This window comes from Pseudonocardia parietis, assembly GCF_017876315.1.
Taxonomy (GTDB): Bacteria; Actinomycetota; Actinomycetes; order Mycobacteriales; family Pseudonocardiaceae; genus Pseudonocardia; species Pseudonocardia parietis.
The window spans coordinates 4,722,850-4,780,520 of the sequence record NZ_JAGINU010000001.1; the positions used below are offsets into that span (position 1 = coordinate 4,722,850).

Consider the following 57,671-nt stretch of genomic DNA (forward strand, 5'->3'; position numbering starts at 1 on the left):
AACTCGAAGTAGTCGGAGAACTTCGCCGCGGCCGGGTCGTCCTCCTTGCCCTCGCGCACCTTCGTCACGAGCCGGCCGCCGGCCCACATGCGCTCGCGCAGGCCGCCGACCAGGTCGGCGTTCTCCCCGATCCGCTCGACCAGGATCGACCGGGCGCCCTCCAGCGCGGCGCCGGCGTCGGCGACCTGGTCGTTCACGTAGCCCGCCGCCTCGGTGTGCGGGTCGAGGGCCGGGTCGCCGAGCAGCGCGTCCGCGAGGGGCTCGAGGCCCTGCTCACGCGCGATCATCGCCTTGGTCCGGCGCTTGGGCTTGAAGGGCAGGTAGATGTCCTCGAGCCGGGCCTTCGACTCCGCGGCCCAGATCCGGCCCTCGAGGGCCTCGTCGAGCTTGCCCTGCTGGCGGATGGAGTCGAGCACCGTCGCGCGGCGATCCTCCAGCTCACGCAGGTAGCGCAGCCGCTCCTCGAGGGTGCGCAGCGCGACGTCGTCGAGACCTCCCGTGGCCTCCTTCCGGTAGCGGGCCACGAAGGGGACCGTCGAGCCCTCGTCCAGCAGGGCCACCGCGGCCCCGACCTGGTTCGGCCGGGCGCCGAGCTCGTCGGCGATCCGCTGGTTGATCGAGCGATGCTGCTGGGTGTCGGGGAGAACCGTGCCTGTCACCGCACCATCGTCGCGAACGGGGTCCCGGTGGCGACCGCCGGGTGGGTGGTCTGCGGCGGTGAACCGCCCGCGTCACCGGTCGCGGGGGGCCGCGTCCCCGGTGTCGGCCGCGAGCCCGCGCACCAGCGCCATGAGGACCCGGGAGAGGAGATCCGGCGCGACCACGTCCGGGTCGAGCCGGACCTGCCGCAGCAGCCCCTGGTAGAGGGCCATCACCACGGTGGCGAACTCCTCGTCGGACATCCCGATGTCCACGCCGATGTGCCCGCGTTGCTCGGCGAACGTCCGGCTGGTCTCGTGCCGGGCCGCGGCCTCGTACTCGACGAGCGCGCGCCGCAGGGCGGGGGTCCGCATGGCCGAGACCCAGGTCTCGGCGTCGAGCAGGGTCCGGCGTCTCGATCCGGCCGCCTCGTGCAGGATGTCGTCGGGTGTCGAGACGCCTTCGGCCAGGCCGACCGCCATGCCGTCGCGGACCCGCGCCACGTCCCGGGCGAGGTGCTCGGACATCAACGCCTCGAACAGTTCCTGCTTGCTGCCGAACCGGCTGTAGATCGACCCGACCGACACCCCGGCGGCGCCCGCGATCTCGTCGACGGAAGCACCGGCGTACCCCTGTTCGGCGAACACCTCGGCGGCCGCCTCGAGCAACCGCGCGCGGGTGCGGGCCGCCCCGTTCCGGAGCGGCCGGTGTCGATCCTGCGCCACCGTTCCTCCCCCGGCGCCGGCGTCGATGGTCCCGCCGGATCCTGCTACAGATCAGGTCCGAAGTCCCGCGCCCTTCCACTGTCCGGAAAGGACCGTGCCGCACCGAGCGCCGGGAGCACGACGACGGCCACGTAGTCCCGCAGGTACGCGGTGTCGACAATGGGATCGGGCCCGCCCAGCAGCGACGGCGCCAGCACGGCTCCGGTGAGCAGATGCTGCAGGTACCGGGTGGCCGGGGGTTCCGCGGGCAGCTCCCGCCGCCGCACCGCACGGGCCACGATCGCCCGCAGCGCCTCGACCTCCGGCAGCAGCCGGGCGGACAGCGCCGCGAGCAGCGCCGGGTCGTCCTGGCCCGCCCGGGCGATCCCCAGCACGATCGGCACGTTCTCCGTGGCCCGCTCGGCCAGCATGTCCGCGACCGCGCCGAGGTCGCCGGCCAGCGACCCGGTGTCGATCCGGCCGAACGCGATTCCGCTCTGCACGGACACCGCCTCGACCACGAGCGACGCCTTGTCGCCCCACTGCCGGTACAGGGTCGCCTTGCTGGTGCGGGTGGCGGCGGCGATCGCCTCGACGGTCGTCTCCTCGAACCCGCGCTCGGCGACGATCCGGCGGGTCGCGTCGAGCACCTCGCGCCGCCGCTCGGCCGGAAAGCGGCTGCTCACTCCCGGCGCAGGAAGAACATGAACGGCTGCTCCAGGCCACGCATGTCCATCGCGCCGAGCAGCGTGTCGCCGTCGACCCTGCGGAAGGCGTCGAGGATCGGCAGGTCGTCGTAACACATGGTGGCGCTGTCGACGTCGCGGTAGCGGGTGAGCCGCAGCCGGGCCTTCGGGGCGCGGGTGCCGAGGGCCGGGCCGAGCACCCGCGCGGCCCTGGCCAGCGCCGGGTTGCGCAGCGCGGCCGGGTACCGCAGCAGCGCCGGTAGCGGGAGCAGGCCCGGGTTCAGGCTGAACGTCCCGCCGCCTGCCCGGTCCATGACCAGTGGATGGACGTCCTCGGGCGAGTCGAAGCGCTTGCCGTGCCAGCCGAACCGGCCGAGCAGCCCGTCCATCGGGTTGCCGGTCGGGATCTCGCCGCCGGTCCACCGGCCGAGCAGCTCCTCGACGGTGACCGCGGGCAGCCCGTCGAAGAACGCCAGCGCCTCGCCGATCGTGGCGCCGTGCTCCAGGTACCGGAGGGTATCGGCCGGGGCGGTGGTGGTCATCCGGAACTCCTGTCATCGAAACGGGTTCGTTTCGATGCCACCGTACCGTCCGGCGCCGAGCGCTCAGGCCGCCGACGGGTGGGCGAGCTGCTCGGACAGGTACTTCTCGCCCTCGTCGCCGGCGACCGTCACGACCGTGGCGCCCGGGTGCGCGGCGAGCCACCGGCGCGCGGCGACGAGGTGGGCGCCGGTGCTCGGGCCGACGAACAGCCCGAACGTCCGGGCGAGGCGGGCCGACTCGGCGAGCGCCTCGCCGTCGTCCACGGCCACGACGTCGGAGATCTCGTGCCGGTGCCGGGCCACGATGCCGGGAACGAAGCCGTCGGAGATCCCCTCGATCCGGTGCCTGCCGATCTCACCGCAGCACAGGGTCCGGGATCCGGACGGTTCCACCCCCAGCAGCACGCACCCCGGCGCGACCGCCCGGAAGGAGCGCCCGACCCCGACCAGGGTGCCGCCGGTGCCGATCCCGCAGACCAGCGCGTCGGGCACCGCGGGCAGACCGGCCAGGATCTCCGGGCCCAAACCGGACGCGTTCGCCTCGACGTTCCACTCGCCGTCGAACTGGCCGGGATGGAACCAGCCGTCCTGCTCGCCGAGCGACCGGGCGAGCCCGAGCGCGTCGGTCACGTGGAAGTCCCCCACCTCGACGACCTCGGCCCCGAACGCCCGGGAGATCGCGGTCCGCTCCGTGGACAGCCCGGCTGCGGTCACGACCACCATCCGGTAGCCGAGCACGGCCGCGACCATCGCCATCGCGTTGCCGGTGTTGCCGGAGGTGGCCTCGACGATCGTGTCGCCGGCCCGCAGCCGCCCCTGCTCGGCAGCACGGGTGATCACGTACCGGGCCATCCTGGCCTTCACCGAACCGGACGGGTTGAGGTGCTCGCACTTCACCCAGACGCCGTCCACCCGGATCAGCGGCGTACGCCCGACGGCGTCCAGAATGGTGCTCACGCCGCACCCCCGTTCCAGTCCTCGTAGGACACGTCGGCGACCCCGGGCAGGGTGGCGATCTCACCGAGCATCGTGCGGACCCAGGTGTGGAACTGTTCGATGTGGTGCTCGGTCGGGACCAGCACGCCGCCGCCGGCGTAGGCCCGCGACGCCATCCCGTGCTGGCAGCGCTCGCAGGCGTCGAAGTCCTGGCGGTTGACCCGGTCGAACAGCTCCACCGACCCCGATACGTCCACACCGGACTCGATCACCCCCGGTTCGAAGAGCCAGTCGCACTCGACGACGGTGCGGTCCGGCCCGGTCGGGAACATCCGGTGCACGATCACGTGGTCGGGCACCAGGTTGAGGAACACCTGCGGCAGCACGGTGACGGCGAAGTACCGGCGGTCCTGGTCGTCGTCGATGCCGGGGAGCCGTTCGTGCCCGGCGGAGCCGTCGACGGTGAACCCGCCGACCCGGTCCCCCATCCGAGCGCCGTGCCCGACGTAGTACTGCGCCGCCCAGCCCTGCGCGAACTCCGGCAGCACACCGGTGAGCTCGGGGTGGATCGTCGCGCAGTGGTAGCACTCCATGAAGTTCTCGACGACGAGCTTCCAGTTCGCCCGCACCTCGTAGCTGATCCGCTTGCCGCGCACCAGGTTCTCGATCCCGTACCGGTCGACGGCGGCGGGGTCGCCGAGCCGGCCGGCGACGACGTCGACCACCGTCTCGTCGAACGACGGCGGTTCGTCGGCGAGGCAGACCCAGACGTAGCCGAGCCACTCGCGGACCGCCACCGTGACCAGCCCGAGGTCCTCCTTGCGCACGTCGCGCATCCTCGGCAGGTGCGGTGCGCCGACGAGCCGGCCCTCCAGGTCGTAGGACCAGGCGTGGTACGGGCAGCGGAAGGTCCGCCTGACCTGCCCCTCGGTCTCCACGCAGAGCCGCGCGCCGCGGTGCCGGCAGACGTTGAGGAAGGCCGTCACCGCACCCTCGCGGCTCCGGGTGACGATCACCGACTCGCGTCCGACGTCGACGGTGCGGAACATCCCGGGTTCGGCGACGTCGGCGCAGGCCACCGCGCAGAACCAGCGGGCCTCCAGGATGTGCTCGGCCTCGGCGTCGAACGTCGCGCGGTCGGTGTAGGAGCTGCCGGGAAGGGTCGGGCGCAGGCTCGGGCCCCGGTCGGCGTCGGGCTCGCTGCCGGTGGTGGTCATGACGCGTACTCCCTGTACGAGCGCCCGGCCGGGCCCGCCGAGCGAGCCTCCGCCCGGAGCGCGGGACGGGTGGGATCGAACAGGCCGATCGGGTGCGGGGTCGCACCGTCGGCCACGAGGTCGGCGACGATCTCGCCGACGACCGGCACGAACTTGAAGCCGTGCCCGGAGAACCCGCACGCGAGCACCACGCGCTCCTGCGCCGGGTGCCGGCCCAGCACGAAGTCGTGGTCCGGGGTGCACTCGTAGAGGCAGGTCTTGGCGCGGACGAACCGGTGCACCGCACCGGGCAGGTGCCGGGACGCGAAGTCCGCGATCCCGGTGACCTCCGTGTCGTGCACGGTGCGGTCGACCGTCTCCGGCGTGCACGGGTCGCCGCCCCGGAAGAACGCCAGCTTCACCAGCCCGTCCGCGTCGAGCGGGAAGCCGTAGACCTGCCGCGCACCCACGCCCTCCCAGATCCACACCGGGTGGCCGTCGAACGCGGCCGGGTCGTCGGGCTCGAACCAGAACTGGACGTAGCGCTCGGCCCGCACCGGCAGCCCGAGCAACGGCCCGGCCCATGCTCCGGGTGCGACGACGAGCCGGTCGGCCTCGAACTCGCCGCGGTCGGTGGTGACCCGGACGCCGGTCACGGTGGAGCTCCAGCCCAGCACGGTGACGCCGTGGCGAAGCTCGGCGCCGCCGCGTGCGGCCAGTTCCAGATGCGCGGTGACGCTCCGTTCCGGGTGCACGACGCCTGCCCGGTCCTCGACGACGGCGACCTCGTCACCGGCCGGGGTCATCGTCGGGAACCGGTCCTGGATCGCGGCCGCGTCGAGCAGTTCGTGCTCCAGGCCCCACCGGCGGGCGCTGGCGAGCGCGCCGGCAACGGTGGGCCCGCCGGGCCGACCGGCCCAGACGCCGCCGACCCAGCGGACCACCTCGTGGCCGCTCTCGGCCGCGGTGCGGTCCCACAGCTGCGTGGCGCGCCGCAGCAACGGCACGTAGGCCGGGTCCTCGAAGTAGGCCTGCCGGGTGATCCGGGAGCCGCCGTGCGAGGACCCCTGGTCGTGCGCGGGGCCGAACCGGTCGAGCCCGAGGACCCGCAGACCACGCGCCGTGAGGTGGTGCGCCGCGGCACTGCCCATCCCGCCGAGACCCACGACGATCACGTCGAATCCGGTCATCCCCCCGCACCCGCCGTCCGCATGCGCGACCCGGTCGGGTCGAACAGCGGCCCCTCGACGACCCGCGCGGTGAGGCGGCGGCCGAACAGCTCGACCGCGACCCGGGTGCCGGGGACGGCCCGTTCGGCGGGCAGCCAGGCGTAGGCGATCGCGGCGCCGCACGGGTGACCGGTCGCGGCGCTGGTGATGCGGCCGATCGCATCCGGCGGGCCCGGTTCCAGCTCGTCGACCGGTACCGGCTCGCGGGTGAACCGGCGCGCCTGCGGGAGGTCGTACACCGGTTCCTGTCCGAACAGGACGGCGCCGGCGTGGTCGAGGACGAGCGTCGCGAGGACCTCGGCGGGCGGGCCCGCCTCCCGGGCCGCGTGCACCGCGGCCCGGCCGACGAACGGGCCCTTGTCCATGGCGACGGCGAACCCGAGCCCGGTGGCGTCCGGTCCGTGCTCCGGGGAGATGTCGGTCCCCTTGGCGCGGAACCCCTTCTCGATCCGCAGCGCGTCGAACGCGAGCCGGCCGGCGGCGATCAGGCCGTGCCGGGCGCCGGCGGCGTGCACGATGTCCCACAGCCGTTCGGCGTCGGTGGCGGCGCAGACGAGCTCCCAGCCGTACTCCCCGACGTAGGACACCCGCAGGCCGGTCACCGGCACCGGGCCGACGGCGAACTCGGCGGCCCGGAAGAAGCCCAGGCGCCCGGCGTCGTCGGGGATCAGTCCGGTGAGGATCTCGCCGACCTTCGGGCCCCAGACCCCCAGGCACGCGGTGGCCCCGGTGACGTCGGTGATCTCGACGCTGTCGCGGGCGTACCGGTGCAGCGCGGCCACGTCGAGCCGGTCGGCGACGGCGACCAGGAACCGCTGCGGCCCGAGCCGGGTGACGGTGAGGTCGGCCAGCACACCACCCGTCGCGTCCAGCATCAGGGTGTAGACGACCCGGCCGGCCGGCCGGTCGATGTCGTTGGTGACCAGGCGCTGCAGGAACTCCACCGCACCCGGGCCGGTGATCTCGAGCCGCCGCATCGGAGAGAGATCGAACATCCCGGCCGCGCGGCGGGTCACCAGCGCCTCCGCCCCGGCGACCGGCGACCAGTTCCGCGCCGCCCAGCCCTCGCGCCGGGGGACCTCGCAGACCTCGGGCAGCCAGGCGTTCGCCTCGAACCACAGCGGCCGCTCGAGGGCTCCGGCCTCGGTGAACACGGCACGAAGCTCGACCTGACGGGAGTGGAACGGCGTCGTCCCGATCGGCCGCGCGACGCTCGGCGGGTCGAGCGGGTGGATCACGTCGTAGACCTCGTCGAACGCGCGACAGGACCGGGCCAGCACGACGGCCGGGTCGAGTGCGGCGGGATCGAAGCGGTCGACGTCGGCACCGGACAGGTCGATCGGCTCACCGTCCAGCGCCGGACGTCCGGTGGTGATCCACTCCGCGACGGCTTCGGCGACCCCGGCCGAGTGCGTGATCCAGACGGCCTCGGCGGTCCAGAACCCGCGCAGCCCAGGGTGCTCGCCGAGCAGCGGCAGGCCGTCCGGGGTGAAGGAGAAGACGCCGTTGACGCCCTCCTCGATCTTGGCGTCGCCGAGCACCGGCAGCAGCGCCACGGCGGCGTCCCACGACGGGTCGAAGTCATCAGGGGTGAAGCGGCGCTCGGACGGCATGCTCGCGCCGGGGTCGGGGACGTCGAGGTCGCGCGAATCCATCGGCATGGCCCGGTGGCCGTAGGCACCGATGCCCAGGCGGTGGCCGTGCGGCCGGAAGTACAGGTCGGCGTCCTGGTGGCGCAGGATCGGCAGCGACGGGTCGGCCGCCCCGGAGGCCGACTCCAGCGCGTGGATCGCCTCCAGCGCGCCGAGCGGGTTGGTCCGCACGTACTGGTGCGCCATCGGGACCAGCGGGATCCCGACGCCGGCCAGCTCACCGACCGCAGGCCCCCACATCCCGGCGCAACAGATCACCAGGTCGGCCGGGAACGACTCGGCGCCGCACCGGACGCCGGTGGTGCACCCGCCCCGCTGCTCGATCGCCGTGACCTCCCGGTGTGCCAGGAACACCGCGCCGCGCCCGGTCGCCGCCTTCGCCTGCACCCGCGCCGCCGCGACCGGCAGCGCGGTGCCGTCGGCCGGGATGTGCAGCCCGCCGAGGATCCGCTCCTCGGCCAGCAGCGGATGCAGCCGCGCGCACTCCCCCGGTTCGAGGACGCGCGACCGGATGCCGGCGGCGGACGCCCAGCCGTGCCGCCGGTGCAGGTCCGCGAGCCGTTCCGGAGTGGACGCGACCTCGAGCCCGCCGACCTGGTTCAGGCACCGGACGCCGTCCTCGGACAGGCTCGCGTACTTGCGGACGGTCGCGGTCGCGAGCCTGGTCATCGGCCGGGAGGACGAGGTCTGGAAGACCAGGCCGGGGGCGTGGGAGGTCGAGCCGCCGGTGTGGAACAGCGGGCCCTTCTCCAGGACGGTGACGCGGGTGTGGCCGCGCCGGGTCAGTTCGTCGGCGAGTGCGCAGCCGACGATCCCGGCTCCGATGATCACGATGTGTGGGGTGGTGGGCGCCATGGCGGTCTCCTGCGTGCGGATCCGAGTGCTCGCGCGGTGCATTCGAGTACGTCGTCGTCGCGCAGCACCCGATGCCCCGCCGGGCGGGGCACCTACACACGGATCGAGCCGGCGGCCACCATCAGTCCGACTGCGCGTGTTGCCTCATGTGCAACGTCGATGTACCTACCGCAACACGGTGCAGCGCGCGGGGACCCCGTGTCAATAGCGCGTCGACCAGCGGATACCAGCATCTCCACCGCCGCCTCGCGGCACCCGGCGCGGCACCGCGACACACCGTCTCCTGTTAACGGCCGAGCCGCGGCCGCCGATCATCGGGTGGGCGAGGGGCGCCCGGAACGCGAGGACGTGATGACGACCGACGAGTGGCTCGGTGACTACCGGCTGGACGGGCTCCTGGGCCGCGGCGGGATGGGCGAGGTCCACCGGGCCGTCGACACCCGCAGGTCGCGATCGGTCGCCCTGAAGGTCCTGCGCGCCGACGTCGCCCAGGACCCCGGGTTCCGGGAGCGCTTCCGGCGCGAGGCGGGCGCGACGGCCGGCCTGCAGAGCCCGCACATCGTCCCGATCCACGACTTCGGGGAGATCGGCGGCCGACTCTTCATCGACATGCGGCTCATCCACGGCACCGGCCTCGACGCGATCCTCACGCACGGGCCGCTCCCGGTGAACCGCGCCGTCGCGATCGTCGGGCAGGTTGCCGAGGGGCTCGCCCACGCCCACGAGCACGGGGTGCTGCACCGCGACGTCAAACCGTCGAACATCCTGCTGACACCGTCGGACTTCGTCTACCTCGTGGACTTCGGGATCGCCTCCCGGCCCGACAACAGCGAGCCGGGGCTCACCGCCACCGGGATGACGATCGGCACCTGGGCCTACATGGCGCCGGAGCGGTTCGACGCAGGTCCCGTCGACCAACGGTCCGATGTGTACTCGCTGGCGTGTGTGCTCGCGGAGTGCCTGCTGGGTCGGCGCCCGTTCGACGGCACGGGTCCCGCCTCGGTGATGAAGGCCCACCTGGTCGCCGAGCCGCCGCGTCCGTCGCGGGAGCGGCCGGACGTCGGGCCCGCGCTCGACGAGGTGCTCGCGCGTGGCATGGCCAAGGACCCTGCCCGGCGGTACACCTCGGCCCGCGAGTTCGCCGCGGCCGCGGTCGCCGCGATCTCCGGCCCGGTCGCCGCGGTCCCCGGCCCGACTGCCGCGATCTCCGGCCCGGCTCCGACGCGGGCGTGGCCGGCCGCGGCGCCCCCTGCGCCCACCGGCACGGGCGCTCCTGCTGTTCCGATCAAGGAGCGTCGTGGTCGAATCCCGCTGATGGCCGGTGCGGGAGTCGTGGCGCTCCTGCTCGCCGTCGTCGCCGGGATCGCGCTGGGCCGTATGGGAACGGAGCAACCGCCGGCCCAGACCCCGGTCGCCGGCGGCGCCCCCTCGACCGCACAACCGGCCCCGCCGCCGGCCCTGCCCTCGGCCCTACCGGCAGCCGGCTCGGGGGCTTCCGGCTACACGTACACGATCGACGGCAACTATCCGGCCCACCTGATCTACACCGACGCCGAGGGCGATCGGATCACCGCGGGCGAGACCCCGGCCCCGTGGTCGCTCGCCTTCGACACCTCCGCGTGGGGCGCCGACGCCCGGCCCATGCTCTCCGCGTTCACGATGTCGTCGCGCGGCGATACCTACCTCGAGTGCACGATCACCGATGCCGAGGGCCGGGTCGTCGCCAACCAGCGCAAGGAGACCGCGAACGCCGCCGTGTCGTGCATGAGTTTCGGCTGACGAGCCGCACACCACCCGGCCACGGCGGGTCGCTGCGCGGTCGGGCGCCGCGCGGCGACCCGAACCAGGCCGCTGTCGCAGGTACCCTGCCGAGCATGGACGAGCGACCGGCGCACCAGGTGTTCGAGGACGCCGGCGTCCGGTTCGCCTACCTGTTCGGTTCCCGGGCCGGCGGTAACGCCCGCCCCGACGGCGACGCCGACATCGCGTTCGTCGCACGATCCCCGCTCGGCCTGCTCGATGAGGCGGCCCTCGCCGACCGCCTGGCCGTCGCGCTGGAGGTCCCATCGGTGGACCTCGTCGATCTCGAGCGCGCGCCGCTGGTCCTCGCGGGCCGGGTCCTCACCGTGGGCCGGACGATCTTCAGCGCCGACGAGCCCGGGCGGGTCGAGTTCGAGGTGCGCACCCGTGCCGAGTACTTCGACTTCCTGCCCTACCAGCGAGAACACCGCGACGCGTACCTTCGCCGTGTCGCCGCCGGGCACGCCCGCGCCTGACGGTCCCGCGCAGAGCGGAGCCAGAACCCCCAGCGGGGGTCAGCGCAGGACGGAGCCCTTCGTCTCGGGCAGCGTCAGGATCGCGAAGAAGGCGATCGCGGCACCGACCGCGACGTAGACGAAGAACAGGATGGCCAGGCCCGCCTGCTGCAACGACGTCACGACCAGCGGCGCGGTCCCGCCGAACACGGCGACGGTCAGGTTGTACCAGGCGCCGATGCCGAGGCCGCGGATCGAGGTCGGGAGCAGCTCGCTCATGATCGCCGGCGCGATCGACGTCATCATCGTGTAGAGGCTCAGGCCCACCGTGAACACCACGAACATGTTCCAGAACCCGGGTCCGATGAGGAACGACAGCGGCACGACCAGGATCGCGGTCGACGCCGACCAGATCAGCAGCTGTGGTTTCCGGCCGTAGCGGTCCGCGGCCGCGCCCATCGGGTACTGCAGCAACACGAAGATCAGCGTCGCGACCGACAGCGCCAGGAAGACCTCGGTCGCGTCGGCACCGCGGGACGTCGTCGCGTACGGGGTGAGCGCGGAGAAGAAGGTGTAGTAGCAGAGCGTGGACAGCAGGGTGAAGCCGACGAGCTGCGCCACGGCCTTCGGGTGCTCACGCAGCGTCAGCATCAGCGGGTTCTTGATCTTGGCCGCGGCTTCCTTGTTCTCCTCGAACTGCTCGGTCTCCGACATCTGCCGGCGCATCCACAGACCGATCAGGCCGAGGATGCCGCCGATGATGAACGGGACCCGCCAGCCCCACGAGGCCAGCTGCGCCTCGGTCAGGTTCGCCGCCAGCACGAAGCCCAGGAGCGAGGCGATCAGCACGGCCGTGCCGGTCGAGATGTAGAAGAACGACGAGTAGCGGCCGCGCCGCTCCGGCGGGGCGATCTCGGCCAGGTACGCCGACGCGTTCGACACCTCGCCGCCCAGCGACATCCCCTGCGCGATCCTGGCCAGCAGCAACAGCACCGGCGCGAGCCAGCCGACCATCTCGAAGGTCGGGAGCAGGCCGATCACGACCGATCCGCCCGCCATCAGCAGGATCGTGATCAGCATCGCCGTGCGACGGCCGTGCAGGTCGGCGAACCGGCCGAGGATGAAGCCGCCGAGCGGGCGGAAGAAGAACGCGAGCGCGTAGGTCGCAAGCGTCGAGATCAGGGCCAGGGCCGCATTGTCCGGCGGGAAGATCTGGGTCGCGAAGTAGATCGAGAACGTCGCGTAGATCGTCCAGTCGTACCACTCGACGGCGTTACCGATGGACGCCGCGATGAGCGTCCGCACCGGCAACTGGTGACGCTCCGTAGCCCCGGTGGTCGGAGTTCGAGCCACGATGCCCCCTACTGTCCCAACGACGGTCGGCGAAGAGTAACCGGACTGGTTCCGTCGCGAAAGCGGGAGGACCGGGGTCGCGACTCGCCACGGCGCACCACGACTGGTAGTCCCGGGAGTCGATCGACCGACCTGAGGAGTCCGCTTGATGCCGCTGCCCGACCCGACCGGCCTGCCCCTCGTGCACGACGACGGCGGTGTCCGCACCATCACGCTGAACCGCCCGGAGCAGGCGAACGCACTGCGCCTCGAGGACGTCGACGCACTCGCCGCGGCCGTCCGCGACGCCGGCGAGGCGACCCGGGTGATCGTCCTGACCGGGGCCGGGGAGCGGGCGTTCGGGGCCGGGATGCACCTGGACGTCTTCCGCGACGCCGCACCCGGGGACGGCCGGGCGATCATCTCCCGGCTGGCGGAGTGTCTGCGGATCGTCCGGACCGCACCGGTCCCGACGATCGCCCGGCTGAACGGCGCCTGCATCGGTGCGGCCTTCGAGCTCGCGCTGGCCTGCGACGCGCGGGTCGCGCACGCCGGCGTCCGGGTCGGTCTGCCGGAGGTGAAGCTGGGCATCCCGTCGGTGGTGGACGCCGCGCTGCTGCCGCACCTGCTCGGTCCGACCCTGGCGCACGAGCTGATCCTCACCGGTGACCTCTACACGCTGCCGGAGCTCGGAGCGGACCGGCTGGTCAACCGGCTCGTCGAGACGCCGCAGGAGCTGGACGCGGCCGTCGCCGGGCTGGCCGCGAAGCTCGCCGCACCGACCCGCGAGGTGATCGCCGCGCAGAAGGGGCTGTTCGAGACCTGGCGCAACCGGGGCATCCGCGACTCGGTGGACGCCAGCGTCGACGTGTTCGCCGAGGTGTTCGCGCTGCCCGTCACCCGGGACGCGATCGGCGGATACCGGCCGTAGGGTCGCGCCCATGGCCGTCACGACCAAGATCGCCGACCTGACCGGTCCCGGCTACACCGACCGCTTCGGGATGGGCGGAACCGACCTCGGGATCGTCGCGACCGCGCCGGACGGACGGCTGGTCGCGGTCTTCGGGGACACGTTCGACCGGGCCGGTGTCGGTGGGCCCGGGTGGCGCTCCCCCGTCGTGTTGTTCGCCGACCCGGACGGCTTCCGGTCCGGCCTGCGCTGGACCGGGTCCGGCGGCGACACCGCCGACTACGCCTGCCGGCTGGTCGACAAGCCCACGACGAACTGGTTCCGCCTGCACAAGCGGGTCACCACGATGCTGCCCGCCGACGTGATCACCATCGGCGACACGATGTACCTGCACGTGATGGGCAACAAGGGCCTGGGCAACGTGCTGTGGAGCGAGATCATCGCCTCCCGCGACAGCGGTGTGACCTGGGAGCGGACCGGCTGCAGCTGGCCCGGTGAGCACTGCGACGGCCTGTTCCAGCAGCTGACCTGGTACCTCGACGACGACGGGTACGTCTACGCCTACACCACCGGTTTCCAGCGCCGCGACGGCCTGTTGCTGCACCGGGTCCCCGCGGACCGGATCACCGATCCTGCCGCCTGGGAGCCGTGGGGCTTCGCCGGCGAGCGCTGGGACTGGGGCAACCCGCCGACCCTGACGATCCCGGGCGCGTTCGGGGAGCTCAACCTGCGCAAGGTCCCCGGCCCGGACGGGCGCGAGCACCGCCTGCTGATCTTCTTCGACGCCGGCAACTACCGGATCGACGCGATGCTGCTCGACGCGCCGAACGCCGACCTGCACCGGGCCCCGCGCACCACGCTGCTGCACGGCTGCGGCTGGGACGACGAGGACCACGGCACCGGCCGGGTCGCGCAGCTCTACGGCGGCTACGTCGTGCCCGGGTCCACCCTGGACGACCTGCACCTGGTCGTCAGCCAGTGGAACACCGCCACGAACTGGCCGTACCGGTCGATGCAGTTCCGCACCGACGCCTCCGAGCTCCTCCGCCCACGGTAGCCCCGGTAGCCCAGCTAGCCCCGGTAGCCCGCCGGCGCCGCACGAAGGGCACCGGAGAGCAGTTCGATCACGCGTCGGGTGCTCTGCCGTACCCCTCGCGGGCGCGTCACCCCTCGCGGGCGCGTTCGATCACGGCTGCCGGAGGCGTTCCTCGCGCAGCCGGAACGTCCCCGACCCGGGCTCGAACTCCAGCTCGTCGGTGTCGAACGCCGCACCGATCGCACCGGACGCGGCCAGCTCGGCGGGCGTGCCGGTCGTCATCGCCCCGGAGCCGTCGAGCAGCCACGCCCGGTCCGCCAGCCGCAGGGCCAGCTCCAGGTCGTGCGTGGACAGCAGGATGCACAGGTCCTGCTCGCGGGCGAGCCTGCGCAGCAGCCCGAGCAGCGCGACCCGGGCGGAGACGTCGAGGAAGGCGCTGGGCTCGTCGAGCAACAGCAGCGACGGCTGCTGGGCCAGCGCCCTGGCGACCATCATCCGCTGCCGCTCCCCGTCGGAGAGCCGCCCCAGCGGGCGTCCGGCGAGCGGGCGGGCGCGCACGGCGTCGATCGCGGCGTCGACGGCGGCCTCGTCATCGGGCCCGAGGATGCCGGCGGCGCCGGTGTGCGGCAGCCGCCCCAGCTCGACGACGTCCCGCCCGGTCAGCAGGCCGGGATCCGGGCGGTCGGTGAGGACGACCCCGACCCGGCGCGCGCGCTCGGCGGGCCGCAGCCCGAGCAGGTCGTCCCCGTCGAGCGCGGTCGAGCCGGCGAGAGCGGGCTGCAGCCCGGCGAGGGTCCGCAGCAGGGTCGACTTGCCCGCCCCGTTCGGGCCGAGCAGCACGGTGAGCTCACCGCGCCCGGCCACCGCGTCCAACCCGGTCAGCACGGTGCTGGCCCGCCCGCGCCGCAGCGTCCCCTCGGCCTGGTGGCCGACTGCCAGCCCGGACAGCGCCAGCCCGGCCCGGCCCGGTACCGCGGTGCCGGGCGTCGCCACAGCCTCCCGGCTCACCATGCGCGTCCTCCCAGTCGCCGCGACCGCAGCAGGACCGCGATCACCACCGGCGCCCCGACCAGCGAGGTCACCACGTTCAGCGGGATCACCGTCCCCACCCCGGGCGGATGCGCCACGACGGCGCAGGCCAGTCCGATCGCCGCGCCGGTCAGTGCGGTGGCCGGGATCAGGATCCGGTGCCGGGAGGTCCCGACCGCGGCCCGGGCGAGGTGCGGCACCGCGATCCCGAGGAAGCCGATCGGCCCGCAGAACGCCGTCACCGTCCCGGCGAGCACGGCGGCGACGACCAGCACCGCGGCCCGCACCCGGGCCACGTCGACGCCTGCGGTGCGGGCGTAGTCGTCGCCGAGCAGCAGCCCGTCCAGCGGCTTGGCCAGCAGCGCGACGCAGAGCAGCCCGACACCGACGATCACCGCGATCAGCGGCAGCTCGGAGCGGGCCACGCCGCTGACACTCGCCAGGCCCCACAGCAGGAACTGCTGCGCGGTCTCCGGGTTGGTCCACACCAGCAGCAGGCTGACCACCGCGCTGATCACCGAGCCGAGCATCACGCCGATCACCAGCAGTGCGGTCACCGAGCGCGCGAAGCGGGACAGCAGCAGCACCAGGCCGAGCACCAGCCCGGCGCCGAGCGCGGCGGCGAGGACCATGCCCAGCCGCCCGCCGGGCGCCGGTCCGGCGCCGAGACCGCCGGTCGCGAACGCGCCCGCGGCGGCGCCACCGACGCCGATCGTCGTCACGAGGGCCACGCCGAGCCCGGCGCCCGCACTGACCCCGAGGACGTACGGCTCGGCCAGCGGGTTGCGGAACAGGGTCTGGGTCAGCAGGCCCGCCGTGCCGAGCGCGGCCCCGGCGAGCGCGGCCGTCACCGCGCGGGGTATCCGCAGGTCGGTGACCAGCAGGTCGAGCCGGGCGTCCGGGGCGCCGACGCCGAGCAGCGCCGACAGCGTCCGGCCGAGCGGGATCACCACCGAACCGGTCGATACGGCCAGCGCGAACAGCACCACGACGGCGACCACGAGCGCGCCGACCGCGACCGCCGTCCGGCCACCGGAGCGTTCGGCAGGCCGGTCCGCGCGTTCCCCGACCGTGGTGTCCGCACCCGTCATCCGACGGGCACCTGGCGGTGGTAGACGAACTCGTGGCCGGGCATCAGCTCCGGGTGCAGGATCGCGACGAGATCGGCGAGCATCTCGTCCGGGTGCAGGACGCCGCGCTCGTAGACCTGGTTGCCGCCGGTCGGGCCCATGAACTTGTCCTTCGTCCAGACCTGTCCGCCCGGGCCCGCGGCGGCGAGCGCGGTCAGCCGCGGGTCGGTGGCGGCGATGTCCGCGGTGGTCTCCCACGGCCCGTCGGCCATCCAGATACGGGCGTCACCGTCCTTCGCCAGCACGCTCTCCAAGGTCTGTGCGCTCTGCCCGGTTCCCGCGGACTCGAGTCCCGACCAGGTGGCGCCCGCGTCGCGGAACAGGATCCCGGCCGTCGAGTTCCCGTTCGGGACGTTCCAGGTTCCCTGATACGGCTGGCCGGCGACGATCGGGGTGGGCTCGACGCCACGCACCCGGTCGGCGAACGCGGTGTAGCGCTGCTCGATCCCGGCGAACGCGGCGGCGGCCTCGGCGTCGCGACCGGTCAGCGCCCCCAGCACCTTGATCCACTCGGCCTGGCCGAGCGGTCCGGTCTCGAGGTAGTCGGCCCAGCCGACGACCGGGATGCCGGCCGCGCGCAGCGTGGGGAACGCCGCGTCGTCGGTCCCGCCGCTGAGCAGCACCGGCGGCGCCGCGGTGACGACCTGTTCGCCGTCGATGGTGCCGTTCGTCGCGAAGTCGACCGTCGCCCCGGACTCGACGTGCTGACGCACCGCCGGGTCGCTGATCAGGTCGCCCGCCCCGACCCCGGTGAGCCGGTCCAGCACGCCGAGCTCGGTGACCATCGCGATCGGGGTGGTGGACTGCATGAAGAACCCGTCGACGGGGGTACGCACGACCGGTGCGTCGGCCAGCTCGGCCGGGAGCGCAGGCTCCCCCTGCGCGCAGCCGAGCAGCACGACCGACTGTGCGGGCCCGCCCGGGTAGGGCTGGTGGACGGTCAGCACCCGGTAGCCGTCACCCCCGGTGATCTCGACGTTGGACGCGTGCGAGAACGGGACGTCCGAGGTGGGCGCGGGCTCGGTGCCGGGCACGCACCCCGCGGGGGCCTCCGGTGGCGCCGTCGCGGGGGCCGAGCATCCGGCGAGGAGGAACAGGGGAAGCAACGCAGCCGCGAGCCACCGAAGGCAATTCACCTGAACAGCTTCTCATACGATGATCAGGCGCCGACGAAGCCGGACAGGGCGTCCAGGAGGCGGTCGACGTCGTCGTCGTCGGTGTAGCAGGCCAGGCCGATCCGCAGCGCGCCCGTGTCGCCGAGGCCGAGCCGTCGCGAGCACTCCAGCGCGTAGAACGACGACGACGGCGCCGCGATCCGCCGTTCGGCCAGGTAGCGGTAGGCCTCGGCAGGGTCGCGGTCGTCGACGGTCACCAGCAGGGTCGGGGTGCGCGACGCCGCCCGGGAGCGGATCGTCACACCGGGCAGGTCGGCGAGGTGGTCCTCGATCCGCCGCCGCAGCGGTTCCTCGTGGGCGTGCACCGCCGCCAGTGAGGTCAGCAGCCGGGCCCGCCGGTCCCCCGAGGCCTGCGTGTCCAGGCCCGCGAGGAAGTCGACCGCGGCGGTGGTCCCGGCCAGCAGCTCGTAGGGCAGGGTGCCGAGCTCGAACCGCTCCGGGACGGCGTCGGTGGAGGGCAGCAGCTTGGCCGGGTGCAGCGTCTCCAACAGCGCGGGGTCCGCGGCGAGCACCCCGCAGTGCGGTCCGAGGAACTTGTAGGGCGAGCAGGCGTAGAAGTCCGCACCCAGCGCGGGCAGGTCCACCGCGGTGTGCGCGGTGAGGTGCACGCCGTCGACCATCAGCAGCGCACCCGCGGCGTGCACCTGCTCGGCGATCACCGGCACGTCCGGACGGGTGCCGACCAGGTTGGACGCGCCGGTCACCGCGACCAGGCGGGTCCGGTCGCACAGCAGCGGACCGACGTCGTCGAGCTCGGTGGTGTCCGGGTCGAAGTCCAGCCACCGCACGGTCACCCCGGCCGCCTCGGCGGCGATCACCCACGGCCGGATGTTGGCGTCGTGGTCGAGCCGCGTGACGATGATCTCGTCGCCCGGCGACCAGGTCGCCGCGAGGGTGCGGGCGAGATCGAAGGTCAGCGCGGTCATGCTGCGCCCGAACACGATCCCGCGCGGGTCGGCCCCCAGCAGGTCGGCCATCGCGGCCCGGGCGGCGAGCACGATCGCGTCGGCCGACCGCTCGCCGCTGGTGACCGTGCCGCGGTTGGCCAGCGGCGAGGTCAGCGCGCCGGCCACCGCACCGGCCACGGAGTCGGGCACCTGGGATCCGCCCGGCCCGTCGAAGTGCGCGATCCCGGCCCGCAGTGCGGGGAACCGGCTGCGGACGGCGGCGACGTCGTAGCTCATGAGCGCAGCCTGTCATCCGGTCACGCAGCCGTGGTTGCCGACTTCTCGCGCTCGGTGATCCGATAGTGACGTGTCGGTGCCCCCATGTGGGTGAGCGGTAGGCGATGATCGGACGCATGCCGAGGTCCTGGGAGAGCGCCCGCGGCCGGCACACGCCACGCCGGCGGCGCCGCTCGCTGCATCGCCGCACGCTCGGCAGGTTGGCCGCGCTGCTGGTCGTGCTGGCCGCGCTGGTGGCGGGTGCGACCGCGGCCGTCGCCGAGGGCCGGATCGGGGACACGATCGCCCGCAACCTCGCCGGGGCCGTCGACCGCCTGCGACCGGAGCCGGCCGCACCTCCGGTCCCCGCCGTGCTGACGACGACGCCGCGGCCCGGCTCGCCGGTCGGTCCCCGCGATCCCGCGACCGCCGAGGTCAGCACCGGCCGGCTGGAGGGCGTCACGCTCGTCGGTGACGACGGGCCCGTCGCGGGAACGCTCTCCCCCGACGGCCGCACCTGGACCAGCACGGCCCCGCTGGACTTCGCCACCACCTACCGCTGGTCCGGCACCTGGACGCTCGACGACGCGACCCGCCGCCCGGTACCCGCCGACGCGTTCACCACGGTCGACCCGGCGGACACGATCGAGGCGACCATGAACATCCGCGACGGTGCCGAGGTCGGCGTCGGCGCCCCGGTCGCGGTCAGCTTCCCGGCGAACCTGTCCGACGCGGCCAGGGCCACCGTCGAGCGGGCGCTCACCGTGCAGACGTCGGAGCCGGTCGAGGGCGCCTGGGCGTGGCTGCCCGACGACGCCGACGGCTCCCGCGTGCACTACCGGCCGAAGGAGTACTGGCCGTCGGGCACGCAGGTCCGGGTGCAGGGCGCGCTGCGCGGGCTTGACCTCGGCGACGCGGGTTGGAGCACCGAGGACCTCGACCGGTCGTTCACCGTGGGCACCGAGCGGATCGTGAGGGCGGACACGCGCAGCCACCAGATCACCGTCGTCGAGAACGGGCAGGAGGTCGCCCGCTACGACGCGTCCTACGGGCTGGAGTCCGACCCGAACCGGGTGACCCGCTCGGGCGTGCACGTGGTGATGAACAAGTCGCAGAAGGTCCTGATGACCAACGAGGCCTACGGCTACGTCGACCAGCCGCAGTACTGGGCCGTCCGGATCTCCAACAACGGCGAGTACATCCACGCCAACCCGTCGTCGTCGTACGCGCAGGGCAACCGCAACGTCAGCCACGGCTGCATCAACCTGTCCACACGCGACGCCAAGGCGTTCTTCGCGACGGTGGTCTTCGGCGACCCGGTCGAGGTCACGGGCAGTTCGGAACCGCTGACCCGCCAGGACGGGGACTACTACGACTGGACGATCCCGTGGCAGGAGTGGACGGCGATGAGCGCCCTCACCTGATCCGCCGCTCCTGCCCCGCCCACGCCGCATCGCGCAGCACGAACTTCTGGATCTTGCCGGTGGAGGTCCGGGGCAGATCGGTGAACACGACCCGCTTGGGCGCCTTGAACCGGGCGAGCCGCGACCGGACGTGCTCGACGATCTCCTCCTCGGACGCCGTCGCACCGTCGCGCAGCGTCACGTAGGCGGCCGGGACCTCGCCCCAGCGCTCGTCCGGGATCGCGATCACCGCCACCTCCAGGACGGCCGGGTGGTCGGCGATCGCCTGCTCCACCTCGACGCTCGCGATGTTCTCGCCCCCGGAGATGATGACGTCTTTGGAGCGGTCCCGGAGCTCGACGTAGCCGTCGGGGTGCATGACGCCGATGTCACCGGTCCGGAACCAGCCGTCCGGAGCGGCGTCGCGGGTGGCCTGCTCGTCGTGCAGGTAGCCGAGCATGACGTTGTTGCCACGCAACGCGATCTGCCCGGTCGTCAGGCCGTCGGCCGGGGCGTCCGCGCCGTCGTCGATGATCACCCGGACCGCCTGGGCGATCATGTTCCCGACGCCCTGGCGGGCCTTCATCCTGGCCTGGGTCCCACCGTCGAGATCGTTCCACTCCGGGCGCCAGTCACAGATCATCGCCGGCCCGAACGTCTCGGTGAGCCCGTAGAGGTGGGTGACCTCGAAGCCGAGCTCGGCCATCCGGCGCAGGATCGCCGGACTCGGCGGCGCTCCCCCGGTCGCGACCCGCACCTTCGTCGTCACCGGCCCCGCCTCCGGCGCGTAGGCGATCATCGACAGCACGGTGGGGGCGCCGTTGAGGTGGGTGACGCCGTGGTCGCGCACGAGCTCCCAGATCCGGGCCGGCTCGACCTTCGGCAGGCAGACGTGCGTGGCCGCGGCCGCGGTGACCGCCCACGGGAAGCACCATCCGTTGCAGTGGAACATCGGCAACGTCCACAGATGCACCGACGACGGCGACAGCCCCGTGTGGCCGACCATCGCCAGCGCCTGCAGGTAGGCGCCGCGGTGGTGGTACATCACACCCTTGGGGCTGCCGGTCGTCCCGGACGTGTAGTTGATCGACAGCAGGGCGCGCTCGTCGTCGGGGATGACGGCGGTGGGCTCGCCCCAGGTGATCAGGCGCTCGTAGTCGTCGCCGACCCGGACGGTCTGCGGCGGTGCCTCCAGCCGGCCCAACGCGTCGGCGACCAGGTCGTCGAACACCGGGTCGTGGACCAGCACCGAGGCGTTCGAGTGCTCCAGGATGTAGGCGACCTCGCCCGCGGCGAGCCGGGTGTTCACCGCGACCAGCGGGACGCCGGACCACGGCACGGCGTAGGTCGCCTCCAGCCCGACGTGCGTGTTCGGGACCAGAACCGCCACCGGACGTCCGGCGTGGATCGCGGCCAGCCCACCCGCGAGCTTGCGGCAGCGCTCGTGCAGCTCGGTGTAGGTGAACCGCTGCTCTCCGTCGACGACCGCGACCCGGTCACCGTGCGTGGCCGCGGCCCGGTCCAGGAACGACGTCGGGGTCAGCGGTTCGTACGACAGCGACATCAGGTCCGTGGGGACACCTGCGGGGTGGGGCGAAACAGCGACGGCACCGTCGGTCATGCCCGCAGCCTTCCCGCGGACGACGCCGCACGCAACGCCTGTACCCATGGCGGACGCGCGTGTCCGAGCGCGCCCGGGGCGGGGCTCCGGGCAGGCGCCCCGGAGCCCCGCACGGGGTCGACCGTCAGGGACGCTTGGTCTCGACGGTGTAGTACGCCTTTCCCTCGACGATCTTGTAGGCGGAGAAGACCGCGACCGGCGACCGGTCGGCCGTGTCCCGCACGGTGAACGACTTCCCCGGTGCGAGCCGCTGCGCGGTGCTCCCGGCCGGGCCCGAGATCCGAGCGTCGACCGGGTGGGCACCGACGTTCTTCACGGTCGCGGAGTCGATGGCGCCGTTCTTGTCGGTGTCGACGACGGTGGTCTGCAGGCGCGGCTTCACCACACAGGTCACGGCGCCGTAGGAGACCTTCGCGGTGCTGTAGTGGCCCTTCCCGTTCTCCCACTTGTAGGCCGCGACGGTCGCGTTGCCGGCCGGCACCGAGCCCTTGCCGGTCGCGAACCGGTGGTAGTAGGCCTTGCCGGGAGCGATCTTGGAGACCTTGTGGTCGCCGAACGCGGTGGTCACGCGCACGTCGATCGGGGCGGTGTCGCGGTTGAGCACGTGAACGGGCACGACCGCGGTCTCGGTGGCGGTGTTGCACTCGGCCTTGGCGCTCGCGGCGGTGTTCACCCCGGGCGCCGGCTGCGCGAGTGCCGGGGCGGCGAGAGCGACCGTTGCCCCGACGGCGAGGGCGGCACCGACGACAGCGCTGACGAGACGATGGGTCTTCACGATTCTCCTCCGAACGACGCACCACCGTGGTGCTTCCGGCGGATACACCGTTGGAGCGGACAGCCCTATTAGCAGTCGGCCCCCGCAATACCCAGTTTTAGCGATATCCCCGCACACCGGCAGCACGAGGCCCGGGCGGCCCGGCCGTACCGCAGGACCGGCCCGCCGGGTTACGTTCGCAGTGACAACGACGTTCGCACGGGAGGCGGTTCACGATGGCGTGGGACTTCAGCACCGATCCGGAGTTCGAGGAGAAGCTCAAGTGGATGCGGGGCTTCGTACGCGACGAGATCATCCCGCTGGAGACCCTCGACCTCGACCGGGAGACGTTCGCCCGGATCACCGCGCCGCTCAAGGAGCAGGTCAAGGACCAGGGCCTGTGGGCGGCGCACCTGCCCCCTGAGCTCGGCGGCGGTGGGTTCGGGCAGGTCGCGCTCGGGCTGATGCACGAGATCCTCGGCCAGTGCCGCTACGCGCCGGGGATCTTCGGCAACCAGGCGCCCGACTCCGGCAACGCCGAGCTGCTCTCCATCGGCGGCAGCGACGAGCAGAAGGAGCGCTGGATGCATCCGCTGCTGCGCGGCGAGCTGCGGTCCTGCTTCTCGATGACCGAGCCGGGCGCCGGTGCCGACCCGACGATGCTCACCACCCGGGCGGTCCGCGACGGCGACGAGTACGTGATCAACGGGCACAAGTGGTTCTCCTCGAACGCCTCGGCCTCGGACTTCCTGATCGTGATGGTGGTGACCGATCCGGACGCTCCGGCGTACCAGCGGGCGTCGATGATCATCGTTCCGACCGGCACCCCGGGCGTCGACGTCGTGCGGGACATCCCGGTGATGGATCATCCCGAGATCGGCGGCAAGCTCTACGGCGGGCACGCCGAGGTCGTCTACCGCGACGTCCGGGTGCCGGTCGAGAACCTGGTCGGCAACCCCGGTGACGGCTTCAAGCTGGCCCAGCAGCGGCTCGGCCCGGGCCGCATCCACCACGCGATGCGCTGGCTCGGCCAGTCCCGGCGGGCCTTCGACATGCTGTGCGAGCGCGCCGTGTCGCGGACGGCGAGCGGCTCCCGGCTCGCCGACAAGCAGATGGTGCAGGACATGATCGCGACGTCGGCGGCGGAGATGCAGGCCGCCCGGCTGCTCACCCTGCATGCCGCGTGGACGATGGACCAGGTCGGTGCCGCGAACGCCCGGATCGAGATCGGGATGATCAAGTACTGGGGCGCCCGGGTACTGCACGACGTGATCGACCGGGCGATCCAGGTACACGGTTCGCTGGGCTTCTCCGGCGACCTCCCGCTGGAGCACATGTACCGGGCGGCACGCGCCGCGCGGATCTACGACGGCCCGGACGAGGTGCACAAGGAGTCCGTCGCCCGCCGGATCCTGCGCGGCTACACCCCGGTCGACGTGCCGACCGAGCACATCCCCACCCGCACCGAGGCCGCCCGCGCGAAGTTCGCCGAGTACCTGCAGGCCGCGACCGCCGACGCCTGACATCGTGACCGGGGAGTCGTGCGGGATCGGTGCCAGATCTGACACCGATCCCGCACGAACCGGCGATCATTCCGGTGGTGCGGCGGGCATGCGGTCAGACGGTCAGGGGGCCGGGGTTGCGGGGCGGCCGTCGGCGAGCTCGGCGCGGTAGTCGGCGACGAGCGCGTTCATCGCGGACAGGAACCTTGCCGCGGCGTCGAGCTCGGCGTCGTCGAAGTCCTGCAGGACCGCGTCCATCCGGGTGCCCAGCGGCCCGAAGAAGGCACCTCCGACCCCGGCGGCGTTCTCCGCCTCGCGCAGGCTCACCTGCCGCCGGTCGGTCGACTCCCGGCTGCGCCGCACGTGCCCGGCCCGCTCGAGCCGGTCGACGAGCGCGGTCGTCGCGCCGGTGGAGAGCCCCAGCCGAGACCCGAGCCGCCCCGGGGTCAGCGGCGCACCCGCCGAGTCGGCGCGCATGACGGCCAGCAGCGCGTGCAGGTCGGTCGGGTGCAACCGGTGCCGCCCGGCGAAGGCCTGGCCGAGCAGCTCGGCCTCGCCGGCGTAGTCCTGCAACAGCGCGACCAGTTCCTCGCGTCGCGTCCGGGCAGCCATGCGGGGAGCCTATCGCGGGGTGCTCAGCGACCCGTCCAGCGCGGTTCCCGCTTCTCGAGGAACGCGGCGATGCCCTCGGACCGGTCCGCGGACCCGTCGATCGCCGCGGAGGCGATCTCGGTGGCCGCCCAGCCACGCTCGTCGGGTTCTGCCACCACCCGTTCCAGGGCGCGCAGCGACACCGAGACGGCGAGCGGCGAGTTCGCACAGATCTGCTGCGCGAGCTCGAGCGCCGTCTCCTCCGCCCGGCCGGGCTCGACCAGCTCGTTCACCAGACCGAGCGCGTACGCGCGGGACGCGTCGAGCGGGCGGCCGGTCACCAGCATCTGCTTGGCCACGTTCAGCGGCAGCGGTCGCGGCGCCCGGAACAGGGCCCCGCAGTTGGCCACCAGCCCGCGGGCGACCTCCGGCAGCCCGAACCGGGCCGTCGACGAGGCGACGACCATGTCGCACGCCAGCACGATCTCGAAGCCGCCGCCGTAGGCGGCACCCTCGACCGCGGCGATCAGCGGCCGCCGCCGCTCCCGGCGCACCACGCCGTAGTTCCCGCCCCGCGGGGTCGGGCCGCCGGAGCCCGCGGCCAGGTCCGTCCCGGCGCAGAACGCCGCCGCGTCACCGGCGAGCACCCCGCACCAGAGGTCCGGGTCGTCGTCGAGCAGGTTCAGCGCGTCGTCGAGGGCCGAGGTCATCGCGGCGTCCACGGCGTTGCGCTTGTCCGGGCGCGTCATCCGCACCAGCAGCACCTGCCCGTGCCGTTCGATCTCGATGCGCGGCTGCATTACGTCGGTCACGATCGAGAGCGTAGGTGGGAGCGCCCGCGCGGGCGTTCGTACTGTGGAGATCGTGTCCCGCACGATCCGCGCCGCCGCCGCAGCGGCCGCCCTCTCCCCCGCCCTGGCCCTGGCCGGGCTCGGCCTGCACCTCCGCCGCAACATGGGCGCCCCCGGCTTCGAGCTGCGCCGGGCGGCCGAGACCTCCCCGAACGCGATCGACGGGATCTTCGCCAACACCGAGCCGGGCCTGCCACGGGCCAAGGCCTCGCTGAAGATGCTGGTCAACATGGTGCGCGACCGCTCGACCGAGGGCGCGCCGCCGGGTCCGGTACCGCTGGTGCGCCCGGAGCTCCCGGCCGCCCCGGCCGGCCTGGCGGCCACCTGGCTGGGCCACGCGAGCGTCCTGCTGGAGGTGGACGGGCGCCGGGTGCTCGTCGACCCGGTCTGGTCGGAGTACGCGTCGCCGGTCCCGTTCTTCGGCCCCCGGCGGCTGCACCCGGTGGTGGCACCGCTGTCCGCGCTCGGCGAGATCGATCTCGTCCTGCTCACCCACGACCACTACGACCACCTCGACCGGCCGACGGTGCACCACCTGGCCCGCGACACCTCCGCGGTGTTCGTCTGCCCGCTCGGGATGGGCGCACACCTGCGGTCGTGGGGCGTGCCGGGGCACCGGATCGTCGAACGCGACTGGGACGGCGTCGTGGCTGTCCGCGGGCTCACCCTGACCTGCCTGGAGACGCGGCACTTCTCCGGGCGCGGGTTCCGCCGCAACACGACCCTGTGGGCGGCCTGGAAGGTCGCGGGACCGGACCACTCCGTCTACGTCGGCGGCGACACCGGCCCGAGCCGGGTGCACGCCCGCACCGGCGCCGAGCACGGCCCGTTCGACCTGACCCTGCTGCCCGTCGGTGCCTACGCCGACCTGTGGCCGGACATCCACACCGACCCCGAGCAGGCGGTGGCCGCGCACGCCGACCTCGGCGGGCGGGTGATGCTGCCCGTGCACTGGGCGACGTTCAACCTCGGCTTCCACCCGTGGGACGAGCCGGTGGAGCGGGCCCGCAAGGCCGCGGCCGCCCACGACGTCGTCCTGGCGCTGCCCCGGCCCGGCCAGCGCGTCGACCTGACCGGAGCCCGTACCCAGGACGCGCTCCGGGCCGCCGTCCCGGCCGAGCCCTGGTGGCTCACGTCCGGGTGAATCCGCACCAGGGTGGTCCTTTCTGCCCATTCCCGGTGGGCCGTACGCCGTATCCGCAGTTCTGACCACTGCGGGCATCGGTCCGCGTCACGAGCCCGGCGCCATTGTGCGGGCGGGTTCGACACGGCACATCGGCATCGCATATCGTTCCGTACGGGAAAACGCTTCGCCGTATGACCCGGGTCGTTTACCGACTCACTCGCAGCGGCGCCCGTTCATCCGCTCGGATGCCCCAGATTCCCCGGGAAGGAAATGACGACGTGGCGCAGCAGACGACGATCACCCTGGTCGACGACCTCGACGGCTCCGACGCCGACGAGCAGGTGGAGTTCACCGTCGACGGCCGCACCTACGAGATCGACCTCTCCTCCTCGAATGCCGGGCGCCTACGGGATTCCTTGGCGCCCTTCGTCTCCGCGGCCCGCCGGGTGGGTGGTCGGCGCCCGGCCGGATCCGCGGCGCCGATCCCCGCGAACGGATCCAGCGCATCGGAACGGGCCGCGAACCGGGCGGTTCGGGAATGGGCGACCGCCCAGGGTATGAAGATCTCGGAGCGGGGCCGTATCCCGTCGTCGGTTCTCGAGGCCTATCGGAACGCGCACTCGTAGTCACCCGGCCGGCCGTGCGAACCGCCGGCCGGAGGTGCCTCGAACGTCACGAAACGGCCCGGCGCGGTCAACACGGTCCACCGGCATCGGATGGCAGGATCGGGGCCGGAGATTCCGCACGGTACCGGCCACGGGTGGGTGCGCGCTGCGCCGCAGACGACGAGAGGTCCCGATGTTCCCAGGCACGCACGCCGCCACCACCCCCGACAAGCCGGCCGTGATCATGGGCGGGTCGGGTGACACCCTGACCTTCGCCGAGCTGGAAGCGGGCTCGGCGCGGCTCGCGAACTACTTCCGGGCGGCCGGGCTGCGCAAGGGCGACGTCGTCGCGCTCGTCTCGGACAACGCCCCGCGCGTCTACGAGGTCTACTGGGCCGCCCAGCGCTCGGGGCTCTACATCACCGCGGTGAACCACCACCTGTCCGCGCCGGAGACCGCGTACATCGTGCGGGACTGCGGCGCCAAGGCACTCGTCGTCTCCGCGGGCGTCGCCGGGCTCGCCGCGGCCATCGAGGAGCACGTGGACGTCCCGGTCCGGCTCGCCTTCGGCGGCGAGATCCCCGGCGCGACGTCGTACTCCGACTACGACGCCGAGCTCGCCGACGTGTCGCCGGAGCCGCCTGCCGACCAGCCGCGCGGCGCCGACATGCTCTACTCCTCCGGCACGACCGGCCGCCCGAAGGGGATCAAGCCGACGCTGCCGGACCGCCAGGTCGACGAGCCCGGCGACACCTACCAGGCGCTGTTCGGGCCGATGTACGGCTTCGACACCGGCACCGTCTACCTCTCGCCCGCGCCGCTCTACCACGCCGCACCGCTGCGCTTCAGCGCCACGGTGCAGGCGCTCGGCGGCACCGTCGTGGTGATGGAGCGGTTCGATCCCGAGCAGGCGCTCGCGCTGATCGACGAGCACTCGGTGACCCACTCGCAGTGGGTGCCCACGATGTTCGTGCGGATGCTGAAGCTGCCCGAGCAGGTTCGCGCGCGCTACGACGTGTCCTCGATGAAGGTCGCGATCCATGCCGCCGCGCCGTGCCCGGTCGAGGTCAAGCAGGCGATGATCGACTGGTGGGGACCGGTGCTGCACGAGTACTACGCGGCCACCGAGGCCATCGGCATCACCTTCATCGACTCGGCGCAGTGGCTCGAGCACCCCGGCTCGGTCGGCCGGGCGGGGCTCGGCATCATCCACATCTGCGACGACGAGGGCAGAGATCTCGGCCCGGGCGAGGTCGGCACCGTGTACTTCGAGCGCGAGGAGCGCTCGTTCGAGTACCACAACGACCCGGGCAAGACGCGCGCCGCGCAGCACCCGGACCACGAGAACTGGGCCAGCACCGGCGACCTCGGTTTCCTCGACTCCGAGGGCTACCTCCACCTCACCGACCGCAAGGCGTTCATGATCATCTCGGGCGGAGTGAACATCTACCCGCAGGAGGTCGAGGACGCGCTCGCCCTGCACCCGAAGGTGCACGACGTGGCGGTGATCGGCGTGCCCGACGAGGAGATGGGCGAGGCGGTCAAGGCCGTCGTCCAGTCCCCGGAGGGGGTCGAGGCCGGTCCGGAGCTGGAGCGCGAGCTGATCGACTTCGTGCGGGAGCGGATCGCGCACTACAAGGCGCCGTCGTCGGTGGACTTCACCGACTTCCTGCCGCGCACCCCCACCGGCAAGCTGGTCAAGCGGGAGCTGCGCGACCGGTACGTGTGACGGCCGCGGGCGCGCTACCCCCGCTGGGCGTAGCGCGCCCGGGCCCACGCCGCGCCGAGGCCCAGCGGCACCGACACCGCCAGCGCACCGAGGAACAGGGCGCCGAACGCGCCCGTGTCGGCGAGCGGTGCCCCCAGGGCGGTGCCGGCCGAGCTGCCCAGGAACAGCATCGTCGCGAACAGCGCCACGGCCGTCGCCCTCGCCTGCGGCACGACCTCGGTCGCCCAGGTCTGCAGCGTCGAGTGCAGGAACGCCCACGCGCCACCGAGACACAGCCCCGCCGCGCCGATCGTCGCCGGGTGCACCGTGACCAGCGGGAACACCCACGCGACGGCGAGGAACACCCCGCCGGTCGCGGCCAGCACGGCCGGGCTGCGCCTGCCGACCAGCCGTCGTACGACCCGGGAGAACGCCAGGGCGCCGACGCCGTAGCCGCCGGCCGCGAGCCCGGCGAGCGCCGCGGTACTCCCGCCGGCCTGCAGGGCGGGTGCGAGGTAGGTGAGCACGCCGAGCACCACCGCACCCTCGACGAAGGCGAGCAGCAGCACCACGCGCGCCCAGCCGTCACCGAACACCGCCCCCAGGGGACGCAGCACCGCGCCCCATCCACGCGGGCGGTCCCCGGTGCCCGCGGTGCCGGGTTCGGGCAGTGCCCGCAGTGCCACCGACAGCAGTGCCGCACCGGCGGCCGTCGTCACGAACACGGCCCGCCAGCCGAGCAGGTCGGCCAGCAGCCCGGCCCCGGCCGTGGCGACGGCGGTCCCCAGCGCGGTGGCCGCGAGCAGGTCGGACAGCGGCCGTTGCCGGACCGCCGACGGCCAGGTGTCACCGACGTAGACCAGCGCGGCCGGGATCAGCGCCGCGGTGCACGCCCCGGTCAGCACCCGGGCCACGATCAGGATCGGCAGCGTCGGCGCGAGCACCGACGCCATCCCGCCGAGCACGGCCCCGACCAGCGCGACCCGCATCACCCGCACCCGGCCGATCCGGTCCGAGAGCAACCCCCACACGATCTGCATGAGGCCGTAGGCGAGGAAGTAGCCGCCCGCGGCACCGGCCGCGGCGGCCAGCGGGGCACCGAACGACATGGCGATCGGCACGAGCAGCGGCGCGATCGCGAACCGGTCGCAGGTACTGGTCAGCGCGGCGAGCTGCAGCAGGCGCAGCCGCCGGGTGCCGTCGGGAACGGCGTCCTCGGGGGGCGGACTCACCGGTGCAGTCTCCACCGGGTCTACCGTCCGGGCGTGGGCACCGTCGAATCCGTCAACGTCGGCACCGAACGCCCGATGCTCGCGACGACCGGGACGTCCGGCATCGACAAGCGCCCGGTCACCGGGCCGGTCCGGGTCGAGGTGCCGGGCGCGGGGGCGAGCGGACTGGCCGGCGACACGATCAGCGACACGACGCACCACGGCGGCCCCGACAAGGCCGTCTACGCCGTCGCCCGGGAGGACCTCGACCGCTGGGCGCCCGAGCTCGGGCCACTGCGCCCGGGGATGTTCGGGGAGAACCTCACCCTGCGCGGGATCGACGTGACCGGGGCCGAGCTCGGCGAGCGGTGGCGGGTCGGCGCGGTGCTCCTGCAGGTCACCGTGCCGCGGATCCCGTGCCGGACGTTCGCCGCCTGGCTCGGCCGCGCCGGCTGGGTGAAGACGTTCACCGCCGAGGCCCGCCCCGGCGCCTACCTGCGGGTGCTCGAACCCGGCCCGGTGCGGGCCGGGGACCCGGTGTCGGTCGAGCACCGGCCCGGCCACGGCGTCACCATCGGCACGACGTTCCGCGCGCTGCTCACCGAGCCCGGCCGGCTCCCCGGGTTGCTGGCCGCCGGGGACGACCTGCACCCGGAGGTCCGGGAGAAGGTCATCCGGCGCACGGCGTAGCGGACGGGTAGCGCATCCCCATCGCGTCGCGGACCTGGTCCAGGGTGGTGTCGGCGATCGCGTTCGCCGCCGCGTTGCCGCGGGCCAGCACCGACTCGACCAGGCCCGGCTCGCGGGCGAGCTCGGCCCGCCGGGCGCGGTGCGCCGCGAGGTGCGTGTTCACCGCCTCGGTCGCGGTCTTCTTGAGCAGGCCGGCCCCGCCGTCGCCGATCTGTTCGGCGACCTCCTCGGGGGTGCGCCCGCTGCACAGCGCCACCGTCGAGACCAGTCCGGAGACGCCGGGCCGCGCCTGCGGGTCGAAGGTGATCCGGCGCTGCGGGTCGGTCGGGGTCCGCCGGATCAGCGCGGCGGTCTCGTCGGCCGTCATACCGAGCACGATCGCGTTGCCGTAGCTCTTCGACATCTTGCGCCCGTCGAGCCCGGGGATCTCCGGGGCGTCGGTGACCATCGGCTCCGGCACCCGGAACACCGGGGCGTACCGCTCGGCGAACCGGCGCGCGATCGTCCGGGTCAGCTCGACGTGCGGCAGGTTGTCCTTGCCGACCGGCACGAGGTCTGCCTTGCAGAACAGGATGTCCGCGGCCTGGTGCACCGGGTAGGTCAGCAACAGGCCGGACAGGGCCCGGCCGGACGCGGCGAGCTCGGCCTTCACGGTCGGGTTCCGGTGCAGCTCCGCCTCACTGACCAGGCTGAGGAACGGCAGCATCAGCTGGTTCAATGCCGGCACCGCGGAGTGGGTGAAGATCGTCGTGCGGTCCGGGTCGAGCCCGGCGGCGAGCAGATCGAGCACCGCGCCGCGCACGTGCTCCCCCACCCGTTCCGCCGTCTCACGGTCGGTGATGACCTGGTAGTCGGCCAGGACCACCAGGACGTCCACACCGGACCGTTGGAGGCGGACGCGTTCGACGATCGACCCCGCGAGGTGCCCGAGGTGCAGCGGGCCGGTGGGGCGTTCCCCGGTGAGGACGCGGTGTTCGTGCGGCGCGGCGGCGATCCGGGCGCGCAGGGCCGGCATGCGGTCGACGGTGGCGGTGAACGAGCTCATGATGATCTCTCCCTCGACAGTGGGAGCTACACGAGGGACCACACCGCGGGGACGCGCGGGCTGCTCGTGCAGCCCGCGGACGTGCGTCTACCCGGCTGCTCTACGCAGCCACCACCAGGCGGATCGGGTCGGACGCATGCCGGTCACCGTACGCCCCGCCTCGTCCCGGCGGACGGGAGATCGCACCCGGTAGCGTCGCGTCGTGCCCGACCTCACGCCGGACGAGTTCCGCGCCCTCGGCCATCTGTTCGTCGACGCGGTCGCGGACGCACGAGCCGGTATCGGCGAACGCCCGGTCCGGGACACCGTGGAGCCGGGCACCGTGCGGGCCCGCTTCGCCCGCGAGGCGGCCGAGGAACCGTCCTCGCTGGCCGGGTTCCCGGCTCTGGTCGACGCGGTCACCGGCGATGCCGACACCCGCTGGCAGCATCCCGGGTTCCACGCGTTCTTCCCGGCCAACGCCTCGCTGACCTCGCTGCTGGGCGATCTGCTCTCCGGCGCCGCCGGGGTACAGGGGATGCTGTGGTCGACCTCGCCGGCCTGCACCGAGGTCGAGCAGGCGGTCACCGACCAGCTCGCCAGGGCGCTCGGGCTACCGGAGACCTTCACCCACGACGGCGGGGGCGGCGGCTCGATCCAGGACTCGGCGTCGTCGGCGGCGCTGGTCGCGCTGACCGCCGCGCTGCACCGCGCCGCCCCCGACCCGGACACCGGCTGGCGGGCACGGGGTGTGACCGGCCGCGAACGGGTCTACGTCTCCCCCGACACGCACTCGTCGCTGGCGAAGGCGGTGCGGGTCGCCGGCCTCGGCGCCGCCGCGCTGCGCACCGTGCCCTGCTCGCCCGGGACCCGCTCGATGGACCCGGCGGCGCTGCGGGCGGCCCTGCGCGCCGACGTCGAGCAGGACTGCGTCCCGGTGCTGGTCTGCGCGACGGTCGGGACCACCTCGACCGGGGCGAGCGACCCGGTCGGCGCGATCGTCGAGGTCGCCGCGGAGCACGGCGCCTGGGTGCACGTCGACGCGGCGTGGGCCGGGGTGGCGGCGCTCTGCCCCGAGCACCGGTGGGTGATCGACGGAGTGGACCGGGCCGACTCGTTCTGCACCGACGCGCACAAGTGGCTGCTCACCGCGTTCGACGCGTCCCTGCTGTGGGTCCGCGACGCGGCGGCGCTGCCGTCCGCGCTGTCCATCACCCCGCCGTACCTGCGGGACGCGGCGTCGGACTCCGGTGCGGTCATCGACTTCCGGGACTGGCAGATCCCGCTCGGGCGCCGGTTCCGGGCCCTGAAGCTCTGGGCGGTGCTGCACGGCCAGGGCCTGTCCGGCCTGCGGGAACACCTGCGCGGACACGTCGCCCTCGCGGGCGAGCTCGCCGAGCGGATCCGCGGCCACGACGGTCTGGAACTGGCCTGCGAGCCGGTGCTGTCGCTGGTGTGCCTGTGGTCGACCGAGGGCGACGCGGCGACGCGCGCCCTGCTGGAGCGGGTCAACGCCGACGGACGGGTCCTGCTCTCCGCGACGGAGCTCGACGGCCGGCCGGTGGTGCGGGTGGCGTTCGGCTCGATCGGGACGACCCGTCGCCATCTCGACGAACTGTGGGAGATCCTGATCGCCCGGTCGTGATCTCCGGGCGTAGGTAAGGTTACCCTGACCGCGTGACAGGACCGGCCGATCAGCCCTTGCCCGGCGTCGTCGCGGGGCGGGACGTCCTGCGGGGGTCGCTGCGCGCCTACCGCGGCCGGATCGCCGCGGCGGGCGCGCTGTTCTCCACCCATCAGGCGGGCGAGGCGCTGGTGCCGCTGCTCGTGGGGGTCGTGATCGACCGCGCGGTCGCCACCGGTGACCCGGTCGCGATGGCCGGCTGGCTCGCCGTGCTGGCACTGGACTTCCTCATGCTGTCCTACGCCTACCGATTCGGCGCCCGGCAGTCCTGGTACGCCGAGGCCTGGGCGGACGCCCGGCTGCGCCGCGAGGTCGCCGGCCGCCTGCTGGACCCGCGCGGTGGCGGTGAGACCGGGCGGTTGCCCGGTGAGCTGACCGGCATCGCGGTCTCCGACTCCAAGCGGGTCGCCGAGCTCCACGTCGCGCTGCCGATCCTGCTGGCCGCGGTGTGCGCGGTGGTCGTCACCGCCGTCGCCCTGCTGGCCATCGACCTCTCGCTCGGGCTGCTGATCCTGCTCGGCACACCGCCGCTGCTGTGGGTGGTGCAGCTGGTGGTGAAGCCGCTGGAGAAGCGCTCCGGCGCGGAACAGGAGCGGGCGGCGCAGGCCGCGGGCACCGCGGCGGACCTGGTCTCCGGGCTGCGGGTGCTGAACGGCATCGGGGGCCGCGCCGCGGCGGTGCGGCGCTACCGCGACTCCAGCCGGGTGGCGCTCGGCGCGACCCTGCGCGCCACCCGCGCCGAGGGCGGTTTCCTGGGCACCGTCGCGCTGGCGAACGGCCTGTTCCTCGCGGTGATCGCGCTGGTCGGCGGCCGGGCGGCCGCGAACGGTGACATCACCGTCGGCCAGCTCGTGTCGGCGGTGGGACTGGCCCAGTTCCTGATCGGCCCGCTGCAGATGTTCGGGTTCGTCATCGCCCGCACGGCGCAGGCCCGGGCGTCGGCGGCCCGGATCGCGGCGGTGCTGTCCGCCCCGCCCGCGGTCACCGGTTCCGGCGGCGATCTCACGGACAGGGGCCTCCCGGACGGAGCCCTCCCGGACGGCGACCCGACGGCCGGCCCCGGGGTGCTGTCGGTGCGCGGTCTGCGGCTGCGCCGCCCGGCCACCGCGGCGGGCACGACGGACGGACCCGCTCCGCACGACGGTGTCGACGTCGAGGTTCGGCCCGGCGCGCCCACCGCCGTCGTCGCCGCCGACCCGGAGGACGCCGCGGAGCTGCTGGCCGTCCTCGCCCGCGAGACCGAGCAGGCACACGGGAGGGTCACCCTGGACGGCGTCCCGCTCGACGCGTGGCCACCCGAGATCACCCGCGGTGCGGTGCTCGTCGCCGCGCACGACGCCCACCTGTTCACCGGTTCACTGCGCGACAACGTCGTCGCCGGCGCACCGGACACCGCCGACCCCGAGCCCGCGATGGCCGCGGCGGCCGCCGACCAGGTCGCGCAGACGCTGCCGTCCGGCGCGGACACCGACGTCTCGGCCCGTGGCCGGTCGCTGTCCGGTGGGCAGCGCCAGCGCATCGCCCTGGCCCGTGCCCTCGCCGCCGACGCCCCCGTCCTGGTGCTGCACGACCCGACGACGGCCGTGGACGCCGTCACCGAGACCCGGATCGCCGAAGGTCTGGCCGCGCACCGCGCCGGACGCAGCACGCTGCTGGTGACCACCAGCCCGGCGTTGCTGGGACGGGCGGGCAGCGTGACGTTCGTCGTCGACGGGCGGGTGCACGCCCGCGGCACGCACACCGAACTGATGGCCGACGAGACCTACCGTTCGGTGGTGACCGCATGAGCTCCGGTACCGACCTGCTGCCCACCGCGTCCGGGACCCGGATCCGGGCGGTGCTGGCCGAGCTGGCCCGCCCGCACCGCCCGATCGCCGTCGTCACGCTGGTCGTGCTGGTCGCGGGCGCCGCGGTCAGCCTGCTGGTAGCCCCGCTGCTCGGGGAGATCGTCGACCGGGTCGCCGAGGCGCAGGGAGCCGACGCGGTCCTGTCGCCGGTGCTGGCGCTGGCCGGCATCGCCGTCGCCCAGGGGTTGCTGGCCGCGCTCGGCGTGGCCCTGGCGGCGCGGTTCTGCGAGACGCTGCTCGCCGGGCTGCGCGAACGCTTCGTCGACCGGGCGCTGCACCTGCCCCAGGCCCGCATCGAGTCGGCGGGGGCGGGCGACCTGACCTCCCGGGTCACCGACGACGTGTCGGTGGTGAGCGAGGCGGTCCGTGAGGCCGTCCCGGAGCTGGCCCGCTCGGCGCTGATGGTGGCACTGACCCTGGTCGGGCTCGCCGTGCTGGACTGGCGGTTCCTGCTGGCCGCGCTGCTCGCCGCCCCGGTGCAGGTGTGGACGGCGAAGGCGTTCCTCGGGCGGTCCACCCCGCTCTACACCGCGCAGCGGATCGCGGGCGGGGCCCAGCAGCAGCACCTGCTCGACACCTCCGCGGGCCTGCCGACGGTGCGGGCGTTCCGGCTGCACGAGCGGCACGCGTCGGCCATCGCCGAGCGCGCCGCGGAGGTGGCCCGCCTCGCCGTCGCCGTCGTCCGGATGCACACCCAGCTGTTCGCCCGGCTGAACCTCGCCGAGTTCATCGGGCTCGCCGCGGTGCTGGTCACCGGGTTCTGGCTGGTCGGCGCCGGTGCGACGACGATCGGGACGGCGAGCGCGGCCGCCCTGTACTTCGTCAACCTCTTCACCCCGATCAACGTCGTGCTCTTCCAGCTCGACGCGGCCCAGACCGCGCTGGCCGGGCTGCGCCGCCTCGTCGGTGTCGCCGATCTGGACCGCCCGCAGGAGCCTGCGACGCCGGCCACGGCAGACGGTGCCCGGGTCCGGGTGCGCGGACTGACCCACCACTACGTCGACGGCCACCCGGTGCTGTCCGAGGTGGACCTCGACGTGGCACCCGGTGAGCGGGTCGCGCTGGTCGGGGCGAGTGGGGCGGGCAAGTCGACGCTCGCGGGGATCGTCGCGGGCGTGCACGCACCCGCCGCCGGCACCGTCGAGATCGGCGGTGCCCGGCTCGACGAGCTCGACTCCGAGGGGCGCCGCGACGCCGTCGCCCTGGTCACCCAGGAGGTCCACGTGTTCGCCGGCTCGCTCGGGGCCGACCTGCGCCTCGCCCGGCCGGACGCCTCCGACGACGACCTGCTCGCCGCCCTGGACCGGGTCGGGGCGGGGTCATGGGCGCGTGCGCTACCCGACGGGCTCGACACCGTCGTCGGCGACGGCGGGCACCGGCTCCCGGTGGTCGCGGCCCAGCAGCTCGCGCTGGCCCGCGTCGTCCTGACCGACCCGCGGGTCCTGGTGCTCGACGAGGCCACCGCGGAGGCCGGCAGCGCCGGTGCCCGCGCCCTCGAGGAGTCCGCCGAGGCCGCGCTCGCCGGCCGGACCGGGCTCGTGGTCGCCCACCGGCTCACCCAGGCCGCGACGGCCGACCGGGTCGTCGTCCTCGACGACGGCCTGGTCGTCGAGCAGGGCCCGCACGACGAGCTGGTCGCCGCCGGCGGCCGGTACGCACTGCTGTGGGCGGCCTGGACCGGTGCCCGTAGCGCCCAGCCGTCCCCGTCCCCGCAATCGTGATCCGCGCCGCGGGTCCTCCGGAAAGGATCTCCTCGATGCCCCGATCCCTGCTGCGCACGTTCGCCGCGTGCGCGGTCCTGCTCCTCGCGGTCGCCGGTTGTTCCTCCGGCGGCGAGGAGCAGCCCGCGGCCTCCGGCGAACCCGCCCCGGCCGGGGCCTTCCCCGTGACGCTGAACCACGCGTTCGGGTCGACCACCATCACCGAGCGGCCCGAGCGCGTCGTCGCGATCGGCTACAACGAGGCCGACTTCGTGATGGCGCTGGGCGTGCAGCCGGTCGCCGAGCGCCAGGTCATCGGCGACTTCCCGTTCCAGCAGCGGCCGTGGCTGCCGCAGCCGCCGCTCGGCCCGACCCCGCAGGTCCTCGACGCCAACACCCTGCCGGTCGAGCAGATCGCCGCGCTGCAGCCGGACCTGATCCTCGGCGTCTACTCCTTCATCGACCGCGCCACCTACGACGCGCTGTCCAAGATCGCGCCGACGGTCGCCCAGCCGACCGAGGACGGCACCAACGCCGCCACCTGGGACCAGCAGACCCGGATCACCGGCCAGGCCCTGGGTCGCAACGAGCAGGCCGAGCAGGTCATCGCGACGACGCAGCAGAAGTTCGACGACACGAAGCAGCAGCATCCCGACTTCGCCGGTAAGAAGCTGAGCATGGCCTTCTACACCGAGGGGGTCCCGTACAACCTCGGCACCGACGACCTGCGCGCGCAGCTGTTCGCCGGGCTCGGGTTCGAGGTCCGCCCGGACACCCAGACGCTCTCGCTCGAGCAGCAGGGCCAGATGGACGGCGACATCGTCGTCGTGATCGGCCGGAGCAAGGCCGAGGCGATGGCCGACCCGGTGTTCGCCGCGATCCCCGCGGTGAAGGAGGGCCGGGTGGCCTTCCTCCCGCCGTTCAGCTCCGAGTTCGGTGGGGCGCTGGGCTACTCCAGCCCGCTGTCGCTGCCGTACGCGATCGACACGGCCGTCCCGCTGCTCGAGGGTGCGCTGAAGGGCCAGGCGCCGGGGGCCTGAGCCCCGTCCCGAGCCCTGGGACCTGAGCCCCGACGGCCCCGTGACGCCTGCTGCGTCACGGGGCCGTCGACGGTTCAGTCGCCCAGCACGGCGAAGGCATCGTCGGTGCGAACGAGGATCTCGTCGATGTCCTCGTCGGTGTGGGCGGCGGAGAGGAACCAGTTGTGCCAGGGGTGCAGGTACACCCCGCGCTGCACGGCGGCCTCCGCCCAGGTGGTGGCCAGCCGGAAGTTCTCGTCGCCGGCGAAGGAGAGCATCGGCATCTGTACCGGACCGGTCTGGCGGATCTCGACACCGTGCGCGGCGGCCTGGGCGGCGAGGCCCGCACGCAGCCGGGTGCCGGTGCGGGCCATGGCCGGCAGTGCCACACCCTTGCGCAGCTCGGTCAGGGTCGCGAGACCCGCGGCGAGCGGTACCGCCGCCGTCCAGAACGACCCGGTCACGTAGATCGAGCGGGTCGCCTCGCGCAGTGCCTCGATCCCGGTCACGGCGCCGAGCGCCTGCCCGTTGGCGATCGCCTTCGACCAGGCCGACAGGTCGGGCCGGACGCCGAGGGGTTCCCAGCTGCCGCCGAGATCGAGCCGGAACCCGCAGCGGACATCGTCGAGGACCAGGACGGCACCGGTGCGGTCGGCGAGGGCGCGCAGCCCGCGCGCGAAGGCCGGGTCGACGAGCTCCTGGTCGTGCTTGATGTCGTGGCGCATCGGGCAGACGACGATCGCGGCGAGGTCGTCGCCCGCCTCGGCCGCGGCGGCCTCGGCGGAGGCGAGGTCGTTGTACTCGTAGTGGACCAGGTGTGCCTGGTCCTCGGCGGTCACACCGGCCCCGCGCAGCGAGCACCACGGCACCGCGCCGTGGTAGGCGCCGCGCGCCACCAGCAGCTTGCGCTTCCCGGTGGCCGCGCGGGCGATGGTGACGCACGTGGTCGTGGCGTCGGAGCCGTTCTTGCAGAACATCGCCCAGTCCGCGGACGGGACGGTGTCCACCAGCAGCTCGGCGAACTCGACGGCGACCGGGCTGGTGCCGTCGAGGCAGTCACCGCGTTCGAGCTGATCGAGGACGGCCGCCGTGACGCCGGCGTGGCGGTGGCCGAGGACCACCGGACCCCAGCCGCACATCAGGTCGAGGTAGGTGCGCCCGTCGGTGTCGGTGACCCGGCAGCCGTCCCCGGAGCTCATGAACTGCGGGTGCGCCGAGCTGAAGGCCTGGACGGACATGTGGCCGTACATCCCGCCGGGGATCACCTGGCGGGCACGCTCGCGCAGTGCGAGCTCGCGCTCGCCGAGGACGGTCGGTGCGGTGGTCATGCGGGGGTTCCCTTGCTGGAGTCGAGCAGGTCGCGGGCGACGGCGGCGATGCCGGGGCCGTCGAGGCGGTAGTGGGTGTAGAGCCCGGCGGGTGGCCCGACGGGCACGTGCTCGTCGGGTACCCCGTGGCGGCGGAACGGGACCTGCACGCCCGCTTCGAACAGGCACTCGGCGACCGCGGTGCCCAGTCCGCCGGTCACGTTGCCCTCCTCGACGGTGAGGACGGCGCCGGTGGTGCGCGCGGCGTCGAGCACGGCGTCGCGGTCCAGCGGCGCGATCGTGAACATGTCGACGACCCGGGCGGAGACGCCTCCCGCCGCCAGCTCCTCGGCGGCCTGCAGCGCGGGGTGCACCTCGGAGCCGGTGGCGATGATCGTCAGGTCCGCGCCGTCGCGGACGGTCTCGGCGCGCCCGATCCGCAGGTCCGGCACCTCGGGATAGACCTCCGGGTCCCGGCCACGGCCGAGCCGGATGTACATCGCTCCGGGCTGGTCGAGCGACAGGCGCAGCAACGCGCGCAGGTGGTTCGCGTCGGTGGCGCAGACGACGGTCAGGTCGGCGATGCAGCGCATCATCCCGATGTCCTCGAGGCTGTGGTGGCTCGTGCCGTAGAAGCCCATGGACATCCCGGAGTGGTGGCCGACGACTCGCACCGGCATCCCGGGATAGGCGCAGTCGGTGCGGATCTGCTCGGCTCCGAGCAGCGCCGCGAACGCGCCGAACGTCGCCGCGAACGGGACGTAGCCCGACGCCGCCATGCCGGCAGCCATCGTGATCATGTTCTTCTCGGCGATGCCGACGTTGACGAACCGGTCCGGATGCCGGTTCGCGAAGTCGGTGGCCCGGTTCGAGCGGGCCAGATCGGCGGTGAGCACGACGATGCGCGGGTCGTGGTCGGCGAGCTCGGCGAGCTCCTCGCCGAACACGAACGCCGGGATCGCCCGGGTGTCGGTGCCGTCGACCGAGCGGGTGTCCTTGAGACCGACGTTCGCGGTGCCGTTGAACAGCTCCGACTGGTCCTGGGTGCTCATGCGCGCTCCTGCCCGAGCTCGGTCATCACGTCGTCGTAGTCGGCGCCCACGAGGTTGCCGACGTGCCAGTCGGGGGACAGCTCCATGCGCTCCACACCCTTGCCCTTCACCGTGTCCGCGACGACGAGCTGCGGCCTGCCGTCCGCGGCGCCCGGCAGCCCGGCGAACAGCTCGAGCAGCGCGGGGATGTCGTGGCCGTCGACCCGGTGGGTCTGCCAGCCGAACGCCGCGAAACGCCGGTCGATCGGCTCGGCGGCCATGACGTCACGGACGAACCCGTCGATGCCGAGCTGGTTGGCGTCCACGATCGCGACGAGGTTGCCCAGCCGGAAGTGGCCCGCCGACATCGCGGCCTCCCAGACCTGGCCCTCGGCCAGCTCACCGTCGCCGAGCATGCAGTAGGTGCGGTGGTCGGACCCCGACATCCGGCCGGCCAGCGCCATCCCCGCGGCGATCGACAGGCCGTGCCCGAGGGATCCGGAGGAGAAGTCGATGCCGGGGATGCGGCGCATGTCCGGGTGGTCGCCGAACGGGCTGCCCAGGCGGGTGTAGGTGTCCAGTTCGGACGGGTCGAAGAAGCCGAGATCGGCGAGCACGGGGTACAGCCCGATCGCCGCGTGCCCCTTGCTCAGCACGAACCGGTCGCGGTCGGGCCAGTCCGGGCGGGACGGGTCGAGGCGCAGCCGGCTGTAGTAGAGGACGGAGAAGAGCTCGGCGCACGAGAACACGGCGCTGTAGTGGCCGGCTCCCGCGATCCGGGTGAGCCGGACGGTCTCGGTGCGCACGAACCTCGCCCGATCGGCGAGATGCGAGACCTGGTCGGTACTGGTGACGGACACTCCTGCTCCTTTACTGCTCGCCGAGCACCGGGCCGGGGTGGTCCCGGAACCGGTCGAGGACGTTGCCGGTGATGCGGGAGACGTCGTTGTCGCCGTCCTTGTGGGTCATGGCCGTCGACCAGGCGATCGAGCCGACGGAGAATGCGGCTCCGCCGCCGGGGCGCCCGAGCAGGACGACGTCGGCACGGACCTTGGGATGGACGCCCGGCGGTGCGGCGGCGTAGCCGTGGTCGGCCTCCTCGGGGACCAGCGAGATCTTCTGCGAGTGCCCGACCGACGACGCCAGCACGACGGCATCGGCGGGCGTACCGAGCGTGACGTCGGCGCGGTCCAGCTCGTCGCCCGCCGCACCACCCAGGCCGGGCCCCTCGGTGCCGAAGACCTCGCCGGCCTCGGCGCCCACCCCGTCGAACACCCAGGAGACCGACGGGTCCGTGCTCGCCGCGCTGCGCGCGTAGCCGTAGCCGGCGTCGAAACCCTGGGCGGTGAACCCGACGCCGGCCACCAGGTTGGGGGCACGCCCGCGCATCCGCCAGAGCCCGCCGGGCTCCCCGGTCGCCGCGAGGTGTTCCTCGCCGGGATCGGAGACCCAGGTGGCGACGCCCGCGTGCCCGCGGCGGATCTCCAGGCAGTCCGGGTGCCCCGGGTGTCGCGCGGTGACCTGGTAGAAACCGTTGCCGCCCAGGTACAACAGCCGGCCACCGGCCCGGGTGTGGGCGAGGTAGGTGTCGAGCATCCCCGCCGAGCAGTACTCGGGATGGCTTCCGGTGAGCACCACCCGGTAACGGGAGAGCAGGTCGGCGCCCTCGCGTTCGACCTCGTCGTCGGTGACCACGGCGTAGTGCTCGCCGCGCCGGTCGAGCCAGTCGAGCAGCAGCAGGTCCTGCGCGTAGTGGCGGAACCCGCGGGTGGTGGGGGTGAAGTAGTCGGGGCGCAGGTTGACGATCGGGCGAAGCCGGCTGGAGTGGCAGACGCCGCTGCCGTCGGTGTGCACGTCGTAGAGCGAGCGGCCCAGCTCGGGGTGCGCGGCCAGCCAGCGGTCGCGCTCGTCCACCCCGCGCGCCTCCCCGTAGATCACCAACCGTTCGGTCTCGTACTCGGCGTAGGTGCGCCAGTTGGCGTACGCGAGGTAGGTCCAGGTGGGCAGCACGACGAGCACGGGGGCCTCGTGCCGGGCGGGGGTGACGACGAACGGGATCCGGTCGACGTCGCCGTCGGCGCTCGTCCTCAACGCGTAGACGCCGCTGGGCAGATCCGTGGGCACGGACCAGGTGAGGTCCGGCTCCCAGCCGGCGTCGGCGAGGTCGTCGTCGTGCAGGTGCAGGGCGTCGAACTCGGCGGGGGCGCGCCGGAAGTCGGTCTCCGCGCCGGTCCAGAACGGGCCCGGCACGCCGCGGGTGGGCAGGTGCCGGATCACCGCGCCGCCGGTCAGCCGGCCGCGGTCGGGCACGCGGGTGCCGCCGGGGTCGGTGGCGAGGTCGAGGGCGCTGGTGCCGTCCGGGTCGAGCAGTGCGAGGGGATCGGCGCCGGAGGCGAGTGCCGCGGTCGTCGCCTCGGGCCATGCCGTCGTGGCGACGACGGGACGCGCCACCTTGCCGTTGAACGTCCGGCCGAGCCCGCCGGTGGTGGTTCCGTCCGAGCCGATCCGCAGTGTTCCGGCCACCGGCTCGGGCACCGCGGCGGATGTGGCCACGGCGACCGGCATGCCCGGCCGGTGGAGGGTGAGCCGCACCGCGCCCGTGGTGTCGACCGTCGCGGCGGCGAACGCCCAGCACCGTTCGGTGGGTGGGACGGCCAGGGTGGCCTGCGGCGCGTCACCGCGGCGCAGGGCGATCCCGGCCGCCGAGACCTCGAGCACGAGCTCCCCGACCGCCAGCAGCGGTCGCGCCTCGTCCTCGAGCAGGGTGGGCAGGAACCAGATCGCCAGGCCCAGCTCGTCGGCGGGGCCGAGCGGGCCGGCCTCGGCGAACGAGCCGGACGTGGTCATCTGGACACGCCCCGGCAGCGTCCGGGGCATTCCGGCCTCGACCGGTTCCTCGACGAGGGCCGTCCCGTGCCGTTCGGAGCCGCCGCGCCGCAGGCGCACGATCTCCGGCCGGTAGGCGGCGTGCTCGGAGCTGACGCAGAACGTGATCTTCGCACCGGCGCGGACCGAGAGCCGGTCGGCGTACCCGACGATCCTCATGCACCCACCGCCGGTCCGGCGTGGTCGCGGAAGCGGTCGAGGACGTTCGCGGTGATCCGGGAGACGTCGTTGTCGCCGCCCTTGTGCGTCATCGCCGTGGACCAGGCGATCGAACCGACCGCGAAGACGGCCCCACCGCCGGGCCGGTCGAACACCACGATGTCGGCCCGGACCCGCGGGTCGGGCGAGACCGGCGCCCGGTGCGAGATCGTCCGGTCGTCCGCGACGAGCACGATGCTCGCCGAGTGACCGATCGAGGTCGCGAGCACGACCGCGTCGGCCGGGGTGCCGAGCGCGATGTCGGCGCGGTCGATCTCGTCTCCCGCCGCACCGCCGAGGCCCGGGCCCTCGTCGCCGAAGACCTCGCCGACCGCGACGTCCACCCCGTCGAAGACCCAGTCGACGGCACGGCTCTGCGCGGACCGGCGGTAGCCGCTCGCCTTGTCGAAGCCCTGCGCCGTCATCCCCACGCCGAACGCCCGCTGCGGGGCCCGGCCCCGCCAGCGCCACAGCCCGCCGGGCTCGCCCGTCCCGGACAGGTGCTCCTCGCCCGCACCCGACGCCCACGCCGTCGTGCTGCCCCGGGCGCGGCGGATCTCGACCGCCCCGGACGGGCCGGAATGGCGGTTGGTGACGTGGTAGAAGCCGTTGCCGCCCAGGTACATCAGCCGGCCGCCGTGCGCGGTGAAGGACTCGTAGGCGTCGAGCATCCGGGCCGACGAGTACTCCGGATGACTACCGGTGATCACGACGCGGTGCCCGGCCAGCGCGTCGGCGCCCCGGTCCTCCAGCTCGTCGTCGGTGATCACCGCGTAGTCCTCGCCGCGCCCGTCGAGCCAGTGCAGCAGCGAGAGGTCCTGCGCGAAGTGGCGCAGCCCGCGGGTGGTGGGCGTGAAGTAGTCGGGCCGGATGTTGACGATCGGGCGCGCCCGCGAGGAGTACATGACGCCGCTGCCGTCGGTGTGGACGTCGTAGAGCGACTTGCCGAGCTCGGGATGGCGGGCGAGCCAGCGGTCGCGCGGGTCGACGCCGCGGCGCTCCCCGTAGAGCCCGACGCGCTCCTCCTCGAACTCGGCGTAGGTGCGCCAGTTCGCGTAGGCCAGGTAGGTCCAGGTCGGCAGGACCACCAGGACCGGCGCCGGGCGGGCCCCGGCGGGCGGGGTGACGACGAACGGGATCCGGTCGACGTGCTCGCCCGCGCGGACCTTCAGCGCGTAGGCCCCGCTGGGCAGGTCCGCCGGCACCCTCAACGCGACGTCGGTCTCCCACCCGGCGTCGTCGAGGTCGTCCTCGTGCAGGTGCAGCGCGTCGTACTCGTCGGGAACGCGGCGGAGGTCGGTCTCGGTGCAGCTCCAGAACGGGCCGGGGACGGCGCTCGCCGGCCGGTTCACGGCCGTGCCACCCGCGGTCAGCGAGCCGTCGTCGGCCACGGATGCGGACGCGGGATCACGGCCCAGCGCGAGCGCGCTCACACCGTCGGCACCCAGGACCTCGACGGCAGCCGCGCCCGCGGCGAGCCGCGCGGTGGCCTCGGCTGCCCAGCCGCTCCCGGAGACGACGGGCCGGGCGAGCCGCCCGTTGAAGAACCCGGTGGGTTCCCCACGGCCGCCGGCGCCGATCCTCAGCTGTCCCCCGCGCCAGGACGGCGCCCCCGCGACGTCGGCCGAGGCACCCCCGATACCGCCTCCCGGACGGTGCAGCTCCAGGCGAACCTCACCGGCCGGGGAGACCGTCGCCGCCACGAACGACCACTGGCGCAGCACCGGCGCCGCGTCGAGGCGGGCCAGTTCCGTCCCGCCCGCGTCACGGAGCGCGCAGCCATCGGCCGTCACGGCGAGCCGGTACCCGGCGCTCCCGTCGGGCGCGGTCAGCGCCAGGACGGTCTGCTCACCCTCCAGGAGCGTCGGGTGGATCCAGGCCGCCAGTCCGGCGCCGTGCACGACGGCGTCCCCACGCACCGCCGCCTCGACACAGGAGCCGGCGCGGGAGACCTGGACGCGGCCGGGCACGGTCGCGGGGAGCTGGGCAGCCACCTCGTCGTCGAGCACGTCGTCCTCGAGCAGGTCGCACTCGTGCACCGGCGAGCCGCCACGGCGCAGCCGGACCAGCGACGGCGTGAACTCCGGTAGCTCGCAGCCGATCTTGAACTCGATGCGCCCGCCCGCCGGCACCGACAGCCGGTCGGCGTACCCGAGCAGCCTCACCGGTTCACCCAGTCCGTCCACCGCTGGGTGGCCTCGTCGAGGTTCGCGGCCCACCACTCGTTGTCGCGGTGCACCTCGGTCCCGGTGACGTTGCTCGTCGCGATGAAGGAGTTGAGCAGCGCGTCGTCGGAGGGCTTCGCGTTGGCGTTGGCCGCCCCGTAGGGCTGGCGCCTCATGATCTCTTCCTGCGTCGGGACGTCGAGCAGGGCGTTGATCAGGTCGTACGCCTTGTCCATGTTCGGGGCGCCCTTCACGATCCCCAGGGAGTCGGTGTAGTAGAGCGGCTGGTTCCAGACGACCTTCAGGTTGGCGCCGTTCTTCGTCGCCTCGTAGGCCCGTCCGGGCCACGCGAGCATCATGTCGACCTCACCCGACTCCAGCGCCTGGGTCTGCTGCGCGCCGGTCTCGTAGAACCGCGCCGAGGGACGGATCGTGTCGAGGGTGGCGAACGCACGTTCGTAGTCGAGCGGGTAGAGCTGGTCGCCCGGCACCCCGGAGGCGAGCAGTGCGGTCTCGATACCGGCGTCCTTGGCGTAGTTCATGATCCCGCGGGTGCCGGGGAAGTTCGTCGTGTCGTAGAAGTCCGCCCAGCTCTGCGGCGGCCGGTCCCCGTAGACATCGGCGTTGTAGACCAGCAGGAACGAGGACTTCAGCACGGGTACGCCGCACTCGGAGGTCAGCGCGGGATCCAGGCCCTCGGTGTCGATCCGGGACATGTCGAGCTTCTCGAACAGGACGTCGCACTTCGCGACCGTGCGATAGGGCGACGCGTAGAAGACGTCCCACGTCGGGGTTCCCGACTCGACCATCGCCGTCAGCTTCGCCTCGTTGTTCGGCGACTCCTCCGCGACCTGGACGCCCTGCTCGGCGAGCTGCTTGTAGGCGGTATCGGCGAAGATCGAGGCCAGGGCGCCGCCGGTGTTGCTGAAGACGACCGTGCCACCGGCTCCCGTGTCCCCGCCGACCGTGGCGAAGCACCCGGTGGCGCCGACGGAGACAACTGCAGTGAGGGCCAGCGCGGACAGGAGTCTGCGATTGCGCACGGGGACCACCTTCGTTTGACGGGCGAGACGGCCAGTCCGTTTCACCATACGGAATGCACTTCGCGATGTGGTAGATGAAGAATGGTCGGACGACCGAAGGGCGTCAAGAGGGTTAACGTAAGTTGCCAGCTCAGATGCGTTGCGGCGACGTAACGGGCGCAAGGAAGGCTTGACAACCCGGGCCGTGACCTCGACGCTCGCATTTCACTTGGTGAAATCAATGCCGGAATGCGTGATCGAAGTGGGGTGTGTCCATGGTGTCACTCAGCCCGGTCGACGCGGCGCCCGCCGCGACCGTGCCCGCGGCCCCGCGCCGCAGACCGAGGGGGCGCCCGCTGCTCCTGCTCGCGGTGCCCGCGCTCGTCGTGCTCACGGTCTTCTTCGTGGTGCCGGCGGCCCGGCTGGCCTGGCTCTCGGTGAGCACGCCCGAACTCGGGTTGGACAACTACACCGGGCTCGCCACCGACGGCGTCGTCGTCACCGTCGTGCTGCGGACGCTGGGGATGGCCACCGTCGTCACGGTGCTGTGTGTGCTGTGCGCCTACCCGTACGCCTACCTGATGACGATCGTCGGGCACCGGTGGACCGCGGTCCTCACCGCTCTGGTGCTGCTGCCGTTCTGGACCTCGCTGATGGCACGCACCTTCGCGTGGGTCGTGCTGCTGCAGGACACCGGCCTGGTCAACGGGCTGCTCACGGCAGTCGGGCTGGGTCCGATCCGGCTGCTGGGAACCACCGCCGGGGTCAGCATGGCGATGGCCCAGGTGATGCTGCCGTTCATGGTGCTGCCGGTGTACGCGGCCATGCGGGGCATCGACCGGAGCCTCGTCGACGCCGCGATGGGACTGGGCGCCACCCCGGTCGCTGCCTTCCTGCGCGTCTACCTCCCGCTGTCGCTGCGCGGCGTGGCCGCGGGCGCGACGCTGGTGATGGTGCTGTCGCTCGGCTTCTACGTCACCCCGTCGCTCGTGGGCTCGCCGCAGCAGTCGATGCTCGCCCAGCTCATCTCGGTGCAGGTGAACCAGCTCGTGGACTTCGGCGCGGCCGGCGCGCTCGCCGTCACGCTCCTGGTGGTCACGCTCGTGCTGGTGGCAGCTGTGCAGCGGCTCACCCGCACCGGCGGGGCGCCGGTCGGCCTGGTGGGGGGTGCCGGATCATGAGGTCCGCACGCCTGCGCCGGGCGCTCGTCGCGGCCGGGGTCCTGATCGGGGCCTGGCTGCTCGTGCCGACCCTGATCGTCATCCCGATCAGCTTCTCCGGTGAGGACAGCTTCGCGTTCCCGCCGAGCTCCTGGAGCCTGCGGCACTACGCGACGTTCTTCACCGAGCCAAGCTGGCTGAACGCACTGCTCATCTCGATCCAGCTGGCCGTGATCGTCACCGTCGTCGCCACGGTGCTCGGCACCGCCGCCGCGTTCGCGCTGTCCCGCACGGCCTTCCGCGGCAAGGGCGCACTGAACGGGCTGTTCCTGGCGCCGCTCATCGTGCCCGGCATCGTTGTGGCCGTCGCGGTCTACGCCGCATTCCTGGAGTGGGGCCTGATCGGTACGCCGACGGGCTTCGTCGTGGCGCACACGGTGCTCGCGCTCCCGTTCGTCACCGTGAACGTCGGAGCGGCGCTGGGCGGGTTCGACCGGACGCTCGAACGCGCCGCGGCCGGCCTCGGCGCCTCCTCGCTGTCGACGTTCCGCCGTGTCACGCTGCCGCTGATCATGCCCGGGGTGCTGTCCGGGGCGGTCTTCGCGTTCGTCACCTCGTTCGACGAGGTTGTGGTGTCGTTGTTCGTGCAGTCGCCGCAGCTGCAGACGCTGCCGGTGCGGATGTTCACGTCCGTCACCAACGAGGTGGACCCCACGATCGCCGCCGCGTCGACGGTGGTCATCACGGTCACCACCGCACTGCTGGCCCTGGCCGCCGCCCTGAGGAGGAACCGCCGTCATGTCTGACACCGCATCCGGAGCCCGGATCGAGGTCGAGGGCCTCACCAAGATCTTCCCGAACGCGACCGCGCCCGCGGTCGACAGTATCGACCTGGAGATCCGGGCCGGCGAGTTCATGACCCTGCTCGGACCCAGCGGGTCCGGCAAGACAACCACGTTGAACATGATCGCCGGGTTCGAGTCGATCACGTCCGGCCGGATCGCACTCGACGACACCGACATCGCAGCGCTGCCGGCGTACAAGCGCAACCTGGGGATGGTGTTCCAGAACTACGCCCTCTTCCCGCACATGACGGCGACCGAGAACATCGCCTTTCCGCTCAGGCAGCGCAAGGTCGGCAAGAGCGAGATCGCGCGACGTGTCTCGGAGGCACTCGAGCTGGTGCACCTGGGCGGGCACGGTGAGCGCCTGCCCACGCAGCTGTCCGGCGGACAGCAGCAGCGCGTGGCGCTGGCCCGGGCCGTCGTCTTCGAGCCCCGTGCGCTGCTGCTCGACGAGCCGCTCGGAGCACTGGACAAGAAGCTGCGCGAGTCCCTCCAGCTGGAGATCTCGCGGCTGCACCGGGAGCTGGGCATCACGTTCGTGTTCGTCACCCACGACCAGGACGAGGCGCTGGCCCTCTCCGACCGGATCGCGGTGTTCCGCGACGGCCACATCGACCAGTGCGGCACGCCCGCCGAGCTGTACGAGACGCCCGCATCCCGGTTCGTCGCGACCTTCCTCGGCGACTCGAACGTGTTCACCGGCCACGTCCGCGACGGCCTGCTCGACACGGGCTGGTGCACGCTGCGGGCCCCGGCGGCCGCCGACGGCCCGGGCGCGCTGGTCGTGCGGCCCGAGCACCTGCGGCTCGCGGTCGGCGACGAGCCGGAGGCGGGGAACCCGAACGTCCTGTCGGTCACCGTCACCGACATCGTCTACCAGGGCGCGTTCCGCCGCGTGCTGGTCCGGTTCGACGACGGTGGCACCGGCCAGGTGCGCGACACCGCCGGGGTGAGCCGCTCGGTCACGATCGGACAGCGGGTCGAGGTCTGCTGGTCCGCCGACGACGGCGTGCTCGTCCCGGACGATCAGGACCCCGAGGGAGCGGACGCGGTTCCGGTTCCGGCGGGTGCCCGGTGAGCGACACGGCCGACGCGCGCCGGCACGTCGCCGAGTGCGGGCGCCGGATGCTCGCCGACGGGCTCGTGCTCGGCACCGCGGGCAACGTCAGCGTCCGCGTCGGGGAGCTGGTCGCGGTCTCACCGTCCGGGATGGCCTACGACCGGATCGAGCCGCAGGACGTCGCCGTCGTGGACCTCGCGGGGACGCTGGTCGACGGCCCGCACGCCCCGTCCTCCGAGACCCCGATGCACCTGGACGTCTACGCCTCGACCGGCGCGAACGCGGTCGTGCACCACCACGGGCTGCACAGCGCGGCGGTGTCGACGGTGCTCGACGAGCTGCCCTCGCTGCACTACTACGTCACGGCGCTGGGCGGGCCGGTGCGGGTGGCCCGCTACGCGACCTACGGCACGCCCGAGCTGGCCCGCTCGGTGCACGTGGCGCTGGAGGGACGGACCGCGGCGCTGATGCAGAACCACGGCGCGGTCGCCTACGGCGACACGCTCGAGGCAGCCTACGACCGGGCCCGGCTGCTGGAGTGGCTGTGCGCCCTGCACGTCACCGCGAACGGCATCGGCTCCCCCCGCGTTCTCACCGGCGACGAGCTGGCCGCGGTCGCGCGCCGGCGGACGGAGGTGCCGGCATGAAGGTCGTGTGCCTCGGCGCCCACATCCTCGACGTGCTCGGGCGCCCCGTCCCCGACATCCCGCCCGGCCAGGGCCGGCGGACGCTCGAGGAGATCCGGATCACCGCCGCGGGCACCGCGGGCGGCACGGCCGTCGACCTCGCGAAGCTCGGCGCCGAGGTCGTGAGCATCGGGCCGGTCGGCGACGACGCCACCGGCCGGCTGTTGCTCGACCTGCTCGACTCCCACGGCGTCGATGTGCGGCACATGGCGCGCCGGCCCGGTCTCGCGACCCCCGCCACGATGCTGCCCATCCGCCCGAACGGCGAGCGGCCGGCGCTGCACGCGCCCGGGTCGATGGGCACGTTGACCGCGGCCGACGTGGACCTGGGTCTGGTCGCCGACGCCGACGTCCTGCACGTCGGTGGCCCCGATGTGCTGGGCGACTTCACCCGCGATGCCCTCCCGGACATCCTGCGCTTCGCCGCCGAGCACGGCACGGCCACGAGCATGGATCTGCTCAGCGTCGGGCGGCGCGAGCTCGCCGACGTGCTGGCGCCCGCGTGGGAGCACACCGGCTTCCTGCTGCCCAACGACGACCAGATCCGCGCCGTGACCGGCCGCGACGACCTCGTGGAGGCCGCGGGTGTGGCGCGCGCGTGCGGCGTCGGCACCGTCGTCGTCACCACCGGGGCCCAGGGCTGCCTGATCGTGACCGGGGACGGGGTCGAGCGCCTCCCCGCGTTCGACGTCCCGGTCGTGGACACGACGGGCTGCGGCGACGCCTTCACCGCGGGGTTCCTCGTGGGGTTCGGCGCACGTCGCTCCCTTCCCGACGCGGCGCTGTTGGGCACCGCGGCTGCCGCGCTGGTGGCGCAGGGGCTCGGCTCCGACGCCGGCATCGTCGACCTGCCGTCGACCCTCGCGTTCGGCGACCGCCGATCCCCCGGTGTCGCGTAGCGTGATCGAGCGGTGTGGACGAGGAGGAGGCGCACTGATGGCCGAGAAGGCCGGCGGTACGGGCGAGCCCGTCCGGGTGCTGGTGAAGGCGATGTCGGTGCTGGAACTGCTGGCCGAGGCCCCCGACGAGCTGAGCCTCGGTGACATCGCCGCCCGGCTCGAACTGAACAAGAGCACCTGCCACCGCATCCTCACCACGCTGGCCGCAGGCGACTTCGTCGAACGGCCCTCGCCGGGCACCTACCGGCTCGGGATCGGCGCCTTCCGGGTCGGCAGCGCGATGGCACGCCGCCTCAGCGTCCGCGAGCGCGCCCTCCCTGCCATGCGTGACCTGTACCGCCACTCCGGCGAGACGGTGTTCCTGCTGGTGCTGCGGGGCGACGAGGCCGTCTGCGTGGAGCGCCTGGACGGGCGCTACGCGTCCACCCACACGCTGCGCGTCGGCGGCACGCTGCCGCTGCACCTGGGCGCGGGGCCGCGGCTGCTGCTCTCCGCCCTGCCCGACGAGCAGGTGGAGAGCTACCTCGCCGGCCCCCTGCAGCGGCGGACCTCACCGACCCAGGCCACCGCCGAGCAGCTGCGCGAGGAGGTCCGGCGGATCCGCGACGAGGGATACGCCACCAGCCGCGACGATGTGGAGCTCGGCGTCAAGGCGCTGAGTCTGCCGGTCCACGACCACACCGGCGCCACCGTCGCTGCGCTGAGCCTGAGCGGCCTCACCGCCCACCTGCCCGACTCCGAACAGGAACATCAGCTCGCGCTGCTGCGCACTGCGGCGGCCGAGGCGTCGCAGGCGCTGGGGCTGCGCGCCGGGAGCTGAACCCTCCGGGCGCGCGACCGGGCGACCAGGGCCGCCGCCCCGCCCGCCACCAGCACGAGTACGAGGGCCCCGGCCGGCGGCACCATCCAGAGCAGCATGAGCCAGCCCGTCCAGCTCGGCCCCGCTCCCACCGCCCAGACGACCGGCAGGAGCAGCGCCCCGGTCACGACCGCGGCCGCGGGCAGTGAGAACGCCCGCCGCCGCCCGCCGAGTGCCCGCGCCCGTCGCCCCGCCCGCAGCACCGCGGCCGTGAGCAGCGCAGCGGCCAGTACCACCAGCCCGAGCAGGACGAGGTTCACCGGGCGCATCGGGTCGGTGTGCGGCGGCCCCGGGTCTCTCCCGTCCGCCTGCGCGACCATCCGGGCCGCGAGCATGCCCGGCGCGCCGGCCGCGTCGGTGAGCACGAACGCTCCCGAGCCGGTCGTGGACAGCTCGATCCCGCTGGTCCAGGTGGTGAGCGCGCCGCCGTGCAGCACCCGGGTGCCGCCGTCGTCTGTGGTCCGGACCGACCAGCCGAGGCCGTAGCGGCCGTCGGTCCCCGGTGCCGGGGTGTGCGCCTGTCGCAACGACGCCTGGGTGAGCAGCGGGGCGCCGTCGCCGGTCTGGAACCGCAGCCAGCGCGTCAGGTCCGTGGCCGTCGTGACCACACCGCCGTCGCCGGCGCAGAAGGCCGGGATCTCCGGCACCGGGACCTGGATCCCGAGTGCGCCGGCGTGGCCGAGCGGCAGGCCGGGGACGCCGGCGTCGCACCGGTCGGTGGCCACCGTCGCTCTCATCCCCAGCGGTAGCAGCACCGCATCGCGCAGGTACTCGCCGAACGGCCGGTCAGCCAGCGTCTCGATGATCCGGGCGGCGACGACGTAGTTCGCGTTCACGTACTCGTGTGTGGTGCCGGGATCGTGCGCGAGCGGCACCTCGCGCAGGCCCTCCACCAGGGCCGACGAGGACGCGGCCGGCGGCAGGGCGAACTCGTCCACGTCGGCGGCGGCGAGTCCGGAGGTGTGCGACAGCAGGTGCCGCACGGTGATCGACGCGCCGCGCGGGTCAGCGACCGCGAATCCGGGCAGCAGCTCGGCGACCGGCTGGTCCAGCCGCAGCCGGCCTTGCTCGGCGAGCTGCAGCACGGCGACCGCGGTGAAGGCCTTGCTCATCGACGCGATCCGGAACCGGGTGTCCGCGGTGACCGGAGCGCCGTCCGACGTCCGCCCGTGCGGCGCGGTCGTCACCCGCCCCTCCGGTCCCAGGACCACGGCCACCATCCCGGGTACGGCGAACTCCGCCGCGTAACCGCGGACCTCGTCGTCGACGCCGGGCCCGCGGTCGTCGGCGGCCCCGGCCGGGAGCGCGAGCGCCCCGAGTGCGGCGAGGACGACTGCCACGACGAGCACCGCTCGCGCGGCGGAGTGCCCACCGAGCCGGGCCCGTCGGGGACGAGGGGAAGGACGTGGCGCACTCATCGGGCTCCCAAGCGGGTGATCGGATCGTCAGTGATGATCGTCGTCACCGGGCCGAGGACCGGGATCCGGGACGACCCCCACCCGGTTCCGGGGGACCCCGAGACCGGTTCCGGCCACGTCCCGCCACCGTTCGATTCCGATCCGTGAAGCGTCCGGCCATCACAATCCGAATCGACCCATTCGTTATCCACCGGGCTCACCGCACCGTCACGACGCGCAATAGGGTCATCTCGCTCTGACCACGTACCGAGGAGGTCCCGACCCGATGAGCGACACCCCGTCCCTCGAGACGGAGTCCCGATCCAGCGGGGGCGGGGCCGACGAACCGTCGGTCCGGCTCAACAAGCCGGTCTTCTACGGCTCCGCCATCGGAGTGCTCCTGATCGCCGCCTGGGCGATCTTGCTCCCGGAGAACGCCGAGACCGTGATCGGTCTGCTGGTCGAGTTCATCGCGGGCAGCTTCGGCTGGTTCTACGTCCTGGTCGCCACCACCGTGCTCATCTTCGTGCTGTTCCTCGCGCTGTCCCCGTACGGCGCGATCAAGCTCGGACCGGACCACTCGAAGCCCGACTACTCGAACCTGTCCTGGGCGGCGATGCTGTTCGCCGCCGGCATCGGTACCGACCTGATGTTCTTCTCGGTCGCCGAGCCGATCACCCAGTTCACCGCGCCCCCGGTCGGTGAGCCGGGGACGGTCGAGGCGGCCCGCGAGGCGACGGTCTGGACGATCTTCCACTACGGCCTCACCGGCTGGGGCATGTACGCGCTGATGGGCATCGCGCTGGCCTACTTCGCCTACCGGCGCGAGCTGCCGCTGTCGATCCGCTCGGCGCTCTACCCGCTGATCGGCAAGCGGGTCTTCGGCCGGATCGGGCACGCCGTCGACCTGGCCGCCGTCCTCGGCACCATCTTCGGTATCGCCACCTCGCTGGGCATCGCCGTCGTGCTGCTCAACGTCGGCCTCAACGTGATGTTCGGCGTGCCGGTGGGCACCGCCGCGCAGGTCGGGCTGATCGCGGTGTCGGTGGTGATCGCGACGATCTCCGCGGTCTCCGGCGTCGACAAGGGCATCAAGCGCCTCTCCGAGCTGAACGTGATCGCGGCCCTGGTGCTGGCGCTGTTCATCCTGGTCACCGGCAACACGTCGTTCCTGCTCAACGCGCTGGTCACGAACCTGGGTGACTACCTGTCGAGCTTCCCGACGCTGACCATGGAGACGTTCGCGTTCGAGCAGTCGAACCCGGACGTCGGCGAGTGGATGAACCTCTGGACCCTGTTCTTCTGGGCCTGGTGGATCGCCTGGGCGTCGTTCGTGGGGCTCTTCCTCGCGCGCATCTCGCGCGGGCGCACGATCCGCCAGTTCGTCGTCGGGACGCTGGTGATCCCGTTCTTCTACATCCTGTTCTGGATCTCGATCTTCGGCAACGCCGCCCTGGAGAGCGTCCGCGGCGGGAACGCCGAGCTCGCCGACACCGCGGTGAACGCACCCGAGACCGGCTTCTACGTGCTGCTGGCGGAGTACCCGTGGTTCCCGTTCCTGGCCGGGCTGGCCACCCTGACCGGCCTGCTGTTCTACGTGACGTCGGCGGACTCCGGCGCGCTGGTCATGGCGAACCTGACCTCGTACCGCAAGACCCCGCGCGACGACGCCACGGCCGCCAACCGGATCTTCTGGGCCCTGGCGACCGGGCTGCTCACCATCGGGATGCTGTTCGTCGGCGGGATCACCACGCTGCAGAACGCGACCGTGATCATGGGTCTGCCGTTCGCGTTCGTCATGGTGCTGGTGATGCTCGGCCTGTACAAGGCGCTACGTCTGGAGCGGAACCGCTCGGAGAGCAAGCTCTCCAGCCTGCCCGCGCTGCTGTCCGGCCGTAGCCGCCCGGGTGAGAACGGGAACGACGGCGGCGCCGCCGGGCAGGACTGGCGCGACCGGCTGCGGCGCACGATGGGGCACGCCGACGAGCGCGGAGCCGACCGGTTCCTGTCCGGGACCGCCACGTCGGTGCTCCAGGACGTGGCCACCGAGCTGCGTGCACAGGGCGTCCCGACCCGGGTGCAGCGCTGCACCGACGAGGACGCGCCGGAGATCGAGCCCGGCGAGGAGCGCCCGGAGGGCATGCAGCCCCTCGAGCTCGTCGCCGACATCCACGAGACGCTGCCGTTCGTGTACCGGCTGGTCCCGCGGATCACCGGGCTGCCCCGCTTCACCCCCGACGACGCCGGCTCGCCCGACGACGACATGCCCGGCCCGGACGATCCCGTCGCCAGGGCACGCACCACCGGGGCCGAGGGCAGCGCGCTGCCCGCCGCCGCCGGCATCGAGAACGGCGACTCCGCCTCCTGGACCGACCACCACCGCGTCGAGGTGCACCTGCAGGGCGGCGGCCAGGGGTACAACGTCATGGGTTACGGCTACGGCCAGCTCGTCGACGACCTGCTCGACCAGTACGAGCAGCACCTGGAGCTGCTGCGCCTGGAGCGGGAGTCGGCGCCGTAGCCGGGGCCGTGGTCAGAGCAGCAGTCAGGGCGCCTCGCGCAGCATGATCGCAGCGTCCTTGTGCGGGAGCGCGATCCGCCCGGCCTCGGTGAACCCGGCCCGGCGGAACGCGCCCCGCCCGGCGGCGTTGCGGGCGTCCGGCTCGGCGAGCACCCGCCGGCAGTCCGGGTCGGCGCCGGCCAGCGCCTCGGCGACGGCGCCGAGCAGCGCCGCGCCGGTCCCCCGGCCGTGCTCGGCACCGACGCAGACGTGCACGCCCAGGTCGTGCGGTGTCACCGGGAACGACCGGGCGAGTGCGTGCCGCGCCGGCCGGTACAGCTCCAGGTAGCCGACCGGGCCGGCGGCCGGGTCGTCGGCCCGTTCGACCAGGACGGCGGCCGTGCCGGAGCCCGGGCCGTGCCCGGCGAGCTCGCGGGCCCAGCGCTCGTCCGGCCAGGGCTGCCCGAAGAACCGGATCACCTCCGGGCGCCGCATCCAGCCGGCGACCGTGCGCAGGTCGGTGCCGTGCGGGCGGGCCGCGCGCAGCACGAACGGGCCGGCGCGGACCGGCAGCGGCGGGTCGGCGACGACCGGGGGCAGGGCCGTGAGCAGGGGGTTCGGCCTGCGCAGCCACGGCGCCGGATGCAGCGCCGGGCGGAACCAGAGATGCTCGCCGGTGAGCCAGCCGTCCAGCAGGTCGCGGACCGGACCGGCGGGCTCGGCATCGCGCGCGGTGGTGAGCCGGCCGGTGAGCGCGGCGAGGCGGGCCTGCTCGGTCTCACTGCCCGGGCCGCCCGCGGCGACCCGTGGGAGCAGCCCGCGCACGAGCACGGTGTCGGTGAGCAGCGCGGGGTGCGTGCCGGGGCGGGCCCGCACCAGCTCCAGCGCGGTGTCCACGGCCGCCACCGGGTCGCGCGGGGTGTCCGGGCCGAGCACGGCTCCCCCGGCACCGGGATCGACGTCCGTCCCGGTGCCGGGCCACGACCCGTCCGACCGGGCGGCGAGCTCCTCGCGCAGCGCGGCGGCCAGGACGTCCGGTCCCGGGTCCGGGTCGAGCGCGCCGTCGGTGGTGCCCAGCGCGATCCGGTCGAACCGGTGCTCCCCCACCACGGAGGCGTGCGCGACGTCGGCGACCACGCTCATCCCGACCGTGGGCAGCGGCACCAGCAGCGGGCCGGGCACGGGCCGGGCGCCGGTGTCGTCGAGCGCCGCGCGCAGGATCCGCTGCTGCGCCTCGCCCGCGCCGGGCGGGGCGAGCGCGGACGGCCCGGCACCGTTCGCCCGCACCACCCGGGTCATCGGCGTACCGCCGTGCGCAGCTCGTCGACCAGTTCACCGGCCAGTGCGCGCACCTGCGCGTCGGTCCAGGCGTCGAGTCGGTGGGTCAGCTCCAGCACAATCGGTCCGTCCCCTTCGGGTTGCGCCACGCTCACGGTGAGGTCGGCGGTCGCGCCGCCGGTGTCCAGCGCGTCCAGTGTGCCCAGCACCCGCTGCTCGTCGGCGAGGCCGGTGTCCTCGTGCGGGATCAGCAGCACCTGCGGGCGGACCCGGGCCGGGTCGGCGCCCCAGACCTCGCGCGCCACGGCGGCGAGGCCGATCGTCGCGTGGTCGTAGCCGGCGAGGTCGTCGGCGCGGGTGGTGCGGAGCAGTTCGGCGTTGAGGCCGCGGGCGCCCGGGCGCACGGGCAGGATCGCGACGTCGGCGACGCACCCGACCAGGTCGGTCAGCTCCGGTTCGGTGCGGCCCGCGACGAACGACGCCGTCGGTACCGGCACCGTCGCGCCGCGGCGGGCGAGCACCACCGCCAGGGCGGACTGCACGACGGTGAACAGCCCGGCCCGCTCGCGGCGG

At 73.4% G+C, this 57,671-nt stretch carries 49 protein-coding genes (2 of these 49 only partly in view); 21 read left to right on the forward strand and 28 right to left on the reverse strand.

The features are described 5' to 3' along the window. The 8 genes from JOF36_RS22305 to JOF36_RS22340 all read right to left on the reverse strand — a co-directional run. Positions 1-659: the 5' end (the start) of a Tex family protein gene (locus tag JOF36_RS22305; protein WP_210030470.1), read on the reverse strand. It extends 1,858 nt beyond the left edge of the window; 659 of the gene's 2,517 nt are visible here — the first part of the coding sequence; its start codon is at positions 657-659; its stop codon lies beyond the left edge, outside the window. Between the two features lie 72 nt (positions 660-731). Next, on the reverse strand, positions 732-1,364 hold the full coding sequence (locus JOF36_RS22310; RefSeq protein WP_210030471.1) for a TetR/AcrR family transcriptional regulator: 633 nt from the start codon (positions 1,362-1,364) through the stop codon (positions 732-734). Between the two features lie 44 nt (positions 1,365-1,408). After that, on the reverse strand, positions 1,409-2,029 hold the full coding sequence (locus JOF36_RS40310) for a TetR/AcrR family transcriptional regulator (protein WP_210030474.1): 621 nt from the start codon (positions 2,027-2,029) through the stop codon (positions 1,409-1,411). Next, complete coding sequence (locus tag JOF36_RS22320) at positions 2,026-2,571, reverse strand: DUF4334 domain-containing protein (RefSeq protein ID WP_210030476.1); 546 nt, start codon at positions 2,569-2,571, stop codon at positions 2,026-2,028. Before JOF36_RS22320 ends, JOF36_RS40310 begins: the two co-directional genes overlap by 4 nt. A gap of 63 nt (positions 2,572-2,634) precedes the next feature. Next, the gene (locus tag JOF36_RS22325; RefSeq protein WP_210030478.1) at positions 2,635-3,528 is read right to left on the reverse strand and encodes a PLP-dependent cysteine synthase family protein; all 894 of its coding nucleotides are present in this window, start codon (positions 3,526-3,528) and stop codon (positions 2,635-2,637) included. Further along, a complete protein-coding gene (locus tag JOF36_RS22330; RefSeq protein WP_210030480.1) occupies positions 3,525-4,724 on the reverse strand; it encodes an aromatic ring-hydroxylating oxygenase subunit alpha in 1,200 nt (399 codons plus the stop codon). The genes JOF36_RS22325 and JOF36_RS22330 overlap by 4 nt, the downstream gene beginning before the upstream one ends. Then, on the reverse strand, positions 4,721-5,893 hold the full coding sequence (gene solA, locus JOF36_RS22335; RefSeq protein ID WP_210030483.1) for an N-methyl-L-tryptophan oxidase: 1,173 nt from the start codon (positions 5,891-5,893) through the stop codon (positions 4,721-4,723). Before solA ends, JOF36_RS22330 begins: the two co-directional genes overlap by 4 nt. Next, complete coding sequence (locus JOF36_RS22340; protein WP_210030485.1) at positions 5,890-8,439, reverse strand: GcvT family protein; 2,550 nt, start codon at positions 8,437-8,439, stop codon at positions 5,890-5,892. The genes solA and JOF36_RS22340 overlap by 4 nt, the downstream gene beginning before the upstream one ends. A 351-nt stretch (positions 8,440-8,790) precedes the next feature. Between JOF36_RS22340 and JOF36_RS22345 the strand changes: the two genes are divergently transcribed. Together JOF36_RS22345 and mntA are read left to right on the forward strand one after the other, a co-directional pair. After that, positions 8,791-10,218 carry a serine/threonine-protein kinase gene (locus tag JOF36_RS22345; RefSeq protein ID WP_210030487.1) on the forward strand — a complete coding sequence of 476 codons (1,428 nt, stop codon included), beginning with the start codon at positions 8,791-8,793 and terminating at the stop codon, positions 10,216-10,218. A 95-nt stretch (positions 10,219-10,313) separates the two neighbouring features. Continuing rightward, on the forward strand, positions 10,314-10,715 hold the full coding sequence (gene mntA / locus JOF36_RS22350; RefSeq protein WP_210030489.1) for a type VII toxin-antitoxin system MntA family adenylyltransferase antitoxin: 402 nt from the start codon (positions 10,314-10,316) through the stop codon (positions 10,713-10,715). 39 nt (positions 10,716-10,754) lie between these two features. On the opposite strand, the gene JOF36_RS22355 is transcribed toward mntA, so the two are convergent. Beyond that, entirely contained in the window at positions 10,755-11,999 is a 1,245-nt protein-coding gene (locus JOF36_RS22355) for an MFS transporter (protein ID WP_210030491.1), read from the reverse strand. Positions 12,000-12,195: 196 nt separating this feature from the next. Between JOF36_RS22355 and JOF36_RS22360 the strand changes: the two genes are divergently transcribed. Both JOF36_RS22360 and JOF36_RS22365 read left to right on the forward strand, forming a co-directional pair. After that, entirely contained in the window at positions 12,196-12,957 is a 762-nt protein-coding gene (locus tag JOF36_RS22360) for an enoyl-CoA hydratase/isomerase family protein (RefSeq protein WP_210030493.1), read from the forward strand. Positions 12,958-12,967: 10 nt separating this feature from the next. After that, positions 12,968-13,993: a glycoside hydrolase family 183 protein gene (locus JOF36_RS22365; protein WP_210030494.1), complete on the forward strand. Its 1,026-nt coding sequence runs from the start codon at positions 12,968-12,970 to the stop codon at positions 13,991-13,993. A gap of 129 nt (positions 13,994-14,122) precedes the next feature. Here JOF36_RS22365 and JOF36_RS22370 read toward each other — a convergent pair whose 3' ends face one another. From JOF36_RS22370 to JOF36_RS22385, 4 genes are all read right to left on the reverse strand, one after another. Beyond that, complete coding sequence (locus tag JOF36_RS22370; RefSeq protein WP_210030495.1) at positions 14,123-14,983, reverse strand: ABC transporter ATP-binding protein; 861 nt, start codon at positions 14,981-14,983, stop codon at positions 14,123-14,125. Then, entirely contained in the window at positions 14,977-16,092 is a 1,116-nt protein-coding gene (locus JOF36_RS22375; RefSeq protein ID WP_210030497.1) for an iron chelate uptake ABC transporter family permease subunit, read from the reverse strand. The genes JOF36_RS22370 and JOF36_RS22375 overlap by 7 nt, the downstream gene beginning before the upstream one ends. Beyond that, the gene (locus JOF36_RS22380; protein WP_210030499.1) at positions 16,089-17,165 is read right to left on the reverse strand and encodes an ABC transporter substrate-binding protein; all 1,077 of its coding nucleotides are present in this window, start codon (positions 17,163-17,165) and stop codon (positions 16,089-16,091) included. Before JOF36_RS22380 ends, JOF36_RS22375 begins: the two co-directional genes overlap by 4 nt. A 125-nt stretch (positions 17,166-17,290) precedes the next feature. Then, complete coding sequence (locus JOF36_RS22385; protein ID WP_210030501.1) at positions 17,291-18,490, reverse strand: cysteine desulfurase-like protein; 1,200 nt, start codon at positions 18,488-18,490, stop codon at positions 17,291-17,293. Positions 18,491-18,606: 116 nt separating this feature from the next. Here JOF36_RS22385 and JOF36_RS22390 point away from each other — a divergent pair, with 116 nt between their 5' ends. Next, positions 18,607-19,893 carry a L,D-transpeptidase gene (locus tag JOF36_RS22390; protein ID WP_210030503.1) on the forward strand — a complete coding sequence of 429 codons (1,287 nt, stop codon included), beginning with the start codon at positions 18,607-18,609 and terminating at the stop codon, positions 19,891-19,893. Here JOF36_RS22390 and JOF36_RS22395 read toward each other — a convergent pair. Both JOF36_RS22395 and JOF36_RS22400 read right to left on the reverse strand, forming a co-directional pair. Next, positions 19,886-21,493 carry an AMP-binding protein gene (locus JOF36_RS22395; protein WP_372447399.1) on the reverse strand — a complete coding sequence of 536 codons (1,608 nt, stop codon included), beginning with the start codon at positions 21,491-21,493 and terminating at the stop codon, positions 19,886-19,888. The genes JOF36_RS22390 and JOF36_RS22395 overlap by 8 nt on opposite strands. Before the next feature lie 124 nt (positions 21,494-21,617). Next, a complete protein-coding gene (locus tag JOF36_RS22400) occupies positions 21,618-22,268 on the reverse strand; it encodes a hypothetical protein (RefSeq protein WP_210030505.1) in 651 nt (216 codons plus the stop codon). 215 nt (positions 22,269-22,483) lie between these two features. On the opposite strand from JOF36_RS22400, the gene JOF36_RS22405 reads away from it, so the two are divergent. Continuing rightward, complete coding sequence (locus JOF36_RS22405; RefSeq protein WP_210030508.1) at positions 22,484-23,770, forward strand: acyl-CoA dehydrogenase family protein; 1,287 nt, start codon at positions 22,484-22,486, stop codon at positions 23,768-23,770. A 102-nt stretch (positions 23,771-23,872) separates the two neighbouring features. Here JOF36_RS22405 and JOF36_RS22410 read toward each other — a convergent pair whose 3' ends face one another. Beyond that, positions 23,873-24,361, reverse strand: coding sequence for a MarR family winged helix-turn-helix transcriptional regulator (locus tag JOF36_RS22410; protein ID WP_210030510.1), 489 nt, complete (start codon positions 24,359-24,361; stop codon positions 23,873-23,875). Positions 24,362-24,384: 23 nt separating this feature from the next. Then, positions 24,385-25,152, reverse strand: a complete 768-nt coding sequence (locus JOF36_RS22415) for an enoyl-CoA hydratase-related protein (RefSeq protein WP_307862529.1) — start codon at positions 25,150-25,152, stop codon at positions 24,385-24,387. A gap of 52 nt (positions 25,153-25,204) precedes the next feature. On the opposite strand from JOF36_RS22415, the gene JOF36_RS22420 reads away from it, so the two are divergent. The 3 genes from JOF36_RS22420 (at position 25,205) to JOF36_RS22430 (ending at position 28,651) form a co-directional block, all read left to right on the forward strand. Further along, positions 25,205-26,335, forward strand: a complete 1,131-nt coding sequence (locus JOF36_RS22420; RefSeq protein ID WP_307862530.1) for an MBL fold metallo-hydrolase — start codon at positions 25,205-25,207, stop codon at positions 26,333-26,335. A gap of 260 nt (positions 26,336-26,595) precedes the next feature. Beyond that, on the forward strand, positions 26,596-26,943 hold the full coding sequence (locus JOF36_RS22425) for a histone-like nucleoid-structuring protein Lsr2 (RefSeq protein ID WP_210030512.1): 348 nt from the start codon (positions 26,596-26,598) through the stop codon (positions 26,941-26,943). A 172-nt stretch (positions 26,944-27,115) separates the two neighbouring features. After that, the gene (locus tag JOF36_RS22430) at positions 27,116-28,651 is read left to right on the forward strand and encodes an acyl-CoA synthetase (protein ID WP_210030513.1); all 1,536 of its coding nucleotides are present in this window, start codon (positions 27,116-27,118) and stop codon (positions 28,649-28,651) included. Between the two features lie 14 nt (positions 28,652-28,665). Here JOF36_RS22430 and JOF36_RS22435 read toward each other — a convergent pair whose 3' ends face one another. Continuing rightward, positions 28,666-29,862: an MFS transporter gene (locus tag JOF36_RS22435; protein ID WP_307862531.1), complete on the reverse strand. Its 1,197-nt coding sequence runs from the start codon at positions 29,860-29,862 to the stop codon at positions 28,666-28,668. Between the two features lie 33 nt (positions 29,863-29,895). Between JOF36_RS22435 and JOF36_RS22440 the strand changes: the two genes are divergently transcribed. Then, positions 29,896-30,531, forward strand: coding sequence for an MOSC domain-containing protein (locus JOF36_RS22440; RefSeq protein WP_307862532.1), 636 nt, complete (start codon positions 29,896-29,898; stop codon positions 30,529-30,531). Here the strand turns inward: JOF36_RS22440 and trpS are convergent. After that, entirely contained in the window at positions 30,512-31,576 is a 1,065-nt protein-coding gene (gene trpS, locus JOF36_RS22445) for a tryptophan--tRNA ligase (RefSeq protein WP_210030515.1), read from the reverse strand. The genes JOF36_RS22440 and trpS overlap by 20 nt on opposite strands. A 202-nt stretch (positions 31,577-31,778) precedes the next feature. Here trpS and JOF36_RS22450 point away from each other — a divergent pair, with 202 nt between their 5' ends. From JOF36_RS22450 to JOF36_RS22465, 4 genes are read left to right on the forward strand one after another with little or no spacing between them, the layout of a single operon-like run. Further along, complete coding sequence (locus tag JOF36_RS22450) at positions 31,779-33,200, forward strand: pyridoxal phosphate-dependent decarboxylase family protein (protein ID WP_210030516.1); 1,422 nt, start codon at positions 31,779-31,781, stop codon at positions 33,198-33,200. 32 nt (positions 33,201-33,232) lie between these two features. After that, positions 33,233-35,026, forward strand: coding sequence for an ABC transporter transmembrane domain-containing protein (locus JOF36_RS22455; RefSeq protein WP_307862533.1), 1,794 nt, complete (start codon positions 33,233-33,235; stop codon positions 35,024-35,026). Next, positions 35,023-36,807, forward strand: coding sequence for an ABC transporter ATP-binding protein (locus JOF36_RS22460; protein WP_210030517.1), 1,785 nt, complete (start codon positions 35,023-35,025; stop codon positions 36,805-36,807). Before JOF36_RS22455 ends, JOF36_RS22460 begins: the two co-directional genes overlap by 4 nt. 35 nt (positions 36,808-36,842) lie before the next feature. Further along, positions 36,843-37,826: an iron-siderophore ABC transporter substrate-binding protein gene (locus JOF36_RS22465; protein ID WP_210030519.1), complete on the forward strand. Its 984-nt coding sequence runs from the start codon at positions 36,843-36,845 to the stop codon at positions 37,824-37,826. 74 nt (positions 37,827-37,900) lie between these two features. Here JOF36_RS22465 and JOF36_RS22470 read toward each other — a convergent pair whose 3' ends face one another. The 6 genes from JOF36_RS22470 to JOF36_RS22495 are packed head-to-tail and all read right to left on the reverse strand — an operon-like array spanning position 37,901 to position 46,435. Further along, the gene (locus JOF36_RS22470) at positions 37,901-39,133 is read right to left on the reverse strand and encodes an aminotransferase class III-fold pyridoxal phosphate-dependent enzyme (protein ID WP_210030521.1); all 1,233 of its coding nucleotides are present in this window, start codon (positions 39,131-39,133) and stop codon (positions 37,901-37,903) included. After that, on the reverse strand, positions 39,130-40,164 hold the full coding sequence (locus tag JOF36_RS22475; RefSeq protein ID WP_210030523.1) for a transketolase family protein: 1,035 nt from the start codon (positions 40,162-40,164) through the stop codon (positions 39,130-39,132). The genes JOF36_RS22470 and JOF36_RS22475 overlap by 4 nt, the downstream gene beginning before the upstream one ends. Further along, positions 40,161-41,003, reverse strand: coding sequence for a transketolase (locus JOF36_RS22480; RefSeq protein WP_210030524.1), 843 nt, complete (start codon positions 41,001-41,003; stop codon positions 40,161-40,163). Before JOF36_RS22480 ends, JOF36_RS22475 begins: the two co-directional genes overlap by 4 nt. 10 nt (positions 41,004-41,013) lie before the next feature. Then, positions 41,014-43,188 (reverse strand): N,N-dimethylformamidase beta subunit family domain-containing protein, encoded by a 2,175-nt coding sequence (locus tag JOF36_RS22485; protein ID WP_210030526.1) that lies wholly within the window; start codon positions 43,186-43,188, stop codon positions 41,014-41,016. Further along, a complete protein-coding gene (locus JOF36_RS22490; protein WP_210030528.1) occupies positions 43,185-45,392 on the reverse strand; it encodes a N,N-dimethylformamidase beta subunit family domain-containing protein in 2,208 nt (735 codons plus the stop codon). Before JOF36_RS22490 ends, JOF36_RS22485 begins: the two co-directional genes overlap by 4 nt. Further along, the gene (locus JOF36_RS22495) at positions 45,389-46,435 is read right to left on the reverse strand and encodes an extracellular solute-binding protein (RefSeq protein ID WP_210030530.1); all 1,047 of its coding nucleotides are present in this window, start codon (positions 46,433-46,435) and stop codon (positions 45,389-45,391) included. The genes JOF36_RS22490 and JOF36_RS22495 overlap by 4 nt, the downstream gene beginning before the upstream one ends. A 254-nt stretch (positions 46,436-46,689) precedes the next feature. On the opposite strand from JOF36_RS22495, the gene JOF36_RS22500 reads away from it, so the two are divergent. Genes JOF36_RS22500 through JOF36_RS22525 form a run of 6 tightly spaced genes read left to right on the forward strand, consistent with a single transcriptional unit; the run spans position 46,690 to position 51,884 of the window. Beyond that, complete coding sequence (locus JOF36_RS22500; RefSeq protein ID WP_210030532.1) at positions 46,690-47,595, forward strand: ABC transporter permease; 906 nt, start codon at positions 46,690-46,692, stop codon at positions 47,593-47,595. Beyond that, positions 47,592-48,380, forward strand: a complete 789-nt coding sequence (locus JOF36_RS22505) for an ABC transporter permease (protein WP_210030533.1) — start codon at positions 47,592-47,594, stop codon at positions 48,378-48,380. Before JOF36_RS22500 ends, JOF36_RS22505 begins: the two co-directional genes overlap by 4 nt. Beyond that, positions 48,373-49,497: an ABC transporter ATP-binding protein gene (locus JOF36_RS22510; protein WP_210030534.1), complete on the forward strand. Its 1,125-nt coding sequence runs from the start codon at positions 48,373-48,375 to the stop codon at positions 49,495-49,497. The genes JOF36_RS22505 and JOF36_RS22510 overlap by 8 nt, the downstream gene beginning before the upstream one ends. Further along, positions 49,494-50,126 carry a class II aldolase/adducin family protein gene (locus tag JOF36_RS22515; protein WP_307862534.1) on the forward strand — a complete coding sequence of 211 codons (633 nt, stop codon included), beginning with the start codon at positions 49,494-49,496 and terminating at the stop codon, positions 50,124-50,126. The genes JOF36_RS22510 and JOF36_RS22515 overlap by 4 nt, the downstream gene beginning before the upstream one ends. Continuing rightward, complete coding sequence (locus JOF36_RS22520) at positions 50,123-51,064, forward strand: carbohydrate kinase family protein (RefSeq protein ID WP_210030537.1); 942 nt, start codon at positions 50,123-50,125, stop codon at positions 51,062-51,064. Before JOF36_RS22515 ends, JOF36_RS22520 begins: the two co-directional genes overlap by 4 nt. Before the next feature lie 37 nt (positions 51,065-51,101). Beyond that, complete coding sequence (locus JOF36_RS22525) at positions 51,102-51,884, forward strand: IclR family transcriptional regulator (protein ID WP_210030538.1); 783 nt, start codon at positions 51,102-51,104, stop codon at positions 51,882-51,884. Here JOF36_RS22525 and JOF36_RS22530 read toward each other — a convergent pair. Further along, on the reverse strand, positions 51,815-53,263 hold the full coding sequence (locus tag JOF36_RS22530) for a serine hydrolase domain-containing protein (protein WP_210030539.1): 1,449 nt from the start codon (positions 53,261-53,263) through the stop codon (positions 51,815-51,817). The genes JOF36_RS22525 and JOF36_RS22530 overlap by 70 nt on opposite strands. A 343-nt stretch (positions 53,264-53,606) precedes the next feature. Here JOF36_RS22530 and betT point away from each other — a divergent pair, with 343 nt between their 5' ends. Then, the gene (gene betT, locus JOF36_RS22535; RefSeq protein ID WP_210030540.1) at positions 53,607-55,841 is read left to right on the forward strand and encodes a choline BCCT transporter BetT; all 2,235 of its coding nucleotides are present in this window, start codon (positions 53,607-53,609) and stop codon (positions 55,839-55,841) included. Between the two features lie 24 nt (positions 55,842-55,865). On the opposite strand, the gene JOF36_RS22540 is transcribed toward betT, so the two are convergent. Both JOF36_RS22540 and JOF36_RS22545 read right to left on the reverse strand, forming a co-directional pair. Continuing rightward, positions 55,866-57,119 (reverse strand): GNAT family N-acetyltransferase, encoded by a 1,254-nt coding sequence (locus JOF36_RS22540; protein ID WP_210030541.1) that lies wholly within the window; start codon positions 57,117-57,119, stop codon positions 55,866-55,868. Further along, positions 57,116-57,671 carry the end of a non-ribosomal peptide synthetase gene (locus JOF36_RS22545; protein ID WP_210030550.1) on the reverse strand. It continues 13,178 nt past the right edge of the window, so the window shows 556 of its 13,734 coding nt (coding positions 13,179-13,734); its start codon lies off the right edge, out of view — the gene reads right to left on this strand; it ends in the stop codon at positions 57,116-57,118. The genes JOF36_RS22540 and JOF36_RS22545 overlap by 4 nt, the downstream gene beginning before the upstream one ends.

Coding starts and splice junctions, on each gene's coding strand:
- mntA (WP_210030489.1), top strand. CDS start 10,314: ATGGACGAGCGACCGGCGCACCAGGTGTTCGAGGACGCCGGCGTCCGG.
- betT (WP_210030540.1), top strand. CDS start 53,607: ATGAGCGACACCCCGTCCCTCGAGACGGAGTCCCGATCCAGCGGGGGC.
- trpS (WP_210030515.1), bottom strand. CDS start 31,576: ATGAGCTCGTTCACCGCCACCGTCGACCGCATGCCGGCCCTGCGCGCC.
- JOF36_RS22475 (WP_210030523.1), bottom strand. CDS start 40,164: ATGAGCACCCAGGACCAGTCGGAGCTGTTCAACGGCACCGCGAACGTC.
- JOF36_RS22520 (WP_210030537.1), top strand. CDS start 50,123: ATGAAGGTCGTGTGCCTCGGCGCCCACATCCTCGACGTGCTCGGGCGC.
- JOF36_RS22390 (WP_210030503.1), top strand. CDS start 18,607: ATGCCGAGGTCCTGGGAGAGCGCCCGCGGCCGGCACACGCCACGCCGG.
- solA (WP_210030483.1), bottom strand. CDS start 5,893: ATGACCGGATTCGACGTGATCGTCGTGGGTCTCGGCGGGATGGGCAGT.
- JOF36_RS22465 (WP_210030519.1), top strand. CDS start 36,843: ATGCCCCGATCCCTGCTGCGCACGTTCGCCGCGTGCGCGGTCCTGCTC.
- JOF36_RS22485 (WP_210030526.1), bottom strand. CDS start 43,188: ATGAGGATCGTCGGGTACGCCGACCGGCTCTCGGTCCGCGCCGGTGCG.
- JOF36_RS22470 (WP_210030521.1), bottom strand. CDS start 39,133: ATGACCACCGCACCGACCGTCCTCGGCGAGCGCGAGCTCGCACTGCGC.
- JOF36_RS22385 (WP_210030501.1), bottom strand. CDS start 18,490: ATGAGCTACGACGTCGCCGCCGTCCGCAGCCGGTTCCCCGCACTGCGG.
- JOF36_RS22330 (WP_210030480.1), bottom strand. CDS start 4,724: ATGACCACCACCGGCAGCGAGCCCGACGCCGACCGGGGCCCGAGCCTG.
- JOF36_RS22340 (WP_210030485.1), bottom strand. CDS start 8,439: ATGGCGCCCACCACCCCACACATCGTGATCATCGGAGCCGGGATCGTC.
- JOF36_RS22320 (WP_210030476.1), bottom strand. CDS start 2,571: ATGACCACCACCGCCCCGGCCGATACCCTCCGGTACCTGGAGCACGGC.
- JOF36_RS22405 (WP_210030508.1), top strand. CDS start 22,484: ATGGCGTGGGACTTCAGCACCGATCCGGAGTTCGAGGAGAAGCTCAAG.
- JOF36_RS22360 (WP_210030493.1), top strand. CDS start 12,196: ATGCCGCTGCCCGACCCGACCGGCCTGCCCCTCGTGCACGACGACGGC.
- JOF36_RS22410 (WP_210030510.1), bottom strand. CDS start 24,361: ATGGCTGCCCGGACGCGACGCGAGGAACTGGTCGCGCTGTTGCAGGAC.
- JOF36_RS22460 (WP_210030517.1), top strand. CDS start 35,023: ATGAGCTCCGGTACCGACCTGCTGCCCACCGCGTCCGGGACCCGGATC.
- JOF36_RS22345 (WP_210030487.1), top strand. CDS start 8,791: ATGACGACCGACGAGTGGCTCGGTGACTACCGGCTGGACGGGCTCCTG.
- JOF36_RS22540 (WP_210030541.1), bottom strand. CDS start 57,119: ATGACCCGGGTGGTGCGGGCGAACGGTGCCGGGCCGTCCGCGCTCGCC.
- JOF36_RS22395 (WP_372447399.1), bottom strand. CDS start 21,493: ATGACCGACGGTGCCGTCGCTGTTTCGCCCCACCCCGCAGGTGTCCCC.
- JOF36_RS22505 (WP_210030533.1), top strand. CDS start 47,592: ATGAGGTCCGCACGCCTGCGCCGGGCGCTCGTCGCGGCCGGGGTCCTG.
- JOF36_RS22370 (WP_210030495.1), bottom strand. CDS start 14,983: ATGGTGAGCCGGGAGGCTGTGGCGACGCCCGGCACCGCGGTACCGGGC.
- JOF36_RS22500 (WP_210030532.1), top strand. CDS start 46,690: ATGGTGTCACTCAGCCCGGTCGACGCGGCGCCCGCCGCGACCGTGCCC.
- JOF36_RS22525 (WP_210030538.1), top strand. CDS start 51,102: ATGGCCGAGAAGGCCGGCGGTACGGGCGAGCCCGTCCGGGTGCTGGTG.
- JOF36_RS22365 (WP_210030494.1), top strand. CDS start 12,968: ATGGCCGTCACGACCAAGATCGCCGACCTGACCGGTCCCGGCTACACC.
- JOF36_RS22510 (WP_210030534.1), top strand. CDS start 48,373: ATGTCTGACACCGCATCCGGAGCCCGGATCGAGGTCGAGGGCCTCACC.
- JOF36_RS22430 (WP_210030513.1), top strand. CDS start 27,116: ATGTTCCCAGGCACGCACGCCGCCACCACCCCCGACAAGCCGGCCGTG.
- JOF36_RS22375 (WP_210030497.1), bottom strand. CDS start 16,092: ATGACGGGTGCGGACACCACGGTCGGGGAACGCGCGGACCGGCCTGCC.